Origin of the sequence: Vibrio sp. S234-5 (assembly GCF_000960595.1) — a bacterium.
In the GTDB taxonomy this organism is placed as follows: Bacteria; Pseudomonadota; Gammaproteobacteria; order Enterobacterales; family Vibrionaceae; genus Vibrio.
Genome location: NZ_JZAM01000362.1, coordinates 230,687 through 275,747, shown reverse-complemented (window position 1 = coordinate 275,747; position 45,061 = coordinate 230,687). Strand labels below are relative to the sequence as shown.

Here is a 45,061-nt window from a genome sequence, read left to right as displayed (position 1 = left end):
CGTGGTATAAGCTTTGATGGTATTAATATTCATGGTCGCTCCCCAAAAGAAGAGCATAAGATCACAGACCGTGCTTCAGGTCAAATTTAACCTTGCGTTGTACAAGAAATGTTCATGATCTTGCCCTGCTTTCGTCAGCGATATAGCAACCCATAAACTGATTAACGTGTCCGGGGTAATAGTCCAACCAGCCAATAAACTGAAATCCATCATTTCCCCCTACGGCTTGAGTAGTATTCGAGCAAGTAGCGAAGCATCGAGCGCATGCCAAGCGTATCGATCACTATGGCCCCGATTACCCACCAATACGGCTGCGGTATCTCTTCGAGGCTAGCAAAGCCTTGGTGGACATACTGCGCGTATCCAGGAATGAAACACATCACAATCGGAATGAAGAAGATGAAAAGAAACTCATCTTTCCAGCCTCGGGTTTTGATGCTGAGTTCATCTAGGCTAGTCGCTTGTGTGTCGCCAGCTTGTAGCCTTTCCAAGTTCTTATGGTGTATTTGCTGCTCAAACTCATCTTTTCGTTTGAGCTCGTTTGCCTTGTTTTGTTTGTGCTGGCGGTAGGCTTCGATTCCCCCCGTTAGCAATGTAAAGATACTTGTTATCATAAGATCGCCTCTGTGATGGGTTCGCCGATTAGGTGCCTGTATCGCGTTTTCATCGGTCGGCCAACTCCGCCGAACAGCTTGTAAAGTAGTGGCTGATAACCGCCGATTTTCCAATACACCGTTTCAGCCTCCGGGGTGAGCGTGTAATCTGCGGTGATATGGTGCTCTTGAATAATCAACGGTTGCAGCTCTACGGGCACATGGCCATTCAGCGCGGCGGTGATGTCACTCAGTAATTCGCCCGTAGGTTCGGTAACGACATCGAGCGCACTATCTACGCTTTGCGATAGACGGCCACGGAACCAGCGCCACATGAGATAAAGCAGCACCAGCAAGAACGCCGTTAGAGCCAGTTGTTGATTAAACCGCTGCAATACCATCGCGAATTACCCTGTCACTATATGGCTGCACCCCATTTTCATGCTTGATGATCACCTTAATCAGCGGCGCTAGATGCTGCTGGCCGATTGCGTCATGACGCGAAATATTGAGTGCCTTTTCTGCATGGCGAATATAGGCATCTGTATTGTTTTCATGAGGCGGTGCCCAACGGTTGATAATACCTTCGAGGGTATTGAGGCCGTGTTTGGTGCGGTAGGTCTGAATGATCCGAGCAATAGCACGGATACCATTTTCAGGCGTATCGAAGATAATAAAACGGCCATCATTACCCATGCGGCCACGCCAAGCGGTGCCGTTGTCCTCGATGTTGCCCGGATTGCGATTTCTGATACCTCTCGGCATGTTAGAATCTCCTTTGATGAATAGAAGGAGTAGGGTTGCTACTCCTATGATTACAAAGCGGAAAGCCATTTTAATACCTAAAAAACATGTCGCTTACACCACTTCAAGCGGTGTTACGTAAGAAAAATAGTTAATCTTTAAGTTAGGCACATTAAAGCCACAAACTATTGAATCCGTTGGACAATTTGCAGGTACATTTAAAACTTGTATTTTCCCATCGGGCGATAGTGAAAAATCAGTTTGTGTTGCTTGTATCGTATACTTCATGGCATCAGGTTTATAAACGGCAAAACAAAGGTGTTTTTCTGGCTTGTAAGTTCCCATTGGTAACGGACAATTAAATGATTTTGATTCAGCAAGCGAATTAGGAATAGAAAACTCTTCGCCTCGGCTTTCTCTCGAAACACTCGGGATTTGATTTGAATTTCCCACATAAAACCCAGCTGAAATAAGTGCTAGAACCGAGTTTTGAGGGATTTCAACGAAGAACGCCAATCTAATAAGCTCCTCTGTTGGTGATGTCTTCCACCAACGCTCAGGCAGCTCAAGCCATTCTTCACGAACTTGATAGTTAAAACTTCTTGCTGTTACCTTTGACGCAATAATTTCCGCAACATTACCGAACTTATCTAGTCTCGCTATCCCAAACCTCGCATGAGATAACCCAGCGGTCTGACAGTATCTTATATAGCACTGGTATCTTTCCAAATTTTCCACTTCATTTGCAAGAATAAGCTCTTGCATTTCAATCTCTTGAAAAATGACCGAGTTACCATAAAACGCACCAAATAGCACATGGGATGCTCCTGCATTCGGATAGTCTTTGTATGGTGCAAAACTACCAAAATCAGCATTACATAGTCTTACTTGTGCTTTATCTTGAACTTCAACAACCCAGCTTGGCGCAATTGGAACCGAACACCCCGCAATGAAATTCATTTTTTTCAGCTCACTTCGTTTTAAACCTGAAGGGTCGTACATTTTTGATATTCTGTATCTTTCGCTAAAAATTGAATTTTTAAGTAAGTTAGTTGGTCGCTCTGAACTGCTCATTTCTGCAATTTGCTGTTCGATAAAGTCAGCAAGAAATTCAATTTTGTTTCGTGGGCTACCGTTTGGTAGCAGTGCTTTCAATGACATGGGTTATATCTCCAAAATGGACACGCCGTCGGTTTCTAAGCCTGTAAACTCAACGGCGGCACGTGTCGCCAGCTCGATTTTCTCGCCGGGGGTAAGGGGATAAACCCCATTAATCAAAACATCTTGTGCGTTGGTTGCTTTGGCCTTGATATACAAGCGTTTTCGCTCACTATTCGCGGCTACGCTAAACGGTAGAAGCGAATCAAATACGCCAAGTTGATCGCTTTCTGTCACCTTCATAGCTTGATTGGCCGCAATGCGCACCACGGGCAAGGAGGTCACTTTGACGCTTTGCTCTGGTGCGAGTTCGACCGCCGGAATTTGTGACACTGCAACGCTTTGGTTAGCGGCAATCTCTACCGCTGGCAATTGATTCACTGTCACGCTTTGGTTTGCTGCAATCTCTACCGCTGGCAGTTGAGATACTTCAACAGGCGGTAAGCTCTCAACCGCGATCGATTGACCGGGCGCGACCTGAATCGCTGGCAGCTCAGAGACTAAAACCGTTTGGCCTTGGATATTTTGCGGCGGGGTATAATCGCCATAACCAAATTCGAGGGTGATTTCTTGGTCAATCGTAGAATGGATAAGCACACGACCAATCATGCTTTGAGATTTCACCACCGCATTTTTACGCAGCGTGACGCGGTCACCGTTTTCACTCTCTAAAGTGATTGGCTGCTCTGCTGCTTCAAGGTGCAGCCATTGACCCGAGATCAAAACGGGTAGAGGCTGATAGGCTTTAACACTGACAATCATCGTTTTTTCACCGCCATCATTGTGATTAGACCAAGCACAATCACGATCACCACCAACAGAAGTAGTTGCTGTTGTCGGTTATTACTTGCGCCGCCGTCTTGTTTAAACTTCGCTAAGTCCATAATCGCGTTCAGGTTGTCAGTGTTCTGTTTTGACTGACTGCCTGATAATCCCGCCAGCATTTGCAGATTTTCGCTGTTACTCGATGCGATGTTGTCGAGCGCTTTCCCCGCAAACTGCATCGAGTCTTTGTTTACTTGGCCTGCAAAGCCGATAGCGCTATCAAAGATTTCCCCGGTCTGATTAATCAACTCACCGCCAAGAGCAAACGCTTTGTCTATTGCGCCGTGGTCGGTAGCGGTGACATTGATTGTTGAGTTATTCACGCCACTAATTGCAGTGCCGAGGTTATCGCCGCTTATTGCGTTTTGGCCGCTGACGTTGGTTGTGGTTGTGGCGTTACTGGATTTCGATTTACCACCCATAATCACACTCTCATTTTCATTAAAGTTATTTCACCGTCTTGTTGCTCTTGGGTATTCAATCGCCGAACCAAACGAGCTAAGGCGGGGAAATAAGTCACCGCGCTGACACTGGATAAACCGGAGCGTCTGACAACCTGAGAAAGTTCTTTGATAGCGGGGATGACGCCGAACCCGGCGACACCCCAGAGAAAATAACTCTCTCCAACCACTTCACCCGCCACGGTGATGTCGTAGCCATCCCCCTGAATCTGGTACAAACTGACGCTGCCAGCTTGCACACTTCGTTTCAGGTCAGCGAAATCGTCAGGACAGGCACGAAACGCCGTTTCTAACCGTATTAATGCCTCGGATTGGTTCGCCAAACGGATCATTTCTTTCTCAACATCAAAAAGGCGAGAACGATAACTACACCACCAATCAACCAAGGATTTACCCCGCTAGGGCTTCCCATACTGATGGCGCCCACGCTCTGGCCGCTATTGTTGGTACTGGTCGCAGTGGAAGGCCCGGCGCTACCGCCAGTAAAACCACCGCCACCCGTTAAGCTTGTTAAATTGCCAAGCATGCTATTACTTTCCTTTTGTCAGCAGGTAAAACACGGCGGCGACAATCAGCAATGTGATCAGCTTGTCCGAACCTCCGGACAGCTTAAACCCGACATACCCGCCGCCAAGAAACGCCGCTACCAGTAAGTAGGGCATCAGCGTTTACCTTGCACAATGAGAAACACAACCAACATGAACGCGATGAATAGCGCCCCGAATACCTTAATGTTGTCCATAGAGGGCTGAATTAAAGCATTGGGCGTTTGCAAGGGCTGGCCGTCGGCGGTTTGCCCTTGCACTTCTGTTTTTCGCGCTTCATCCGGGTTGCTTTGCGGTTTCTTATCAAGCGACTGTTCAACCGCACCGTTGAGCCAATTCCCGCTGGCGTCTGTCACCGCGTTTAGCAGTTCGCCGCCAGCATCAGAGAGTTTGTCTAACCAGCTCATACAACCCCCTTACTTGGTGGTTTGTGGGATTGCGACTTGCTCGATGGCTTCAACAATCACCGGCACACTACCCGGCGCGGTTTTCTCCACTTCAAACTGAAGGGAACGCGTTGCAAAGGTGCTGAGTTTTCCTTCCGCACCAAACCCGGTACGCACGAAATCAAGCGAGAACCAGCCCACGTTTTGCTCAAGCTCGGCATCAGCCAAATCAAAGGCGTTATCGACCTTGTTCACGTTCATTTCTTCACGGTCATCACGCAGCACACGAATGCGAGTGATCGAGTCGTCTTTGAAGTGAATGCGCTTGAGGTGCAGGTAAGGGGAACGCTCCGCCCAATCAAACGGGGTGCGACCTTCGGCACTGGCAAACCACGTCAGCGAATAGATACGCGGCATAAAGACGCGCTGTGATTGCGCCTCGGTGATGTGAGCACGAGCGCGAATACTTGGCGCAGCGACGCCCGATTTTGCTTTGAGCTGGATGTAAACAAACCAGATCTCACCCGGTAGCGTCACCAGCTCACCTTGGCGAACGCCCATTTTGGTACGCATCAGCAGATCACAGAACGCAATCATGTAGCGTCCCGGTTCAACGTACTTCTTACGGTGTTCGCGCAAATCAATGATGTCTTGACCAGAGAGAGACACGATCTCTTTGCCGTTGTGAGTGATGCGTACACGTTCAATATCTGCCGGGTCGGTAATGTTCGTCACCAACTCAACATTTTGATAAGTCGGGCCGGAGACAAGGCGCAATGTCGCCTGATTTCCCCATGCAACACCTTCAACCGGATCCAATTCTTTTGGACGAGGGTTAAACAAGGTTTCTAGTAATTCCATGTATCCCCCTTAGAACCAGCCTGAATTGCCGTTAAGCTGCTTTTTCAGCGGCTCAAGCGGTGCGACGTTGTTGATAATGGCGATAATCACCAACGCAACAACCACCGTAAACAGCATGGTTTTGTGTTCTTTCTTCATAGTTAGCCTTTCAATGTGTGGAACAAATAATCAAATTGCCCGGTTATCAAAAGCCAAAAAAAGCGGGGAGGGAATGGGATAAAACCTATAGGTTAAGCGCGTAACCTATAGGTTGAATTGTGAACAAAATCACAGTTAATTAGCGGTAGGAAAGCGCGACTTTCTGGCCGTTCGCACAGTTAAACGCTTGCTTGGAGACATTGCCGATACCATCTTTCACCAGTAGATATTCGGCAATCGGTTTATTGATACGCTCTTTGTTCACTTTGGCCGAAATCAGCGACTCTATCTCTCTGACGTTCAAGCCTTTTTTATCAGCGAGGTATCGAGCATCGGCGACCGAGTTCACCGCGCCAATCCACCATGTAGACGATTGATCAGTGACGGTTTTCGGCACCTCTTGGCCTTTTTGAAACACGCTATGACAAACAAGCCCAAACTGACGGCCACCGCGCCACAGTTCGCCCGCTTTGCCGAGTAATTTACCGGAGCTTTCGACACAGCTTGCGAGTTCTTCAATGACCACATGCAACTTAGGCGCATGGCCGTTACCCATCGACCAAACGACCGAGGAAAAAAACTCTAACTCATCGGCACACGCACCAAACTCAGGCACATAAGCAAGTTTGAACGATTGGCCGCGCTTACGAGCCATCAAAAGCGACTTGAGAAACGCCAGCCGTGAGCTTGTACCGTGGCACTGTTGCCCCTGAAACTTTTGCCCGGCGTAATTACGGTAGGGGTCAAAGAACACCGCTTGCGAGGCTTTCGGGACAAAACTCAAATGTTTAACGGCGGAGGTTTTCCCTCCGCCAGTACCCGCCACGTAAATAATATGCTCCGCATCGAGCGACGGATTCGAGTTAACCGGATTAGGCAGCTTTAGCGGCGGCTTGGTCTTTTTCACCATTGACGGCCTCCTGTTGTGCTCTTAACAGTTTCAGTTGTGCCACGTGCCGCTTTGAGGTGTAGATAAGCGCGAGAACGGCAAGGAGTAGCGTTGCTTCCTCGATGTAGTTACCAAACATCCCTAATATCGAGCTACCGTGTTTGTTGATCACCGGAATTGCCGCCTTAATCACTTCCGATTTGCCTTTTTCATCAAAGGCGAAATCAATCCCGGAAATGATCGAGGTTGCTTGTTCGGTAACGGTAAACACCACACTAAGCAGCCCCTCAAACGCCTCCGGGCTCACGCTTTCGGTTGCTTCAACGGTTGCCGAGGCTATCGCGTCGGCTTCGCTTTTCTCATGGCTCTCTAACTGAGAAATAACCGAGCTGAAATCGCCCCAATCATCGTTAGCCGCCGCGCCGGGGAAGTTCATCTCTTGTTCGCCTTCAAACATTTGCATTCGGTTGCGCCTCCGGTTGTTTTTTTGGAACGAGTTTCCCGAGCATCCAGACCACGAAAACCAACACACCAAGCACCGTGAGAACACGCTTAACCGTGAACAGTGGCAACGGTTCAACGGGGGCGTTAACCGAGCTTTCAACCGTTGCAATCGCGTTGGAAACCGCATCATTACTGCTGTCGTCACCTTCATCAGCTAACAGCAGTTCAACCGAATCAGCGTTGATTGCCTCCGGTTGAGCGTTGTTTTCTAGCGGTGTAAGGGCGTCGGTTACTTCGGTTGAGACAGCGGTTAAAAGGGCGGTAAGCTGACTTTCATCGCTCACCATGTTTGCAACAATGTAGCTATCAATGGTTTTGCTCATGGCGCTATTGCCACAGTTCGGACAACGATAGTAATGCAAGCCGAGATTGCGCCCGTTCTTTGTCGGTTCACCTTCGGCAATCAGTTTGCCTTCGCCTACACGATGAACGGTTGAAGGGGTAGCGCAAACCGGGCAGCGAACATGGCCTCTAACCGGATTAGGGTGCTTACTCATGCTCACCCCCGTTGACGTCTTGCACTTGGCTCAATTCAGCAAGGTTTGTTTGGATGTGTTCGCGGTATTTGCTTCGCGCTACGTTGTTGAGTTTGGCGAGTTGTTCCAGTTGTACGAAGAAATTCGACGGCAAGCCCAACGCCTCGGGGGAAAGGTTGCCACTGAACAGTGCTTTAGTGGCTTTGGACATCACGTCTTTCATATCCATTGCTTTGAAGCGTTCTATTTCAGCGCTAACGCTGTCTGTGAGTTGATCAGCTGCATCGAGCGCCGCCAATGCGCGCTGACATTCATTGATAGAGAGTTTATTCATGTTTCCTGCCTCCTGCCTCCCGGCGGTAAGGTTATTGAGTAAGTAGCTCGGTATATACGGCATCGTTTGCCGCTTCGAGTTGGGTTAAATGGGTAAGAATGGAGGTATTCAACGCGGTTTGTTCAGCGCATAGCTGACCGCCAATGCGAACAAAGCTGAATATTTCGCTACAGGGTAACAAATTGAAAGGATGGGGCGGAGGCAAAGCCTGACGGTAGAGCGCCAGCTTTGCCATTTGTTGTGAGTAATTTTGTAAAGCCATACTTATTTCCCTAACTGACGTTTAAGAAACAAGCCGTGAAGTGGTTACGAATCCATCAATGTTCTATACTAATCCTTTGATTTCCTGTTATCAAATAAATGTTATTAGTAGAAATGTATCAATTTTTAGGTAAATAATGAAAATACAAGTACCAAATAAAATATATCCCTTGTTTGATAAATTATTTAAAGAGTACCAAAATGAGTATATTCTTTATATTAAAGAACCATTGGAGTATTTGAAAGATTCTATTTTTTTATTAGGTGGTTCAATTGGTTGCTCATCTGAGGAGGAGCATTTAGAGATAGAAAGAAAAATTCAGAATAAGATACCAGTATTTACTCAACTATTTAAAAATGAAAAAACCATATCAACTACTGAAGAAATATCCCAACTGCTAATGAAAAGCAATCAATTATATTGTCTTGAAAGCGAAGTTATTCATGTTGTCGATAGAATTTCATATAAATCTATAAATAAAATAATCTCCACTCAACCTTTTCCTGATGAGGATGAACAAAGAAATATAATAGAAAGCATTACAAAGGAACTTGTTTGCGATTTAAAGAAAAGCTTTAGGAAATATAAGTTTAAATTTCCTATCTATGCATCTGGAATAAAAGAAAGCATGCAGTTATCACCTAGCATAATTTTAATTAAGGAAGATGATTTTAGTCTCAATGATGGGGAGTTAAATAACTATCTACAGACAAGAGCTTTTTCACCGAACTCTTCTGTATATATAGAAACCAATATAAATTCTTCATATGAGTACGCAAAGTGTAAAGCGATACGTTCAAAGGATGCAACCATAAGCATGCTAAGAGCGATGCTTGGTGGTATGTTTGGTTTTACTAATAGCAGATTCTTGATAGATGAATCAGATAAGCAATTGCATTTTATGGGATTTTTTCTTTATGGTGAAAAAGGGGATGAATTAGGAAAGTGCCGAAATTATCAGTATCATTATAATCCTGAAGAGTGTCGTACTTTTTGGGAAGCATTAAATGGCGAAATTAAAGAAAACAAAAAATTAATTGACTTATTGTTTAGCGTACCAGAAAAAATAATTACTAACGTTAATTTTGAGAAATCAGTATGTTCACTAATTGAACGTTCTCTAAGGTGGCTTTCAGATGCAATAAATGAAGATAATTTTGAGTCAAAGATAATGAAGCTTACTATATCAATAGAGTCATTAATTAACTTTCACTCCGATTCAAAAAAAGAAAACTTAGGAGTTGAGAGAATTAAAGATACTTTTGTTAAACGAACGATGTCTATCAATATGAATAATGAAGATATAGAAAATAAAGCAAAGCAGTTATACAAAGCAAGAAGCTCAATTGCTCATGGTAGCCCACTTAAGACTCGATTTAGTTTTGACGTAATCCAGTTCACATGCGAAACAATCCTATTGGCAATACAACTATTTTCATTGTATAAAAAAAATGGTATTGACGAGATCGGTTACGACAGAGGCCTTCCCGAACATATCGACAATTATGGAAGGTATCGAAATAGTACGAATTGAGTCGCAAAGCTAACTTCTAGCACAAGCTTCACCTTAGCATTTTCCGCCATAATATGCGCCGTCTTTCAGACATTACGTAATGAAAACAAAAGGAATTTCCCATGAAAAAAGCGTTATTGGCGTTGGCAACTTCGGCGGCTCTTGTGGGCTGTGGCGGCGGTGGTAGTGGCTCCGGTGCATCGAGCCAAGACACCACCTACAAAAAAGACGGTATCTACGTTAACAACACGGATTTAGTTGTGATGTTGGTTGATAGCGATTTGCCATTAGGTTCGGTGCTCATCGGTGACTATGTTAACAACGAATTCTTAGTGAATGATACGCACAGCATCAGCGGCAACACATTGACCACCAAAGGCTTAAGTTTCGTTTCCCCCGCATTAACCACGTATAGCGAAGATGTTGAAGCCAAGATTACATTTAGTGAGCTGGGCGCAACGGCCAATGGTGTACTCAACGGAACAAACCTGATTTACTCATTTGACCGCGCCCCGGATAGCGTTGCGTTGGCCGATATGCTCGGAACGCACACCAACCCGGTTGACGGCTCAACATGGACGATAGAGCAAGACGGAACCTTTACTATCAACGGCATTTGCACCATTAGCGGCAAACTTACCCGTGTGGATAGCTATTACAGCGCTACCAATGTGAGCGCATCAAACTGTACAGATGCAGGCTTTAACGGTAACGGGTATGGTGCAAGGCTTCTGACTGTTACAAAAGGAGGAACGACCTACATTCTTGGGATAATGGCAAACAATGACCACTTTATCTGGGGAAGCGCGCCACTTTAACCCGTAACAGCCGATTAAGACCACCTTCGGGTGGTTTTTTTTGTGCTACCACAGAAAAACGGCATATGCCGTTTTCAATGACGTTTTCGATGACATTTTTTTAAATGCCGCCAACACGCTCAAAATTGCCCCCTTACCTTGCTAGGCCATCGCGAAGCGATATAAACGGCCAATACATCAAAAGCGACCGCTGAAGCCTTTCGACGTCAGTTGCAGTGGTGCAGACCCTAAGTGCGCATGTCGCTTGCGACATAGAAGCACGCTTCATTTATCCCTCTTATCGCCGATTTTGAGGTGATAACTTATTATATTTCTACTTACTATTTCTTAATTGATAAGAAAGGTTATGCGCTATTTTTCCCGTGATATGCGCTAAAACCTCAATCCCTGTATGCACTAAAAAACCAAATATTGGCATTGACACTGCCGCCGCCTAAGCGAATTTTGAATAATGGGAAAGTATCAGTGAGAAAGTAGGCCTTAAACGGCGTAAATCAGCATCAGAAAGGGCTAGAATTTAGGAAAGGGATCGCGTTAGGCTCCGGAATCAACCGGATATCGTTAAGCTGAGAAGCCGCAAGAGCGTAGCCTTGCATTGATTAGGCGGTCTAATTCGAACTCATTAAGTAGGAGATCTTCACCGCGCTTTTTCATACGCTCGAAAATGATTTGAACGGCTCTTGAACGGTCGGTTATTTTGGCAATCGTACGCTTGAGACAACCCGTTGTAATATTCTTGGTGCGGCGCTCGATTGTCCCTTCCCACAGCGTATTTCTCACCGTGAGCAATCGTTCGTGAAGCTGCCAGCCCGTTTTGAGGAATGCCTTTTGATCTGCATTTTTGAAGGCCATTTCAAGCTTTAACCCGGCAACAGAGCCAGCTAGATAGCCGAAATCATCAAGAACAACATAAACGTTATTGAATGGTATCCCGTTCTTATCAAAAACAGTTCCGGCGCCTTTTGCGGTTTGGTCATGTTTGCCATGAAAAGCTGGCGCAATGACGCGCATTTTGATCATCAGTTCTAGAAGTCGGGAAACGGTCGATTGATCAACCTCGATTGCCTCTGCAATTTGGCCCTGAGTACCATTGCTTGAGAAAGTTCTGGTTTCCAAGCAAACATTTGCAGCAATCCAGAGACATAGCTTAGTAAAATTGTCGCGACGGTTTTGACGCTTAAATGTGTCAATACCATGTTCTTTTGATACGCGGTTGATAATCGCAGGGTGGGAGAGCGCACCATGTTTCATGAATACGCGGAAAACGTCGGACTTACCTTTGTGTAGATAAACCTGTCTACCTTCGGCCACTGCTTTTGCAGCAGCCTTGTTATACTTGGTAACCAGTTCAAGATAAGACGGTTTGGTGAGCATGGTGTATTATGCCGCCTTCAATTCAACTTCGAGTAAATCAAGGGCGATATTTGCATTAAGGATCCATTGTTCTATCTCAGCAACAGAACACCAGCTGTAGCAGTGGATAGCTTCTTCGCAAGCAAAGAAACATTTACCATTGATGATCCAATGGACGGTTAAGGCGATATGTCCGCCTACACAGCCACCTAACTCACAGGAAATGCTAATTTGTTTTTTGATTGCGAGCTCAGAAACACGCATAAGCATTTTTGCGCTGTGAGCTTGAAGGGTAATCAGTTGTTCGGGCGTAGTATGCATGGTTAATGTCCTTGTTTATCTAATCAAAATCCCCGTCCAAATCTGCCGCATCTATCAAGTGTTGGGGTGCCCTTAGTACCGTCAACGTGTTCGACTCACTCAGATAGCTAAGGGCAATTTTGATAGATGTCGGAACCATCACGGCTTGGACAGCTATATTTAATACACGCAAAATGACTACTGACAACTGTTTGGATGTCATGCGAGATGTGCAATATACTCGTTTTCGGAGGTAGAAAAATGATTACAACACTGGATTTACTAAACCGATTACGTGTTGAAAAACAATTGGTTAGCGACAGACAAGTGGCGAAGTTCTTAGATATTAGCCAAGCATCAGTACAAAAGTGGCGCAATGGCGGCACAATGAGTGATGAAATGGCTTGTGAAATCGCTGAAATGCTTGATTTAGATGTAGATTTGGTTTTGTTGGCAATCATCGCTGAACGCTCCAAGAATCAGCGTGCAATTGGCGCATTTGAGAGGCTAACAGAGAACCAAAAAATAGCATGAAATGGCAGGCAAAAAGTAAAGGTAACGTATTGATTTAATTGCATTAGTTGCCTTTCTTTTTTGTCTATCTTGGTGCGTATTATATATGTTATGTTAAATATTAAATCTTCTACGCCTACACTTTTCCCTTATAACGACGATCGCAATTGAACATAACTGATTTACCATAAAATCCATAATATAGAACAAAACAATCTGCGTTTGTTTTGTTCTATATTAAGTTCAAGCGTTTCTGCTAAAGTTCAACGTAGTGGAATGTTTGGATAATATTTTGTTCTGACAAAGAAAAAGGAGCGTTCTGCTCCTTGCGTTTGATTGCTTGTCGAGATAGAAACGTGCTATCCGCCTGCTAGTTTAACTTTCATGCCTTTTTTCTCTAGGTATGCTTTGATTTTCTCTCGAACATCACCCTGCATTTCAATGTTTCCGTCTTTGACTGAGCCGCCACAACCGCAGGTTTTCTTCAACTCTGCAGCAAGTAGCTTAAGAGGCGCATCATCAAGATCGAGTCCTGTAACTACACATACACCTTTGCCTTTCCGGCCTTTGGTTTCACGCTGAATGCGTACAATGCCATCACCTTTGGGGCGTTGTGCTTTAGGCTCATCTTGCTTAATTCGGCCTGTCTCTGTGGAATATACAAGAGTCATAACTATTTCTTCTGTTGCTGTTCTGCTTTCTGTTTTGCAATCAAATAGGCTTCAATGTGGCGTTGAATAGCCGCTTTTGAACCCTTAATGAGTTTACCATTAAAAAAACAATACCAAGCGTTTGGTTCGCCAGTGTCATTTTTAATGGAAAAACCATTAAAATTTTCTGCTTGAGGTGTTCCGGATTCTAGCTTCCTATCTAAAGATGCAAACTCTCGAGGGTCAATGATGGATGCAGTGTCACACCACCAATCAATGCTCTTCTTGACGGCGATCAAGCTCCCCTGAAGAACATGATTCTTTATTCTTACCTGCCAGACACTGGTGTCATTACCAGCAGACTTTAAGTTAAAACCACGGTAATTTGATATAGCCATGTAACTGAATCATCTATTAATTAAGTCTTAGATTAATGATAATTGTAATCAGGCGCTTAGCAAGTATAAAATGCTTATATTAACGTGTTATAGTGCACTAAAATGAAAAAAAACCTTTATGCATATACAGATACCACTGAAGTCAAAGGGCTTATCGAACGATTGAGCCAAAGGCCCGATCTGGAGTTTTTCAAGGAGTTTACCCAATTCAAGTATGCCAAAAATTCGTTACTCGCTATACAAAATGATTGGAGTCGGTACCTAGATTTTTGCAACCAAGCAAAAATAACCATACTACCCTGCTCTATCATTGCCATGCGGCGCTTTATTGAAACACAAGCAAGGGAGAGAAAATATTCATCCATTCGGCGCTCATGTGTTCATATCGGCCTAGTTCACCAATTGCTCTCATTGGCCAACCCAACCTCACATCGCACAATTCAACTATCACTGAATGAATTGCGCTTAGCGAAAGGTTCAAACCCAAGTCAGGCTATTGCGTTTACCAAAGAGCATCTTGCTCAATTGCATTCCACTTTATTGAAAAGCAAGAACAACAAAGACATCCGCGATTGTGCAATCTACTCAATTATGTTTGAGTGCGCAGCAAAACGCTCAGAGTTAAAAGCACTACGCATGGAGTCTGTACGAAAAATTGGCGACACAGCTTCTATTACGATTGGTGATACAGCTTACCAGTTGAGCGAGTTAAGTAGTCTAGCTTGTAAGCGTTGGCTAGAACGCTTACCTGTGGATGCTCATTACCTTTTTGCCGCGATTGACAAACACGGTAACCTGTCATCAAGCCAACTTGATGATTCTTCGATATTTAGAATCATGCAAAATGCAGGGAAACGATTGGGATTGGATAAGACTTTTTCAGGCCAGTCTGCGCGTATTGGTGCGGTAGAGCAACTACGTACTCAAGGAATGAAAATTAGAGAAATACAAGACTTTGGTCGCTGGCTTAGCCCTGCCATGCCTTATCAGTACGCAGGACGTCAAGGCATGGCACAGCAAGAAATGTTGCAGTTTAAAATAATCAGACCGTGGGATTAAGCTGTGATTGAACGCTCAATGCAGTCGGCAAGATAGTCGTGGAATCGATGGCCGTTGTGCTGCAGCATCTTGGGGAACATCGAGATAGGAGTCATACCAGGGAATGTATTCACTTCATTAAGGTAGATCTCTCCCTCTTCTGTTAAAAAGAAGTCAATCCGAGACAGGTGGCGCAGGTTCATTTGTCTAAATACTTTCTCACTGCATTCACGAATGGTATCGAGTTGTTTTTGAGTTAAATTTGTTGCTTCTACTTCGGTCAAAGAATGGCTGCTAGCACTGTATTTCTCATCGTAGCTATAAAATGAACCTGCAGGTGCGATGATTTCACCTGGTTTTGAAATATGCAGTTCACCGTTCATTTCGTAAGCTGCGACCTCAAGCTCACGTGGTTTAACCGCTTTTTCAACGAGAACTTGATGAGAGAAATTAAACGCTTTGTCGATCGCCTCGTCGAGTTCTTCCTGTTTAGTCACGCTGTAACATCCCACAGAAGAGCCCTGTCTCGCCGCTTTAACAAACACCTTTCCCCACTTTGCAAAAGCTTCAGCACTTTTAAAATGGGCAGTCTGATCATTTTTAGTCAAAAAGAGGTACGGAGTATTGGGAATGCCGATGGCATCATACCAAAGCTTTGACGTGATTTTATTAAAGCTATTGCTACTCGCTTCTGGACCACAACCGAAATAAGGAATATTGGCAAGTTCAAACAGAGATTGGATGTCTCCTGTTTCACCAGGATAACCATGGATACAAGGCACGATGAAGTCAATCTTGATGACATCGCTAGCATAGTCACTTTTAATGCTATTGGTGTGGATATCTAGGTAAACAAGATTACCTTGCTGATCAAACCAACCTTCATTTTTAATTTCAACTTTGCAAACGTTCACGCCTTCAATGAGGTTCAATTGCTGCTCAAGAAAGCCGGCTGAAAGCAGCGAAATCTCATGCTCTGATGAGCCTCCGCCACACAGAAGTAGGATGTTTCTCTTCATTTGAATAATCTGATCCGTGATAAAGGACATGCTTACTCAATGATAGCGATATAACGTGAGAGGTACAGTTATTTATCGGCAATAGTTAATGAGACAAGCTTAAGTGCGTATTTGTTAGGCAAAGGAGCCATGTTATGGCTCCTTGAACTCTGACATTAGTTTAATTTATTCAGCGTTGGGTAATCCGAGTTTTTGATCGAGTCGATGCTCTTCACGAAAGGTTTTAGGTCTTTAAACTCTTGAGGAAGATTGGCAATGGCTTTTTTAGCCTCAGTACTGTTGGCGAAATCGCCGTACAAAATAGTAAACCATTTAGTCCCATTGACGACCTTGTAGTTTTCCCAAATCGGTTGTTCATTTTTGGGCAGACGTGAGGCAAAGTAGTCCACCTTCGATTGCGTGCCAACAGCCATCACCTGAATGGTGTAGCCGAAACGTTGTAACTGATCACGCTGTTTTTGGCTCGGCGGAACAATTTTTACCGCTTTGGGGCGTTCGGTTGGCGGGCTGAGTTTGACAACGGCTTTTTCTTCAACCGGAGTTTCAACTTTCACCATTGGCTGCGGCAGATTTGTCTCTTGAACCACATCCTGTTGGGCCATCAAAGGCTCAGGGATGGTATCCATTTTAAACTCTTCACGGTGGCTTTCTGAGGTCACATTGGTGACGTAATCACCGGATGAACAAGCAGAAAGCAACACAGACAAGGTAACGATTGCAACTTTTTTCATGGAATGGCTCAGCTCTATACAAATTTACTGTAAATCATGCCGATAGCGTAGATGAGAATCAAGCGTCTATCTGCATAAACTGGTTGTAACATGTGATTTGCAACACAAAGTGTCTACCGCTTGCCGATTTAGTAAGCATAGTTGTACTTGGGTAAGTTTCACTCAGGTTATTTTTGTTTATCATGCTATTGATCTGGCTTCTTAAGCTTTTTAGGAGAGATGTGGGTGAACAAGCTACAAAAGTTATTTAAACCAACGTCGATTGCAGTTATTGGGGCGTCACAACGTAACTTAAGCGCAGGCAACATCGTCATGAAGAATCTGCTACAAAGTGGCTTCGAAGGTGCAATTATGCCAGTGACGCCCAAATATCGCTCGGTGGCGGGCGTGTTGGCCTACTCTTCAGTGGCTTCGCTGCCATTTGCGGCCGATGTCGCGATTCTCTGTACCCGCTCTGAACGGAACGTGGAAATTTTTAAGCAGTTAGCCGAAGCAGGGACCGAGTTTGTCATTGTCCTCGCTTCAGATACGGATTACCCGCATCATGAAGAGGCATCGGTCGCCGACGCGTGCTTAGCCATCGCCAGAGCACATCAGATGAGAATTCTCGGCCCCAATAGTCTTGGGCTTATCTTACCTTGGCAAAAATTCAACGCGTCTTTTTCTCCATCGACAGCAAAGCCAGGCAAAATTGCCTTTGTTTCTCAATCTGCTGCGGTATGCACGACCGTTCTTGACTGGGCAAATGATAAAGAGATCGGCTTTTCTGCGTTTGTCTCTGTCGGCAATGGATTGGATATCGATTTTGACGAGCTGCTTGATTACTTTAGTACCGACAGTAAAACAGATGCCATTCTGCTCTATTTGGATTCAATCACTGACGCAAGACGCTTTATGTCTGCCGCGCGAGCCGCTTCGCGCAACCGACGCATCCTTGTGCTCAAAGGGGGGCGCTCACCGCATGGCAGACGTGCATTGAATAAACCCAGTGCTGATACGTTAGATATTGTTTACGATTCCGCCATAAGGCGCAGTGGGATGTTGCGCGTACACAATACACATGAACTTTTTGCTGCCGTTGAAACCTTAACGCATTCTGTTCCTTTACGCGGCGAGCGTCTTGCTATCATCACCAACGGCGCTGGTCCTGCTTTGATGGCGGTGGATACGCTGCTTGATCGAGGTGGTCAGTTGGCGACTTTACCTGAAGATATCAATAACTTACTTTCATCCATTCTTCCAACTAGCTGGTCTCATTCCAACCCTATCGATGTGGTGGGCGACGCGGACAAGGTGCGTTATGTCAAAACGATCAATGCCATTTTAGATAGCGACTGCGCTGATGCGCTACTGATCATGCACAGCCCTTCTGCGGTCTCAGATTCCGTCGAGGCAGCCGAAGCGATTATTGCTGCGATCAAAGCACACCCTCGACACAAGCGCTTTAATATTCTAACTAATTGGTCAGGCGAACAGACAGCCAAACCGGCTAGATTACTTTTTACTAAGGCAGGCATCCCAACTTATAGAACGCCAGAAAGTGCCGTGGTCGCATTCATGCACCTCGTCGAATATCGCAGAAACCAGAAGCAACTGATGGAAACGCCTACCACTGCGGAGCCTTTACACATTGCAGACGTAAATACTGCCAAAGAGTGGGTTGAACAACAGCTAAGTGAAAAAACGCAGGTCAGTTTAGACACGCATCAACTCGGAACGCTGCTAAAGCTGTTTAATTTCGACGTACTGCCGACTTGGATTGCAGGAGACACCAGTGAAGCCGTACATATTGCCGAGCAAATTGGTTACCCTGTAGCGGTTAAACTACGCTCTCCTGATATTGCCCATAAATCGGATGTGCAAGGCGTCATGCTCAATCTGCGTAATAGCAAAGAAGTAGCTTCCGCGGCAGACGCCATTTTAGACCGTACCAAGCTCTCCTACCCCGCGGCGAGAATCCACGGTCTGTTGGTGCAAGGCATGGCAAAACTGGCTGGCGGAGAAGAAATTCGCGTCAAAGTGATCACAGATAAAGTCTTTGGCCCGGTTATTTTGCTTGGCCAAGGCGGTTCTGAATGGAGCGAATCGCGTGATGCCTCCGCCGCGCTTCCACCGTTGAACATGAGCTTGGCAAGATACTTGATCGTTCGGGCAATTAAAGAAGGCCATATTCGCTTGCAGAAACTGCCAGAGCCCATGGATGTACTAGGACTGGCGAAATTCTTAGTTAGGATCTCTCAAATGGTGGTTGAACTGCCACAAATAAAAGAGTTGGATATCCATCCCGTTTTGGCAAATGGTGAACACTTTACTATTTTAGACGCCGATTTGACCCTAGAACATCATGCTGGCAATGGGCAGGAACGTCTAGCAATTCGCCCTTTTCCTGCCGAGTTCGTTGAGACGGTGACGCTTAAAGATGGCGAGGTGATTTTACTGCGCCCTATCTTGCCGGAAGATGAACCGCAACATGCGGACTTTATCAGTAAAGTCTCCAAAGAAGACCTTTATAAACGTTTTTTTAGCGATGTCGGAGAGTTCAATCATGAAGCGCTGGCTAACTTAACCCAAATCGACTATGACCGGGAAATGGCCTTTGTCGCTATCTCCTTTAGTGAGGGCGAAGCGAGGATCATTGGCGTATCACGTGCGTTGATCAATCCTGAAAATACCGAAGCGGAATTTGCCATTTTGATCCGCTCGGATCTAAAGGGTAAAGGGCTCGGCAATGTATTGATGACGAAGATCATCGACTATTGCCGTGCGAAAGGCACTCAGCGTATGACAGGCATCACTATGCCAACCAACCGAGGTATGTTGATGCTGGCACAGAAAATGGGCTTTGCGCTTGATGTCCATTTTGAAGATGGCACTGCTGACATGGTGTTGCCACTTAATCCTTAAAAAAACCTTATCACTTAAAGCTTTAGACGGGAGAAAATTTACCTCTCCCGCCTATTTCAACTTCCAGTGCTTTTTCAAATGCTGAATACACCACGACTTAGCTTCCCCCATCTGATTGCGTTTCCAACCTAACACAATATTCATCGTCATTGTTTCACTGCCGGAGATCGCTTTCAGTAAACCTTGTTCAATTAAGGGTATCGCCATGCTGCTGGGTAAAGTTCCAATGCCTAACCCTGCAATCAAGGCATCGATTTTTGCTTGCAGATTGGTTACGGTTAAACGTGGTTGCTTTTGGATCACGTTGACGCTTAGCGCTGGCTGCTCACGGGCCGTATCGGCAATGGCAATGATGCGGTGTTTTTCTCTCACGGTGTCATCAAACTGCCCACTTCGATTGTGAATATAGTGGTTTGCCGCGGCTACCCAAATCATCGACATCTTGCCAATCAATTCGGTTTTTACATCGTGAGGAACCACGTCCAGTGCGGGACAGACTAACAAGTCGGCTCGTCCAGATTGCAAGGCTTCCCAACACCCCGCTAAGATTTCTTCTTGTAACCTGACTCTCGTTTTGCTCACGTTGCCCAACGCTTCGACTAAAGGGAAAAAATGATTTACTGAGATAATGCCATCGTAAGCAATTGTGATGTCCAACTCCCATCCGTTCGCCAATAACGTGGCGTCGTTGACTAACTTTTCAGTCGCACCAAGGATCGTGCGCCCTCTCTCCAAGATCAAACGCCCCGCCTCAGTAAAGTTTGCCTTGTGGCCGGATCGATCAAAGATCATGATGTCCAGCTCTTGCTCTAACTTCTGGATCTGATAGCTGAGCGAGGATGGCGCCCTATCAAGCTCATTGGCCGCGGCGGCAAAACTTCCGCGCCTTTCTATGGCATCAAGGATATGTAGCGCTTCTAATGTTATCGGACTTTGCACAAACACCTCTTTTAAATGTGATCAAAATCAACTTTCTGAGTTTTATAGAATCACACATTAATTCATCTAAAGAACACTCTATTTGTATGATTTAAAACGAATATTTACCATTTCAGTACTCATTGTAGATAAATAGGCGCTACACTTCACTTGTGAGAATGATAGCAATTATCATTAGCATCTAATATTATTGCGCCGTTAAATCGCCTACGATGGATTTTAAGGTAGTAAAATGTATAACAAAACGTTTCTTTCAGCCTCAATACTATTAGCTCTCTCTGCTTCAGTACAAGCAGAAGAATATGGATTATTCGATGAGATTGTTGTTTCTGCTACTAGGACAGAACAAAGTAAACAAGATGTTTCTTCTTCTATAGAAACTGTTTCATCTGACGATATCGATTCTCAATTAGCCAAAAATCTGCATGACGCACTTATTTACACGCCGGGTGTCAATGTAACGACATCAAGTCGATTTGGTATTTCAGGTTTCAACATTCGTGGTATGGAAGGTAGCCGCGTAAAAGTGGTCGTGGATGGTGTATCACAAGTCACTCCTTTCAATCCAGGCGCAAACGTCCAAGCTATTTATCCAAATACTGTTGAACTAGATACGCTCACATCAATTGAAATCAATAAAGGTGCATCTTCTACCCTTTATGGTTCTGATGCACTCGGTGGAACTGTTGTACTTCGTACCAAGCAGCCTGCCGATGTATTAGACGAAGGCGATGACACGTACTTCGGCGTTAAATCCAGCTATTTCTCAGCTGATACACAATTTAAAAACACACTTACGTGGGCAATGAGAAAAGGCATATTCGAAACGATAGTCATTGGTACATACGCAGATGGTAACGAGCAGAAAACGTACTCAGATGATGCGGATATTGATGGTCCAAAGCGTGGGACAGCAAACCCTGCAGATAAAAAGCTATCAAATATTCTCGCGAAAGCGTTTGTTGACATCGGCGATCACAACCGCGTCGGCGTTGTTTATGAACAATATAAACACGAATACAACGAAGATAATCGATACGGCAATTACACGATGAGCTATGGCCCCATGCCCGTTGCTACGTATTCAAATTCACGCAACAATGATGAAGCAACTCGCCGCCGTGTTGGCTTAACACATGATTTTAATGGAAATTCTGTCATTTTTGATTCATCCCATACCGCACTTAACTACCAAGAGAGCGAATCAATTAACGGTAACTTCTCCCACGTAACAGATCTTGCAGGGTATGTAGGTTACAGCGGAAATAGAACACGTGAGCGAGCGGCTAAAGAAGAGACACTGCAGTTGGATACGCAATTTGACAAACTCTTAGTGCTAGATGGTTCGACACATGAAATTACCTACGGTTTGAACTTCCAACACACTGACTTTTCAATAGACAATGTCGATTATTTTCATGACAACAACACATCTAAACCTGCTAAAACGACGGTTCCCAACGCAAAAACGGTAAAAAAAGGAATATTTGTCCAAGACAATGCATTTTTGTTGGACGACTCTCTTGTGGTCAATACCGGTTTACGATACGACTCGTTTGAAACGACACCAGAGTATTCAGAGTCTGCAACGACGAAGCGTGACAAAAACAGCAGTGATGCCTTTACAGGTAAGCTCGGTGCCGTTTATCACTACAACACCAACATCAGCAACTTCGCGCAAATTAGCCAAGGATTCAAAGCTCCAACAGTTGAACAACTCTATTATGAGTACAATACTGGCGCAGATTTTGTGCCTAATCCCGACTTAAAAGCTGAACGTAGTACCTCTTACGAAGCAGGTATAAGATTGAAAGGCCAATGGGTACGTGCAGAGCTGGTCGGATTTGTTAACCAATATAAAGATTTCATTGATACACAAGATCTAGAGAAAATCGATCCAAACAAAGAGCGTTTCACTATTGTGAACCGAGATCGCGTTGAAATTAAAGGTCTGGAGTTCAGTTCTGATATTTTGCTTGATGAAGCCATCGCTGCACCAAAAGGCATGTACAGCAAACTCACCATTTCGTACGCCAAAGGCAAAGATAAAGCGACGGGTAACGCGCTTGATTCCGTTGCACCGCTAACGTCGGTTTTGGGCTTAGGTTATGACAATCACGATCTGAAATTTGGTGGGCTTGCTAACCTTACACTCGTAGATAAGAAAGATGATTGGTTTGACGAAGACACATTCGATAGTGCAGGGTATGGTGTTGTAGATATTTCTGCATATTACAACCCACTGGAAAACCTGACGTTACGAGCAGGAGTTAACAACGTCTTCGACAAAGAATATTGGACATATCAAGATGTTAGAAGCATTACCCCTACAAACAATAAAGACATATTCTCGCAACCTGGACGAAATTGGGCCGTCAGCGTTGAGTACAAGTTCTAACTATCGATAAAACAAAAAGCCAGCAACCGCTGGCTTTTTTACACTCTATTTTTAAAAGAAAGAGAAAAATTTAGGAAAAATGAAGCGTTACTGTTTTGCCATCTCTTTTTTAACCATTACCGCGGATGCAACGATAAAAGCAATGATAAGCGCAAGTTCCATGGAATCCTCAGAGTTGAAATAGTTGAGCAAAAAACAATCCGCCTAAGTCTATCACTCGTCACTCAATAAGCTAGCAATTTGAGCCTCATCTGCGGTTTTTCCGATTGAGATCAAAGTTTATTCCGAAGTCTGAGGAAATATACGTCACTCACTTGCGGCAGCGCCTATCACAATAGCCTGCCCTTTCCCGGCTTTTTTCGCTCGGTACATCGCGGTATCGGCACTTTTCAGAATGGTATCCATGTCTTTCTCATTTGAACCGATCAGCTTCACTCCGATACTACAGCCGACTTGCAGTGTCTGGCCTTTATATTCAATGGGCCGACAGATACTTTGCAACAAACGCTCGGTTAACTGAATAACTGATTGCTGACTGGCAGGTTTGATGAGTAAAACAAACTCATCACCGGACAATCGGGCAACCAGATCGCTACTGCGTACTTCTTGCTGCAAGCGAGTGGAAATAACGCGCAGTACTTCGTCGCCAGCATCATGACCGAAGGTATCATTAACCTGTTTAAAGCCGTCCAAGTCCAGATAAAGTAGCGCTAACTCTTTATTCGAGTAAGCAGACGCGCGAAGTTCCTCTTCCAATATTCGATGTAGTTTAGAACGATTGGCAAGCCCCGTTAGTGCATCGTGATGTGCGAGGTACTCTAAACGCTCCATTTCTTTCGCATCAGAAAGATCTGCTAAGATGATGACCATGTCATACACCTGTTCCTGATCCACTTTTTTAACGATATGACTGACTTTGGCAAACATCGGCACTAAGGTGCCATTAAGGTGTTTCTCCCACACTTCCCCTTGCCATTGTCCGTAATGGGACAACGATTCTTGAATGGTTGGCATCAGCGATTGTAGCTGTTTCCAGTGGAACACTTGCAGAAAAGAGCGGCCAACTAAAGTATCACTACTGTAACCAAGCATCTGCGTGAGCGCTGGGTTACACATAGTAATCACGCCATTGTGATCAAGAACAATCAGGCCATCTTGGCTGTGTTCAAACACCCCAGCGGCAATACGTTGGCGGTTCATCGCCGCCTCTATCTCAGTAACATCTTGAATGGCAAAGAGCGTTGCACCTCGGTTACTTAGAGAACGTGAAGAAATTTGCAGCAGTTGAACACTTTGATCGACTTTTTTACAAGAGAGCAAATAGTCATCCAATACCTGCTTTTGCTCAATGGCCGCGATGAGCACCTCTTTCTCTTCCGTCTGAATCAAGTCGGTTAAAGTGTTGTTTTCCACCGCCGCAAGAGAAATCGGGAAAATCTCTTTACTGGCCGCATTACTGTGCAAAATAACACCATCATGATTCACAACCAGCAACGCATGTTGAACCGTTTCAATCACTTCATTGGCAAAGGCTTTCTCTTTTTCTAAACGATCTAATGTGTAATGGATCTGGCTGTCTCGCTGCGCCAAGCGTTTCACCATGGTATTAAATGCGTCAATGAGTGCGCCAATTTCATCATCCGCTTTGGGTTTGAGGTTGGGCCTTTTAAGGCGGTGTTCCACAAAAGCCTGCATCGAGTCGTGTAAAGAGTAGACCGGCTCCAAAATGAATTTCTGCACGATAAGGTAAAGCAGCGCGCCAGTGGGGAGCAGCATAAAAAAGAACACGATGCTGCTTTCGATCAACTTATTGATGATCTGTTCAAAGGCTTGATTTGACACCGTAATTCTCAGTGAGGCAATTTTGCTTTCATCCATTTCGATCGGCACCAACAGATAGAGGTACTTGCCTGCAACAAGGTGACCTTTCTTCTGCAAAGCGTCTCTTTGCGCTTGATCGGGAATAGGAGCCTCATCAGCTTGCGCTTCATAAATCGAGAACAGTTGCTCATTCAAATCAAATAACTTCACCCGCAAAATAGCCGGATCGACGTTAAATGCTGATAACACTTCGCTGGCTGCCAATGAGTCATCAAATAGCACTGCTGCTTGCAGGTTAAACGCCACCCCTTTTGCCAAAATGGAGACGCGATCGATTAGGTTCTTCTGTTCATTTTGATAATTGACAAAAAAATGAAAACCCTGAGCGAAGATAAAAATAAAGGTGACAAAAATTAAGATAGGCACCAGCAACTTATGACGAATAGAGAGGTTTTTTAGTGAAGGCATAGTGTAGCCTCCTTGACGCTGGCAAGTCGCAGTAGATTTGCCCCTAGGGTGTAACGCTCACTCACCAAATTCTGCGAACAGATCAGCGGTTTTATCCTGCCCTCGTTCTCTTGCAATGCTATGATCCCTCCGTCACGTAGAAAGTGGCTTTGCGAACTAATTGTGACCGCGTAACCACCAACACTACGCACCCGCTCGCTTGTGAGTGGCTTACCATAATAGACAATGTCACACGGTTTATCCGTTGCGTTTACTAAGACAAGGGCCAAGTCGCGGATAGTTTTTCCTTCAATCACTTTTGCTAAGGTTTGTTTTACTTTGTCATCATCTTGTACACAGAAGTAAATGTGCGTTTTACTCGGTTCTTCATTCCAAAAAACGAAATTGCTGATCTGATAGATATACACCGCCACCACTTCATGTGGTTGAAATTTGTTTGCTTGAGCCAAAAACGGGCAAAGCGATGCTATCAACCCGCAAAGCAGGCGGATTTTAAAATTCATAGTTGAGCCTCAAATGTGTGCTTGTTCACATTGAAATCTCGAGACCATCAGTGTTGCCAACGTGACTAACATGTTGTACGACTACCTTTATACAAAGTGCAAACAATCCATTTTTTATCCATGAGGTGATTGAGAACATATGCTCAACCGAGGGCATTGGATGGGGGCGGCATCAGGCAGATTAGATTGATTAGTGTTGCAATATTTTTCATATCAAGCTCGCCTGAACCTATTATTTTTACTACTGATTATTGCCACAAATCCCAAGCTCTACCGCAGCTAGAAAACGTTTAATTGGCAAAGGATGATGTGGATCACTGTCATAACGGATTTTTTAAGACAACTTACACCAATTAACGGCAAGGACGGTTGAAATTATAGTGAATAAGCAAAGAGTTACTCTAAATTGCGACATGGGCGAAAGCTTTGGGATCTGGCCAATGGGTTCTGATGAATTGGTGATGCCGTGGGTTGACATGGCCAATATCGCTTGTGGATTTCATGCCTCAGACCCTCACGTCATGGCTAAAACGGTCGCCTTAGCAAAGCATTATCTCGTCAAAGTCGGCGCACACCCGGGATATCAAGATCTTAGTGGTTTCGGTCGCAGAAGTATACCTCACACCGCCGCGCAAATTACAGAAATCGTCCTTTATCAGGTGGGTGCATTGAAGGCTTTCTGCCAATATCACGATGTGGCGCTCCATTATGTTAAACCACATGGTGCACTCTACAACGACATGATGGCCGATGAAGAGGTGTTTCGCGCCATTGCTGAAGCCGTTTCTGTCTTTGCTCTACCACTGATGATTCTGGCAACCACAGACAATCAGCGCTACCTAGACATTGCGGATGTTTTTGATGTGCCACTGCTGTTTGAAGCCTTTGCTGATCGCAGTTATCAAGAAGACGGTCGACTTACCCCGAGATCACAAGCGAATGCGGTCTACCACAATGCCGATGACATCTATAATCAAGCGATGCAAATCGCCACCTATGGTTGCGTCACTACCGTTTCAGGAACAAGAGTGTCATTGGAAGCCGATACCATCTGTGTGCATGGTGATAATCCTGAGTCTATCGCCTTGGTACAAAGGCTAAGCCAAGCATTGGCCAAATAAGAGGAAGAGATTTGAAGAGCAATTGCTACCGAATTCAACCCGTTTCTGAATGCAGCTTGATGGTGTACTTTAACGAGAGTGTCAATGAGCAACAAGTGGGTGAGTTGGCGAATCTGATTCGACAGACTCTACCCAATGCGCTGATGAACGTGGTTCCTGCCTATCGTTCTATCTTGGTGGAATACTTGCCTTTTCGCTTGAGTGAATCACAGTTGTTGCTTCAGCTTGAGCAACTGTTGCAAAGTAGCCAAGTGACCACATCCATTCAGGCCGGATGCAACCATCGCATTCCCGTTTATTATGCCAAGAAGACCGCGCTGGATCTGGAGACGTTTCTTCATCGTGGCTTGTCACTGGATGACGTTGTCGAGCTACACAGTGAAACGCCCTACACCGTTTCGGCGATTGGTTTCACACCAGGCTTTGCGTTTTTGTCTGATGTTGATGAACGCCTCGCCGTTCCTAGGCTGGCTTCGCCACGTGTTTCCGTCCCGGCAGGCAGTGTCGCGATCGCCGAAAGCAAGACGGCCATTTACCCATCCGCCACGCCAGGCGGATGGAACATCATCGGCCGATGTCCAGTGTCTGTGTATAACCCGAACGAGGTTCCCGTGACCCCATTTACTATTGGTGACACAGTGACTTTTTACCCGATCAGTGAGCAAGAGTATCTCGAATTAGGAGGCGCATTGTGACAACCCACGCGCTAAAAGTCATCAAACCGGGGTCACTCAGCCTGATTCAGGACTTTGGCCGATTCGCCCTTGCCCATCAAGGCATCACGCAAGGCGGACCGGTGGACGACTACGCCTACAGTTGGTCGAACCATTTGCTGGGCAATCCCGTCAATTGCACCTCGTTGGAAATCACCTTAGGTCAAGCGGCAGTCGAAGTGCTCAGTTCGTGTCAACTGGCGATCTGTGGCGGCGATCTCGATGCGCGTCTCAACGGACACCCATTGCACAACTGGAGCGAATTTCGCGCGCACAAAGGTGATATTCTCACTTTTGGCTTAGCAAAAAATGGCCTGCGAGCTTACCTCTCAGTGGTTGGCGGCTTTGACGTAAGTCCGCAGCTTGGCAGCACCAGTACTGTCGTGCGCGATCATCTCGGCGGCCTGAAACAAAACGGCATGCCGCTGATTGCTGAACAATTATTACCTTTTACGCCACACCAACCTAGCTCAAATAAAGCCCGCTCGCTGACGTTCCGTTTCAAGCCTGATTACAACTTGCCGTTAAAATTGCGCGTGATTGAAGGTTGTCAAGCCGCGGATTTTGCTGCCGAGGAAATCGCGCTGTTTTATCAAACGCGATTTACCGTGGATCCCAACTCAAATCGCATGGGATACCGACTGGCCGGAGGGACAATTTCGCCTCCCTATCAGGGGATTTTGTCGGAAGGGATTACCTTGGGCGCCATTCAAGTGCCACCGAATGGTCAGCCAATCATTTTGCTAAATGACAGACAAACAATTGGCGGCTATCCCAAACTAGGCTGTGTTGCCCGTATCGACCTTCCAAGACTGGCACAAGCAAAACCGGGACAGGAGGTCCGTTTTGTTAGAGGCGACCGCGAGGGTTTGCAAGATGTTTGGTGCCAATGGGCACGTTTCTTTGGTTATTGATTGCTTTTGGTTACTGATTTCTTTTACTTACTGATTGCTATAGCTAAGAGCAAGCACACTGCTGTGAGAAGTGACCAAGGCGACGTGGATGTCGCCTTGGTTTTTACGCTTATTGATACACCCCTTCACCCACCACTTGAGCTAACGATACTGGGTAACCGCGCTGTTTGGCTAATGTGGTGGCAACCGATTCGATCTCACTGGCGGCCAGTGAACACGTGACCGGGTGTTCTTGTTCGATGTGGGTGGAGATAGGCTTACCAAACCACTGCAAGGCGATTTTCTGCGCCGCCAACAAAGTCGACGAGCCTTTGACAATTTCGATGCAAGCATAATGGTTAGCAGAAAAGGAGACATCTGCCGCGCGCAGTGTTGCATCACGCCCGGGAATTTGCTGCGCGCCAAACAGCGCTTTGCCCGCTGGATTGGCACTGATAAAGGCCGGCAGTAACTTGGCCGCGTGTTCAATCGCCTTTTGGGTACGCAACTGCAAAACCGATTCATCCCATCCCGAACGGATCTTTTTGACGTATTGCGCTGGCAACTGCGGCTGCGCAGAGCGAGGCGATGCTGCCACCAAACCATCTTCAAATAGCGTGATATCTTCCGTCATACCATGCAGTTGAAAATAACCGTCGGCGTATGGCGTGAGCTGCGCCATACCATCTGGCGTTCCACGTTCGCCATGAAAAATCACTTCTGGCCAAGCCTCATGGCATTCTTGCCACTGAGCGACGTACGCCGCTTTAAACTCGACCATACGTTGCGTGGCCACACCAACCACATCATCTAATTCGCCCGTTTCAAAGCCACAGGCGTTAATCAAATAATCAGCGCAAATAGGTTGAGACAAACCAGCAACATCCAACTGCCATTTGGACCCATCCCACTGCGCGTGTTGCAACTCTCGGTTACACATTACCGTCGAGGCCGGAAAGCGCTCAAGGGCAAGGGTGGCGATGGCAGAAAGACGAAACACACTCCAGCCATATTCGGCCACGATGATCACCGGATATTTAAGCTGCTCGAGATCAGTATTTTTGGCAAATGGAATGCACCACTCGTCAAATGTTTTGGGCTGCTCAGGCTGGGTTAACCTCGCCAAGCGCGCGAGATCAGCTTTGGAATAGAGTTTGAAGTAGTCGTCCGGCTCGCCGAGCACTTGGTTGCGGGCGTCCTCTCGAACTAGGTCTCGATATGCTTCGCGAATGATCGCCAGTCTTGGGAGCAGCTCTTCAGCCTCTCCGGCATCACTGCGCGGTACCGCAATAATGGTGGGGCGAATGTTGATACTGGCCGGAAAGAGTCTGACGCTGTCGATCGATTGTTTCAGCAGGTCAATGCATTGCTGCGTCGAGATCTCACGATAAAGGTTTCCCCCTGCGTGCAGATGACAGATCGGCGGACCATTGACTAAAGAAGGCCCTTTTTCTATCAAGGTTACCGCATAGCCTAATTCTGAAAAATGTATCGCGGCCGTAGCGCCAGCGACACCACCCCCTACAACGGCGATGCGTGTGTTGCCGATGGACGAGTTCAAACCGTTCATTGTTCCACTATGTCTATGAATTCTGGGATTGAATTCTACTCGTGATTGAACGTGAATAAAATCACAAATTCGCTGTGGATTTCTCGGTACAACAGGCGCAAAGCATAAAAATTTTCTACGTAAAGATGGCAATAAAATTATCAAAAAAATACTTGACTGATTTGTCTCGATTTCAGGTTTTAGGCCAAATGTGAATAACCCACTCTGCGCAAGTCCGACACGGCAAAGACTTCGCTCACTTTGCCTTCTTTTTGAGCTTCACTTATCCCAAAAGTTATCCACTGATTTTGTGGATAACTGGGATAAGCCTAGGCGGTGATTAGCCATACGAGTTATTCATAGGTGTCAATAACTGTTTGATTAAACTTGATACAACTAGGAACAATGTCGCCAACGCCAAGGTGGGCAATAGCAGCCACAAATGCGGATGAAGCGTGGCGGATAAGTCAAATCCGAAACGCATCACCGCTGCCACCGTTGCTTCCGCACCGAGAGCAGAAATCGCACTGGCAATCAGCGCCATGATGCCAAATTCCGCCCAAATGGTACGCGTGACCCGTTTTTTCGACGCGCCCAACGTGCGGTACAAGCGGATCTCTTGCTGACGCTGCGCTAAACTCAGGCGCAACAAGGTAAAGATCAACATCACTCCCGCCATCACCCCCATGAGTGCCAAAATCGAAATCGACCACACTATCTGTTCAACCAGATCTTGGATTTTGGTGGCCATGGTGCGAATGTCGAGCACACTGACGGTCGGGTATTGCCGCGACAACTGATTCAGCAAGGATGTTTGGTGCTCTTCAATACGAAAACTGACCAAATAGGATGCAGGAATAGACGCCATAACATCCGGTGTAAAGATGAAATAGAAATTAGGCTTCATATCACGCCACTCGACGTGACGAATGGTGTTCACCGTCGCGTTGAAGGTTTGACTGTTCACCACAAAGGTGAGTGTGTCACCAATCTCGATTCCCATTTCTTCAGCCACTTCAGCTTCAACCGACACGCCTTGCGTTGGCGTCCAACTGCCCGCCGTCACCTGATTATAATCGGGTAAGCTCGCTCCCCATGTGAGGTTTAACTCTCGGCTCACTGCGTCGCTACGCTCTTGGCCATCTGGTTGGTTTTCACTCGCGACATTTTTACCGTTGATGGCAGTAAATCGGCCGCGAATGATCGGATAAGCTGGGGAACGATTCACTTGGTTCTGATCTAAAAACGCCAAATAAGGGTCAAGTTCGAAGTCACTGATATTGAGCGCAAAAACATTGGCGGCATCGGCTGGAAGCGTCCGCTGCCAATCTTTGAGTAGATCGGTGCGCACCAGCCAAATGATCGCCAATAGCATGAGCGACAGCGACAGCGCCCCCAGTTGTAAACCACTACTGAGTGCCGAGCGGTTGATGCGGCTCAGCGCGAGTTTAACGGAGGTAGAAAATGGTAAGCGTGCCAACAGTTTGCTTAGTGCTAAGCCAACAAAGGCAAGCACAATGAATAGCAGCATGATTGCCCCGAGCACAATCCACACCATAACGTTATTGTGGTAAATCGCCAGCATGGGCACTAGTGGCACCCCAATCAGCAACCAGGTTTTCGATGGAATGGTTTTCTGTTGGTTGTCTGTTTGCATCACATTGATCGCTGACGTATGCAACAAAGCCGACAGCGGAATGCCCAAAGCGGGAATCGCAATCAGTAACGCGGTAAACAAAGAGACTAAGTACGGCGTGATGCCATACGAAGGAAGCGGATCCGGCAGCAGATCTTTCAATGGAATGCGCAGCAACTGCTCCAGACCCATGCCAATCAGTACGCCTATCACGGCAGCGCATACAAATAGCAGAGCTAGCTGAATCGCCAACCAACGCGCTATCCACGCTCGGCTTGCACCAATACTTTTTAACATCGCGATGGTTTGCTTTCGCGTGACAACGTAATTTTGGCAAGTCAGCACTAATGTCGTCGCCGCCATAATGATGACAATCGCGACGGTCAGTGACAGATATTGATTGGTGCGCTCAAACACTTCGCTACTGCGACTGGCACTCTCTTGGTCGCGCCAGCGATCACTTGGCGTCAGCTCAACGCTCTCTTTGACCTTCGCAATCACTTGATCACTGCCGACGATAAACAGACGATACTGCACACGGCTACCAACTTGAATCGCGCCAGTACGCGCCACATCCGTGTCGTGAATATACGCCGCTGGCATCTGTTGAAACGGGTTGAAGCTTAATCCGGGTTCGCTCTCAATCACGCCAGAAACAATAAAATCTGCGTCGCCAATCGTGACATTGTCACCTTGCGTAACCTCCAGCCTCTCCATAATCCGGCTATCTAACCACAGTTCCCCCGGGTTCACATGCTGAGCGCGTGTTGTGTCGCTGCGCAGGCTCAGTTCACCAAGCAGCGGATAGCTCGATTGCACCGCTTTGACGGTGACTAACTGCATCCCCTTGTCACTAAAGGCCATGGTGGCAAAACGGGTCATTTTTGAGGTGGTAAGCGCTTCACTCTTGGCCGCATCGAGCAAGGTTTGTGGCAGAGGATTGGCGGAAATAAAGAGCGTATCGGCGGTGAGTGCATCTTTGCCCTGCTTGACGATCACCTGTTCCATACGCGTTGCCAGCGCCGATAGAGCAAACACGGCAGAGATGATCAGCACTAGCGCGACACTGATTGGCCAGAGGTTGCCATGGCGTATCTCTTCCAGACTCCAGGCAGTAAGCCTGCGATTTAATCCATTTGACGCCATACTAACTTGCCTCCGACAATTGACCTGCATCCATGCTAAACACGCGTTGGCAGCGCTGAGCAAGCTTCATATCGTGCGTCACCAGCACTAACGTCGTGCCATGGTGTTGATTGAGTTCAAACAGCAGCTCGATGATTTTTTCTGCCGTGTGTTGATCGAGATTGCCGGTCGGTTCATCGGCAAACAAAATCTTCGGCTGCGTCATAAACGCGCGTGCCAAGGCCACCCGTTGCTGCTCGCCACCCGACAATTGGCTCGGGAGGTGATCCACTCGCGAGGCCAAACCCACCGAGGCAAGCAGCGCTTTACCTCGCTCGTTATCCTCCTCTTCCCCTTTGAGCAGACACGGTAAAGTGACATTTTGCAGTGCGGTCAGGCTTGGAATGAGCAAAAAACTTTGGAAAACAAAGCCAATCGATTCACTGCGTAATGCGGCACGCGCTTCATCGTCCAAACGAGACAAAGGTTGATCGAGCAGATAAACTTCGCCGGATGAGGTGACATCAAGGCCAGCTAAGAGTGTCATCAGGGTTGACTTTCCTGCACCGGAGGTGCCTACAATAGCCACACTTTCTCCCTCTGCGACTTCAAGATTGACATCGCTTAGGATAATTAACTTCTCATTGCTTGTAGACACTTGTTTACTAACGGATTTTGCTTTAATTACTGGAGATTGCATGGTCAGATTGTTTTCCTTAATGCTGATGTTAATCCTGTCAGGGGCGGCAACGGCGGCTGAAAAAATTCTCATACTTGGCGATAGTTTAAGTGCAGGATACAACATGCCAGCGCAGCAGGCATGGCCAAGTTTGTTACCAGACGTACTAAAAACCTACGGGAAAGACGTGCAAGTGATCAACGCCAGTATTTCAGGCGACACCACAGGCAACGGTTTGGCGCGCCTGCCAGACCTGTTAACCACCCACTCCCCCGATTGGGTGTTAATTGAACTGGGTGCCAACGATGGCCTCAGAGGTTTTCCGCCCAAAACCATCGCCGCCAATCTGTCACGGATGATCCAAATGACAAAAGCGTCGGGCGCGAAACCTGCTTTAATGCAAATACGCGTTCCACCTAATTACGGCAAGCGTTACTCGCAAGCGTTTTTCGATCTTTACCCTACTTTGGCGGAGCATCAACAAGTGCCATTGTTGCCGTTCTTCCTTGAGCAGGTGATCACTAAGCCAGAATGGATGATGCAAGATGGCCTGCATCCCACCGCCGACGCGCAACCTTGGATCGCTGAATTTGTTGCCGAAATGTTTAGCAAACATCTCTGATTTTAATGCCCTAGCTCAAATCATTATACGTTTCTTTACGTTAGCCTAAATGCCTCTTTGTCCCCCAATCAGGAAAATGGCATGCGCATAGAACCACAAATTGATGGCGTTGTTGCCCGCTCAGCTCATCCTTATGGCTGTGAAGCTGCAATTAAACAACAAATAGAGTACGTAAAACGTGCGCCCCAGATCACTCAAGGCCCAAAACGGGTGCTGATCCTTGGCGCTTCCTCTGGATTTGGTCTTGCTGCTCGCATCGCACTGACGTTTGGCGGAGCCAAAGCAGACACCATCGGCGTCTCGTTCGAACGTGGTCCAAGCGAAAAAGGCACCGGCAGTGCGGGTTGGTACAACAACATTTTTTTTAAAGCACAGGCTCAAAAAGAAGGCCGTACCGCGATCAACATCGTCGGAGACGCCTTTGCCAAAGAGACGCGCGAGCAAGTGATTGAAGCGATAGAGACCTATTTCGATGGCGAAGTTGACCTAATTATCTATAGCCTGGCGACTGGCATACGGCCCGTTCCGGGCAAACCCGGTGAGTTTTGGCGTAGCGTGATCAAACCCTATGGTCGGCCTGTCACGGGCGCCTCCATCGATTTACAGCATGACCGTTGGATTGAAACCACGCTTGAGCCTGCCAGTGATGAGGAAGCTGAGCACACTATCAAAGTGATGGGCGGTGAAGATTGGCAAAGTTGGGTGGATGCGCTTATCAACACCGAATCCATCGCTGAAGGTTGTAAAACCGTCGCCTTTTCTTACATCGGGCCGGAAGTCACTCACCCGATTTATCTTGACGGCACGCTAGGCCGGGCGAAAATCGATCTGCACCAAACCAGCCATGCGCTCAATTTGGAAATGGCCAATTTCAATGGCAGCGCCTACGCCACCGTCTGTAAAGCCTTGGTGACCAAAGCGAGCGTGTTTATTCCCGCGTTGTCTCCCTATCTGCTTGCCTTGTATAAAGTGATGAAAACCGAGCAATGCCATGAAACCTGCATTGAACAGATGCAACGTTTATTCAGCACTAAACTGTATGGCCAAGCGAAAGTCGACGTTGACGGTGAACGGCTGATCCGGATTGATGAGTTGGAACTGGCTCCGCATATTCAGCAAGAAGTTCAAGACCTTTTGTCTGAGATGAACGGTAATAACTTTAAGCAACTTGGCGATTACGAAGGGTATAAAGACGAATTCTTGAAATTAAACGGCTTTGGTTTTGAGTCAGTTGACTACACTCAAGAGATTGATCTCGCGGCTTTGAAAAAATTGCGCCCCTAAGTCGCCTTAGTGAACGTCTTAAACCTGAGAATCCGCTTTCGACTGATGAAGTCCTGACCACATTTCGGGACTTTTTTTCATCTTGCCCTGCTGAACTCCTATACTTAGACCCAAGCGCCCTCACTTTGCACCAAAGGCGTATCATGTGATCACAGGATGTAATCACAACGAGGATAAGGACTGCCAAGTCATGACGAAATTCAAAACGCTTGATTATCAAATTCCTGAACCAATGCAGCACGGTTGGCAACGGATCGTCAATTTACTTGCCGATATCGTCGGCGTGCCCGCCGCGTTGGTGATGCGTATTCATCCGCAGCACATCGAGGTGTGCCGCACCAGCGAGACACCGTTAAACCCATACAAATTAGGCGATTCGGAAACGTTAGGTCACGGCTTGTATTGCGAAAGTGTCATTAATTCGAATGCAGAGCTGATGATTCCCAACGCCCTGAGCGACCCGCTATGGGACAAAAATCCAGACATAAAATTGGGCATGATCTCCTATTGCGGTCTGCCGCTTCTGTGGCCAAATGGCGAGGCGTTTGGCACCATCTGTCTATTGGACGAAAGAGAAAATCATTTCAGCGACACTTATCGAGAATTACTGCGCTGTTTTCGCAGCTCCATCGAAGCGCAATTAGCGGTTGTCTATCAACACGAAAAACTGCTGAGGCTGAACAAAGAGCTGCAACATCGCGTCGAAAGCCGAACCAGTAACTTGGCTCAGTTGAGCTTTTCACTGAGTCAGGAAAGAGACAAACGTCTTGCTGCCGAGCAAGATGCCGATTATCAGCGACAACATGATCATGGCACTGGCTTTTTGAATCTGAGCGCGCTGGAAAACCAGTTGCAGAGACAGTTAGAACAATCCAATCCCACCAACCTCGCCGTGATCCATATCGGCTTTACCAATGCGCGCACCATTCAAGCCAAGTATGGTTTCGCCCTGTTTGAGGAGCTCTTGGTAGCGTATCGCCACCAAATTAGCATACCAGACGCGATGTTCACGTTAACCGGCCGCCCGGCTTCTCATGATTTGGTCATCGTCATCCAATCAGAGAGAATCGGCCAAATTCTAGAAGCCTTGCTCTATCGGATTGTTGGTGTGGGTCAAAGCACCTTCAACATTGATAACAATGAGGTCCATCTGCACGCGTTTATCGGTGTCGCACTCTCTGATACGCAGACAAACAGCGCTGAAGAACTGCTCAGCCACGCCAATCAAGCCATGGTGGTCAGCAAAGAATCCGGGCAGCGCTACACCTACTTCTCCTCAGCGCACGCCGACGCGTTGTTGTATCACAACCAGATTGAAAGTTATCTATTGCAAGCGGTACGCAATGACGACCTCACGCTCTATTTTCAGCCTAAAGTGTGCCCCAACACCCACAAATGGATTGGTGCTGAAGCGCTGCTGCGCTGGAGCCATCCGGTATTGGGGGATGTATCCAACGAAGCGCTGATCCATATGGCAGAGCAGAATGGGCTGATTTTTGAGGTCGGTGCGTTTGTGCTGCGCGTGGCAATCGAAAAAGCCAAACAGTGGTCCGAAGTGGTTGAAAATTTCCGCGTAGCGGTCAATATCAGTGGTATTCAGTTGAAAAATCCACTGTTTGCGGAACAAGTGCAGGATCTGTTGGAAGCTTACCAACTCCCTTCTCATTATCTAGAACTAGAGGTGACAGAAAGCGGTTTAATCTCCGATGAACTGATGGCAAAAGCGACATTGAGCCGCTTACATGAACTCGGCGTGACATTGTCACTCGATGACTTTGGCACAGGATACTCTTCCTTCAGCTATCTGAAGAAATTCCCGTTTGACGCGATCAAAATCGACAAAAGTTTTGTCCAGCAAATTGAGCACTCAGAGCAAGACGAAGAGATCATTCGCTCTATCATTCATGTGGCAAAAAAACTCGATCTCGAAGTGGTGATGGAAGGTATCGAGACGGATTCGCAAGAAGCGTTTTTGATCCGTGAAGGCTGCGACATCGGCCAGGGCTTCTTATATGGCAAACCGATGCCGAGTAACGAGTTCGAGCAAGGTTTGTTCAACCAGAATTTCCTCGGAACCGCTTCTTTTGCCTACCATACGTCATGATGTCGGGCAAAGACCCGAATTGGCTTTACTCTTCCTCTGGCGATTCCTATAATCGCCGCTTTTGTGTTTCTAAAAGGCTGATTGTTATGGACCTGTTGACTGCAAAACTCAAAAAGCTCGAAAAGCAAAACTATCGTGCTTACCAGCAGATAAAAGGACAATACAACTTTGGCGATTTCGACCTTTACATCGATTATGTTCAGTCGGATCCCTTTGCTTCTGCGTCCCGATTCCGCGCTTTCCGTGCTTGGTCTTTAACTGGCCTTTCTTGGCTGCGTGATGAGTCGCCCGCCTATCAACTCGCTGCGCGTGATTTCATCGCCCGTAGCTTTGCTGAGTTTGCTAAGCAAGAATCCAGCGTTTCTATTGCTCTTCATGGTCAAACCGTCCTTGATAGCACTGCCGTTCTGTTTACAGAAGACGGCATTGAACTGCGCTTTAGAGTCAATCTTCCGGCGGAAGGGCGCGATATTCTGGCGAAGAAGGCGCTGAATATTCTCACCTTCCACCTGCCCAAATTTATCCGCCGCGCGACCATCGAGCGAGAGCTCGACAAACAGGCGCTGATCAAACATTGTCAAACCGTCGAAGACCAAGAGTCGCTGCGCGAACAGTTAGCCAGTCACGGCTTGGTTGCTTTCGTCGCCAATGGAAGCCGTTTGCCACGCGTAGCGGGTAACTGTGATTTGCCAATGAAAGAGGCGGTGGAGTTTCAAGCGCCAGCCTCATTGCAAGTAACACTGCATACGCCGAATCGCGGTTTTGTCAGCGGTTTAGGCATTCCCAAAGGCATTACCTTGATTGTCGGTGGTGGTTTCCATGGAAAGTCGACGCTGCTGAGCGCCATTGAACGCTCCATTTACAACCACATCCCGGGTGATGGTCGTGAGTACAGTGTGACAGACATCAATGCGATGAAGATACGAGCGGAAGATGGTCGCTGCGTGCATCACCTAAATCTGTCGAACTACATCAACCATTTACCAATGGGAAAAGAGACGGCCGATTTTACCACTCAGGATGCCTCTGGCTCGACATCACAAGCGGCTTGGTTACAGGAGTCGGTTGAAAGTGGCGTGAGCACTTTGCTGATTGATGAAGACACCTCAGCCACCAACTTTATGATCCGTGATGAGCGTATGCAGGCATTGGTTGCCAAAGGCGACGAACCTATCACACCATTGGTTGACCGAATTGGCCAATTGCGTGACGAGTTGGACATCTCTACCATTATTGTCATGGGTGGCTCAGGCGATTATCTGGACGTCGCCGATACTGTGATTCAAATGCACGATTACCAAGCGGTTGATGTGACAGAAAAAGCCAAACAAGTGATTGCACTGCACCCGACCCAGCGCCACAACGAATCTGAATCACCTTTGGTCACATTTCCGCCTCGCGCGTTAAACTGTCAGGCGCTGATGAACATTCTCACCGATGGCAAGTTCCGCGTTTCCGCCAAAGGAAAAGAGTCGCTGCGCTTTGGTAAAGAGTTTGCGGATATCTCGGCGTTAGAGCAGTTGGAATCATCTGACGAGGTGAATGCCATTGGTTGGGTTTGGTATCAGTTGGCACAAATGCCCGGTTGGTGTAACAACCCGGCCAAAGCCATTACCGAACTACTGCAAGGCGCATGGTTTGAGAAGATGCCCCAGCAGGGCGACCTCGCCAAGCCTCGCCCACTCGATGTGATGGCCGCGCTTAACCGCATGCGTAAGTCCCAGTTTCGCAATAACAACTAATTTTTCTGCTTGATGAAAAACGCCCTGCACAATGCAGGGCGTTTTTTTACTTGGTAGACTTAATCGATGGTGAACTTCATAGATGGTGAGCTTAGTGACGCAAAACGTTCCATGCTTCGCAAAGAATACGAAAGCGCTCTGCATTGCCATTGTCGCGATCGGGGTGCCAACGTAGTGCTAATCGACGCCAACGTTTGCGAATGTCAGCGGCGCTGGCGTGTTGATCCAGTTCAAAAAGCTGCAACGCCTTATTTCTATCGATATCATCACCTTCGTGGTGCCCCACAAAACGGCGGTAACGGGTCCAGAACTCATTCAGCAGCCGTTTCACTTCCCCTTCATTGGCTTCGTAGTTTTGCCACTGCACATAATACTCACGCAGCGGATCATCAACATCAATGGTATGGCCAGCGCAGGCGTGGCTTGACATCAGCACGATATCCATCGCTTCCACTTGCAACCAATTGTCTGGATAAAGCGTTTCTTGCAACTGATAGAGCGCGTTCATGATGAGAAAGTTGCGTTTGAATAAATCTTTTTCTGGCAGAGGGTCAAGCGCATAAATAAAGCCCTGCTCACCTAAATGAGCGGCTAAAGTATGTACTTTCCATCCACTGGGCTGCTTACGAAGAACCTCCAATATTGGCCACAACAGCGGGTTTTCCATGTACGTCTGAAACGTACTCGCCAGATTGGTCTGCTCCTGCATTGTCTTACGCCTTTAATACTATTTGCTCAGATAAAGTTAAGTATGAACGGTAGGTTTACCTTGTTTCCTTTTTTCATTCAAAGCCAACCCCGTCAATTTGTCGAGCAAGATTTCGTTTTGAATGTCAGTTCGTGAAGCAATGTACAAAAAAAGAGACAGCCGCTTGGCTGTCTCGTTCAGATTTACGCAAAAGATGTGCTTAAATCACACCAAGCTCACGCAGACGCTCCATCAAGTAACTGTGCGCTGTGTAACGCTGTGAAAGCACTACCTCCGGTTTTGGATGAAGGAAAAGCGGCAGGGAAATGCGAGATTGTTCCTGACGCTCACCCGTTGGGTTGATCACGCGGTGGGTGGTGGATGGAAAATAACCGCCGGAAGCTTCCTGCAACATATCACCAATGTTGATGATGAGGTTGCCAAAATCACAAGGCACATCGATCCAAGAGCCATCTTTGGCTTTCACCTGTAAACCCGGCTCGTTTGAGGCAGGTAAAACCGTCAAGAGGTTGATATCTTCGTGGGCCGCGGCGCGAATTGCTCCCGGCTCTTCATCCCCTTTCATTGGTGGGTAATGCAGCACACGCAGCAACGTTTTTTCGCTACCGTTGATCATCTCAGACAGCGCGATTGAGAACTTCTCTTGCACCTCTTTTGGCGCGTGCTCTTCAACCCAGCCCAACAGCTCAGACGCGAACGCATTAGCGCGCTGGTAATAGTCTAGAATCTCTTCTTTCAGCTGAGCAGGAATTTGCCCCCAAGGGTAAACGTGAAAGTACTCTTTAATGTCTTTGACGCTGTGACCTTTAGCCACTTCAGAGACCGATGGGGGAAAGTAACCATCTTGGGTTTCAACGTTAAAGTGGAAATCGTGTTTCTCTTCAGTGCAAAAGAATTCGTACCAATTTTTATAAATCGATTCGACCAACTCTTTCGGGATAGGATGATTTTTTAAAACGCCAAAGCCTGTTTCGCGCAGGGACTTAACAAATTGCTCAGCGGCATCTTCAGCGAGATAATCGACGGTTTCCAGTTTCATGACTTTACTTCTGATTGTTGTTATTCAATTTGAGAGACGGATTTTATCGCTCGAATCAAATGTAAATCAAACTTTAATGAAGTGTTTTAATGCAAACGATCAAATGTTGCACGAGCTACCTCACATTCAACACCTTTTGTAAGCGTCTCTCCAACGACAGAGCAATTGAGCAATGTTCATTATACTGTCATCATTCGCGTGAATATTAACAAGGAACTGCTGGATGAAATTGAACCGCACGCTGCTGCTTTTTGCCATTGCTTACCCGTCCATTTTTCTTTTTTCTGCTATTGCGCCGAGTTCACGCGCGGTTTGGATTGCAGAAATCATTCCCGCAGTGGCGATTTTCACTGCGATCTTGTGGCTTAGTCGTTCATTTCAATTTAGCCAAACGGCCTATCTACTGATGTTTTATTGCAACTCCAGCGTATTGGCCGTAATCCAGCTTAAGTAGGGATTAAAGCCATCTTGGATCTCCAGTTGCACAATTTGCGGCACTTCGTAATTGTGTAACTGGCTGATTTGGTCTTCAACTTGTGGATATAACTCTTTGCGCGTTTTGATCACCAGCAAGGTTTCCACGTCCTGACACACCTCACCCTGCCAAACGTAATGGCTGTTGATCGCCATTTCTTGGATACAGGCCGCCAGTTTTTGCATCAATAATGCTTTGATTATCTGATTTTTGTTGGCTTCGTTATTGGTTGTCGTCAACACGACACAGAAGGCTTGCTTGTTATCGACCATGGCTTTCCCTTAGTAACTGAACGAAATGGTGCGTTTTTTCATCATCCACACCTTTTTTAGTATAGACACCGATATTGCCGCGTTGCTCTTGATTCACCACCAGCGTTTCGATTTGATGCTCAGCCATCCACAGGCACATTTTGTCGGTGTATGGCATCACGGCATCGCTGGCTTTGAGCAGATCAAGGCTGGCCGAGAGCGAGTCCACATCGTAAATCGCCCGTCCTTGAAAACGCTGGTTGGCTAAATCAAACGGTGAGCTCATGTGCTCAGCCAACACCGAGCGATGCCTTGCATGATCAGGCGTAACACGCAGGAGCGCAAAGTCGTTTTGCGCTATCAAACGCTTACTGGTGTCGGTTTTGTATTTCTGCAGCAAACGATGTCCGCGGCGAACAAACAGCGCCTCGTAATCACGAAACAGAGGTATAAAGTTCACTTGGCAGCGTTCATGCAGCCCATGCACTTCATGGCCAATAAAGAGATCAATCTCCCCCTGTACCAAGTGGTGCATCAACGAGAGGTTGTTCCCAAACTCGAGATGCAGTGAGCAATTGGGCACTTGTCGCTGGTATCGGGCGATCGCTTCACGCACAAACAGCTCCCACCACGCCTCTCCTGTCCCCACTTTCAGCTTGCCAGAATGGCGCTGTTGCATGTCCATCATCTGGTGGATTAGCTGAGAGTGTTTTTCTTGCTGCTCTTCGACGTAGTTTCTAAACAGACGACCATATTCGGTCAGCTCCACCCCTTTAGAGCGGCGATGAAACAGCGCGACGCCCATATCGCTTTCGAGTTTTTTAATCGCTGTGGTGAGCGAAGGCTGGCTGATATTGAGCTTTTCAGCGGCTTGTTTGATGTTGGATTCGCGTGCCACCATCAGAAAATATCGATAGGTTCTATTCATAGCATTCAGATAAAAGTCACATTTTCCACGCTGCATTCCTGTTCAATTTCACGCAGCAGGCTGAGTATACGCAATGATATAGCCATTATCTATATCAAGAGGCATGCATTCTATTTTATCTGCCGCCCACTTCTCACTATAGTTAGGCATAAAATGTGAGTTTAGAAGGCAGAACAAATGGAAACAAAATGGTGGCATGACGCGGTGGTTTATCAGATTTACCCGCGCAGTTTTTGTGACTCAAATAACGATGGCATTGGCGATATCAATGGCATCATTAGTAAGCTTGATTATCTCCACCAGCTTGGTGTTAACGTGCTGTGGCTCTCTCCGGTGTATAAGTCACCGATGGACGACAACGGTTACGACATCTCCGATTACCAAGATATCGCGGCTGAATTTGGCACCATGGATGAGATGAAAACGCTGCTGGCCAAAGCCAAACAGCGTGATATCAAGATCGTGATGGATTTGGTGGTTAACCACACTTCCGATGAACATCCTTGGTTTATTGAAGCGAAAAAGTCCAAAGACAATCCCTATCGCGATTACTATATCTGGCGAGATGCCAAACCCGATGGCGGTGCGCCAGATGATCAGGGCTCGATTTTCGGTGGCAGTGCTTGGCAGTGGGATGAAAACACACAGCAGTACTATTTCCACCTCTTTTCCAAACGCCAACCGGATCTGAACTGGGAAAATCCTAAAGTTCAACAAGAAGTACACCAAATGATGAACTGGTGGATTGAGCAAGGTATCGGCGGTTTTCGTTTGGATGTGATCGATTTGATTGGTAAAGAGATCGACAAAGGCATCACGGGTAATGGACCAAGGTTACACCCGCTGCTGCAAGAGATGAATCGTGCCACCTTTGGCGACAAAGATCTGCTCACTGTGGGCGAAACTTGGGGTGCAACACCGGAGATCGCCAAACTCTACAGCGATCCAGAGCGCCACGAGCTTTCTATGGTGTTCCAGTTTGAACACATTGCGCTCACTTGGCAACATGGCGATAAGTGGAACCCGATTCCGTTGGATCTAAAACAGTTCAAACAAGTGCTGACTAAATGGCAAACCGAACTGGCTGATCAGGGCTGGAATTCACTGTTCTGGAACAATCACGATTTACCACGTGTGGTGTCCAAATACGGCAATGATAGAGAATTGCGGGTAGAGTCCGCCAAAATGCTCGCAACGGCGCTCCATTTCCTCAAAGGTACGCCTTACATCTACCAAGGGGAAGAGATTGGGATGACCAATGTCGCCTTTGATTCATTGCAGCAGTACAAAGACATTGAAACGCTCAATTTCTACCAAGTAAAAACGCAGTCTGGCGTCTCACACGAGCATATGATGCAAGCGATCCATGAAAACAGCCGAGACAACGCCCGTACCCCGATGCAGTGGTCAAATGCACCTCATGCTGGTTTTAGCCAAGTGGAACCGTGGATTGAAACCAATCCAAATTATGGGGCGATTAACGTTGAGCAAGCGTTAGCCGACCAGAATTCCATTTTCTATCACTACCAGAAGTTGATTCAGTTGCGTAAAGCTCACCCAGCGATTGTGTATGGTGATTTCACCCCGCTGTTTGAAGACCACGACTGCGTGTTTGCTTACTTGCGCAGACATCAGGATGAAACTTTGCTGGTGATTAACAACTTTAGCGAGACGGCGCTGAGTGTTGATCTGCCCGAAGCATTAAGAAACCAGTCGGTGGAATGTTTGATTTGCAACTATGAAGCGAAGCAGCATCTTGACGTGACATTGTCACTCAAACCATATGAATCTTTAGCGTTTAAACTCAATTAAACCATTCGAATACGCAGAGGCCCGATATTGGGCCTCTTTTCTAACTCGCATATCTTCAATTTTCGTTTTCAAGCTGCAGATCCGGCTTAACCCAGACTTGGCTAAAATCAAACCAGCCTAGCGCATTGCATTTGGCGTTTTGCAGCGCACCACTGTGATCTTTGTTGACGCCGAGCCAGCAGTGGAACATTGGGATCACCTGGAAGCTTTTCACCAACTGCTTACCAATCTCTCTGGCAGGAAAATCGTTTAGCACGCCACTGCGCCAACTCTCCACCAGCGCAAGCCAACGCTGGAAATCGTAGTCTGTGCTCATGGATTCAATATTGCTGTAATCAAGCAGCCACCCTGCCAACGCATCTTCCCGGTTGGTGGCAATGCCCATTGCTTTGAGCCAAATGTCGACCTTTTCAGGTGTTTCTAAAGCGCAATCGTATTTGACAAAATCAACCTCGATTCGATAGCGCTTTAAGATGGTTTTGATGGTTTTGGCTATCACGGGAAACATCGGGTGCTTGGCTTGATAAGCGACCGAAATGCGTTCCAACTCGCCCGGCGGCTGGGCGTTTGGATTGGGATAAAGATCAATCCAACCCGGTTTGATGCCGTACGCTTGCAGCAAGCCAAGCTCAATCACTTTGTCTTGCGGCACATGGTTAAACAGTTGATAACCATTGAGCACTGCAGAGAAAAACTCCGCCCAGCGCGGATCTTTCGCCACACCGCTGCGCTTATTGAGCAGTAAAAAGGTACAACCGGGGTCGAGTTCAACCTCATCAGAGCGCGACGAAGCGTTCATCATCGGTTTACTTAAACTTGGATAGACCATTGAGGAGT

At 46.7% G+C, this 45,061-nt stretch carries 48 protein-coding genes and 1 pseudogene (1 of these 49 only partly in view); 15 read left to right on the top strand and 34 right to left on the bottom strand.

Features of this window, described 5'->3' with window-relative positions; translation table 11 throughout:
* Positions 1-209: 209 nt before the first annotated feature.
* The 17 genes from UF06_RS21555 to UF06_RS21480 form a co-directional block, all read right to left on the bottom strand.
* A complete protein-coding gene (locus tag UF06_RS21555; protein ID WP_045572276.1) occupies positions 210-614 on the bottom strand; it encodes a hypothetical protein in 405 nt (134 codons plus the stop codon).
* Positions 611-994: a hypothetical protein gene (locus UF06_RS21550; RefSeq protein WP_045572275.1), complete on the bottom strand. Its 384-nt coding sequence runs from the start codon at positions 992-994 to the stop codon at positions 611-613. The genes UF06_RS21555 and UF06_RS21550 overlap by 4 nt, the downstream gene beginning before the upstream one ends.
* Positions 975-1,358, bottom strand: a complete 384-nt coding sequence (locus tag UF06_RS21545; protein WP_052702610.1) for a structural protein — start codon at positions 1,356-1,358, stop codon at positions 975-977. Before UF06_RS21545 ends, UF06_RS21550 begins: the two co-directional genes overlap by 20 nt.
* 93 nt (positions 1,359-1,451) lie before the next feature.
* Positions 1,452-2,498, bottom strand: a complete 1,047-nt coding sequence (locus tag UF06_RS21540; protein ID WP_045572273.1) for a hypothetical protein — start codon at positions 2,496-2,498, stop codon at positions 1,452-1,454.
* A 3-nt stretch (positions 2,499-2,501) separates the two neighbouring features.
* Positions 2,502-3,257: a hypothetical protein gene (locus UF06_RS21535; RefSeq protein ID WP_045572272.1), complete on the bottom strand. Its 756-nt coding sequence runs from the start codon at positions 3,255-3,257 to the stop codon at positions 2,502-2,504.
* On the bottom strand, positions 3,254-3,742 hold the full coding sequence (locus UF06_RS21530) for a hypothetical protein (RefSeq protein ID WP_045572271.1): 489 nt from the start codon (positions 3,740-3,742) through the stop codon (positions 3,254-3,256). The genes UF06_RS21535 and UF06_RS21530 overlap by 4 nt, the downstream gene beginning before the upstream one ends.
* Before the next feature lie 2 nt (positions 3,743-3,744).
* The gene (locus UF06_RS21525) at positions 3,745-4,113 is read right to left on the bottom strand and encodes a hypothetical protein (RefSeq protein WP_045572270.1); all 369 of its coding nucleotides are present in this window, start codon (positions 4,111-4,113) and stop codon (positions 3,745-3,747) included.
* A complete protein-coding gene (locus UF06_RS21520) occupies positions 4,110-4,307 on the bottom strand; it encodes a hypothetical protein (protein ID WP_045572269.1) in 198 nt (65 codons plus the stop codon). Before UF06_RS21520 ends, UF06_RS21525 begins: the two co-directional genes overlap by 4 nt.
* A 4-nt stretch (positions 4,308-4,311) precedes the next feature.
* Positions 4,312-4,443, bottom strand: coding sequence for a hypothetical protein (locus UF06_RS28230; RefSeq protein ID WP_264299473.1), 132 nt, complete (start codon positions 4,441-4,443; stop codon positions 4,312-4,314).
* Complete coding sequence (locus UF06_RS21515; protein WP_045572268.1) at positions 4,443-4,733, bottom strand: hypothetical protein; 291 nt, start codon at positions 4,731-4,733, stop codon at positions 4,443-4,445. The genes UF06_RS28230 and UF06_RS21515 overlap by 1 nt, the downstream gene beginning before the upstream one ends.
* A 9-nt stretch (positions 4,734-4,742) precedes the next feature.
* On the bottom strand, positions 4,743-5,573 hold the full coding sequence (locus tag UF06_RS21510; RefSeq protein ID WP_045572267.1) for a major capsid protein P2: 831 nt from the start codon (positions 5,571-5,573) through the stop codon (positions 4,743-4,745).
* 9 nt (positions 5,574-5,582) lie between these two features.
* Positions 5,583-5,711, bottom strand: coding sequence for a hypothetical protein (locus tag UF06_RS28225; RefSeq protein ID WP_045572266.1), 129 nt, complete (start codon positions 5,709-5,711; stop codon positions 5,583-5,585).
* A 139-nt stretch (positions 5,712-5,850) separates the two neighbouring features.
* Entirely contained in the window at positions 5,851-6,621 is a 771-nt protein-coding gene (locus tag UF06_RS21500; protein WP_045572265.1) for a hypothetical protein, read from the bottom strand.
* Complete coding sequence (locus tag UF06_RS21495) at positions 6,584-7,063, bottom strand: hypothetical protein (RefSeq protein WP_045572264.1); 480 nt, start codon at positions 7,061-7,063, stop codon at positions 6,584-6,586. Before UF06_RS21495 ends, UF06_RS21500 begins: the two co-directional genes overlap by 38 nt.
* Positions 7,050-7,601 (bottom strand): hypothetical protein, encoded by a 552-nt coding sequence (locus UF06_RS21490; protein WP_045572263.1) that lies wholly within the window; start codon positions 7,599-7,601, stop codon positions 7,050-7,052. Before UF06_RS21490 ends, UF06_RS21495 begins: the two co-directional genes overlap by 14 nt.
* Positions 7,594-7,914 (bottom strand): hypothetical protein, encoded by a 321-nt coding sequence (locus UF06_RS21485; protein WP_045572262.1) that lies wholly within the window; start codon positions 7,912-7,914, stop codon positions 7,594-7,596. Before UF06_RS21485 ends, UF06_RS21490 begins: the two co-directional genes overlap by 8 nt.
* 31 nt (positions 7,915-7,945) lie before the next feature.
* Positions 7,946-8,176 carry a hypothetical protein gene (locus UF06_RS21480; RefSeq protein ID WP_045572261.1) on the bottom strand — a complete coding sequence of 77 codons (231 nt, stop codon included), beginning with the start codon at positions 8,174-8,176 and terminating at the stop codon, positions 7,946-7,948.
* Between the two features lie 136 nt (positions 8,177-8,312).
* Between UF06_RS21480 and UF06_RS21475 the strand changes: the two genes are divergently transcribed.
* Positions 8,313-9,710, top strand: coding sequence for a HEPN domain-containing protein (locus tag UF06_RS21475; RefSeq protein ID WP_045572260.1), 1,398 nt, complete (start codon positions 8,313-8,315; stop codon positions 9,708-9,710).
* Between the two features lie 101 nt (positions 9,711-9,811).
* Positions 9,812-10,507 carry a hypothetical protein gene (locus UF06_RS21470; RefSeq protein ID WP_045572259.1) on the top strand — a complete coding sequence of 232 codons (696 nt, stop codon included), beginning with the start codon at positions 9,812-9,814 and terminating at the stop codon, positions 10,505-10,507.
* Between the two features lie 561 nt (positions 10,508-11,068).
* Here UF06_RS21470 and UF06_RS21465 read toward each other — a convergent pair.
* On the bottom strand, positions 11,069-11,881 hold the full coding sequence (locus tag UF06_RS21465) for a hypothetical protein (protein WP_045572258.1): 813 nt from the start codon (positions 11,879-11,881) through the stop codon (positions 11,069-11,071).
* Between the two features lie 6 nt (positions 11,882-11,887).
* Positions 11,888-12,181: a hypothetical protein gene (locus tag UF06_RS21460; RefSeq protein ID WP_045572257.1), complete on the bottom strand. Its 294-nt coding sequence runs from the start codon at positions 12,179-12,181 to the stop codon at positions 11,888-11,890.
* Positions 12,182-12,421: 240 nt separating this feature from the next.
* On the opposite strand from UF06_RS21460, the gene UF06_RS21455 reads away from it, so the two are divergent.
* On the top strand, positions 12,422-12,694 hold the full coding sequence (locus tag UF06_RS21455; RefSeq protein ID WP_045572256.1) for a helix-turn-helix domain-containing protein: 273 nt from the start codon (positions 12,422-12,424) through the stop codon (positions 12,692-12,694).
* Positions 12,695-13,032: 338 nt separating this feature from the next.
* On the opposite strand, the gene yciH is transcribed toward UF06_RS21455, so the two are convergent.
* Entirely contained in the window at positions 13,033-13,344 is a 312-nt protein-coding gene (gene yciH, locus UF06_RS21450) for a stress response translation initiation inhibitor YciH (RefSeq protein ID WP_045572255.1), read from the bottom strand.
* Between the two features lie 2 nt (positions 13,345-13,346).
* Entirely contained in the window at positions 13,347-13,721 is a 375-nt protein-coding gene (locus UF06_RS21445) for a DUF3319 domain-containing protein (protein WP_045572254.1), read from the bottom strand.
* Between the two features lie 102 nt (positions 13,722-13,823).
* Between UF06_RS21445 and UF06_RS21440 the strand changes: the two genes are divergently transcribed.
* Positions 13,824-14,780 (top strand): tyrosine-type recombinase/integrase, encoded by a 957-nt coding sequence (locus UF06_RS21440; protein ID WP_045572253.1) that lies wholly within the window; start codon positions 13,824-13,826, stop codon positions 14,778-14,780.
* Here the strand turns inward: UF06_RS21440 and UF06_RS21435 are convergent.
* Both UF06_RS21435 and UF06_RS21430 read right to left on the bottom strand, forming a co-directional pair.
* Positions 14,777-15,778: a D-alanine--D-alanine ligase gene (locus tag UF06_RS21435; protein ID WP_045572304.1), complete on the bottom strand. Its 1,002-nt coding sequence runs from the start codon at positions 15,776-15,778 to the stop codon at positions 14,777-14,779. The genes UF06_RS21440 and UF06_RS21435 overlap by 4 nt on opposite strands.
* Before the next feature lie 155 nt (positions 15,779-15,933).
* A complete protein-coding gene (locus UF06_RS21430) occupies positions 15,934-16,509 on the bottom strand; it encodes an SPOR domain-containing protein (protein ID WP_045572252.1) in 576 nt (191 codons plus the stop codon).
* Between the two features lie 225 nt (positions 16,510-16,734).
* On the opposite strand from UF06_RS21430, the gene UF06_RS21425 reads away from it, so the two are divergent.
* Positions 16,735-19,413: a bifunctional acetate--CoA ligase family protein/GNAT family N-acetyltransferase gene (locus UF06_RS21425; protein WP_045572303.1), complete on the top strand. Its 2,679-nt coding sequence runs from the start codon at positions 16,735-16,737 to the stop codon at positions 19,411-19,413.
* A gap of 51 nt (positions 19,414-19,464) precedes the next feature.
* On the opposite strand, the gene UF06_RS21420 is transcribed toward UF06_RS21425, so the two are convergent.
* Positions 19,465-20,352 carry a LysR family transcriptional regulator gene (locus UF06_RS21420; RefSeq protein ID WP_045572251.1) on the bottom strand — a complete coding sequence of 296 codons (888 nt, stop codon included), beginning with the start codon at positions 20,350-20,352 and terminating at the stop codon, positions 19,465-19,467.
* Between the two features lie 232 nt (positions 20,353-20,584).
* On the opposite strand from UF06_RS21420, the gene UF06_RS21415 reads away from it, so the two are divergent.
* Complete coding sequence (locus UF06_RS21415; RefSeq protein ID WP_045572250.1) at positions 20,585-22,750, top strand: TonB-dependent hemoglobin/transferrin/lactoferrin family receptor; 2,166 nt, start codon at positions 20,585-20,587, stop codon at positions 22,748-22,750.
* A gap of 306 nt (positions 22,751-23,056) precedes the next feature.
* Here the strand turns inward: UF06_RS21415 and UF06_RS21410 are convergent, their stop codons facing one another.
* Positions 23,057-25,039, bottom strand: a complete 1,983-nt coding sequence (locus UF06_RS21410) for a diguanylate cyclase (RefSeq protein WP_045572249.1) — start codon at positions 25,037-25,039, stop codon at positions 23,057-23,059.
* Positions 25,027-25,542, bottom strand: a complete 516-nt coding sequence (locus UF06_RS21405) for a YfiR family protein (protein WP_045572248.1) — start codon at positions 25,540-25,542, stop codon at positions 25,027-25,029. The genes UF06_RS21410 and UF06_RS21405 overlap by 13 nt, the downstream gene beginning before the upstream one ends.
* Positions 25,543-25,922: 380 nt before the next feature.
* On the opposite strand from UF06_RS21405, the gene UF06_RS21400 reads away from it, so the two are divergent.
* Genes UF06_RS21400 through UF06_RS21390 form a run of 3 tightly spaced genes read left to right on the top strand, consistent with a single transcriptional unit; the run spans position 25,923 to position 28,290 of the window.
* Complete coding sequence (locus UF06_RS21400; RefSeq protein WP_082069802.1) at positions 25,923-26,663, top strand: 5-oxoprolinase subunit PxpA; 741 nt, start codon at positions 25,923-25,925, stop codon at positions 26,661-26,663.
* A gap of 11 nt (positions 26,664-26,674) precedes the next feature.
* Positions 26,675-27,358 (top strand): carboxyltransferase domain-containing protein, encoded by a 684-nt coding sequence (locus UF06_RS21395; RefSeq protein WP_045572246.1) that lies wholly within the window; start codon positions 26,675-26,677, stop codon positions 27,356-27,358.
* On the top strand, positions 27,355-28,290 hold the full coding sequence (locus UF06_RS21390) for a biotin-dependent carboxyltransferase family protein (RefSeq protein WP_045572245.1): 936 nt from the start codon (positions 27,355-27,357) through the stop codon (positions 28,288-28,290). The genes UF06_RS21395 and UF06_RS21390 overlap by 4 nt, the downstream gene beginning before the upstream one ends.
* 109 nt (positions 28,291-28,399) lie before the next feature.
* Here the strand turns inward: UF06_RS21390 and UF06_RS21385 are convergent, their stop codons facing one another.
* The 3 genes from UF06_RS21385 to UF06_RS21375 all read right to left on the bottom strand — a co-directional run bounded on the left by UF06_RS21385 (position 28,400) and on the right by UF06_RS21375 (position 33,279).
* Positions 28,400-29,839 carry an FAD-dependent oxidoreductase gene (locus tag UF06_RS21385; RefSeq protein WP_045572244.1) on the bottom strand — a complete coding sequence of 480 codons (1,440 nt, stop codon included), beginning with the start codon at positions 29,837-29,839 and terminating at the stop codon, positions 28,400-28,402.
* Positions 29,840-30,158: 319 nt separating this feature from the next.
* Positions 30,159-32,600, bottom strand: a complete 2,442-nt coding sequence (locus UF06_RS21380; RefSeq protein ID WP_139046431.1) for an FtsX-like permease family protein — start codon at positions 32,598-32,600, stop codon at positions 30,159-30,161.
* A 1-nt stretch (position 32,601) separates the two neighbouring features.
* Entirely contained in the window at positions 32,602-33,279 is a 678-nt protein-coding gene (locus tag UF06_RS21375) for an ABC transporter ATP-binding protein (RefSeq protein ID WP_045572242.1), read from the bottom strand.
* On the opposite strand from UF06_RS21375, the gene tesA reads away from it, so the two are divergent.
* The 4 genes from tesA (at position 33,278) to UF06_RS21355 (ending at position 39,010) form a co-directional block, all read left to right on the top strand.
* Positions 33,278-33,880, top strand: coding sequence for a multifunctional acyl-CoA thioesterase I/protease I/lysophospholipase L1 (gene tesA / locus UF06_RS21370; RefSeq protein ID WP_045572241.1), 603 nt, complete (start codon positions 33,278-33,280; stop codon positions 33,878-33,880). The genes UF06_RS21375 and tesA overlap by 2 nt on opposite strands.
* An 81-nt stretch (positions 33,881-33,961) precedes the next feature.
* Entirely contained in the window at positions 33,962-35,164 is a 1,203-nt protein-coding gene (gene fabV, locus UF06_RS21365) for an enoyl-ACP reductase FabV (protein WP_045572240.1), read from the top strand.
* Between the two features lie 190 nt (positions 35,165-35,354).
* On the top strand, positions 35,355-37,268 hold the full coding sequence (locus UF06_RS21360) for an EAL domain-containing protein (RefSeq protein WP_045572239.1): 1,914 nt from the start codon (positions 35,355-35,357) through the stop codon (positions 37,266-37,268).
* A gap of 86 nt (positions 37,269-37,354) precedes the next feature.
* Entirely contained in the window at positions 37,355-39,010 is a 1,656-nt protein-coding gene (locus tag UF06_RS21355; protein WP_045572302.1) for an ABC-ATPase domain-containing protein, read from the top strand.
* Positions 39,011-39,101: 91 nt separating this feature from the next.
* Here the strand turns inward: UF06_RS21355 and UF06_RS21350 are convergent, their stop codons facing one another.
* Together UF06_RS21350 and UF06_RS21345 are read right to left on the bottom strand one after the other, a co-directional pair.
* Positions 39,102-39,719, bottom strand: a complete 618-nt coding sequence (locus UF06_RS21350; RefSeq protein WP_045572238.1) for a DNA-J related domain-containing protein — start codon at positions 39,717-39,719, stop codon at positions 39,102-39,104.
* Between the two features lie 199 nt (positions 39,720-39,918).
* Positions 39,919-40,758, bottom strand: a complete 840-nt coding sequence (locus UF06_RS21345; RefSeq protein ID WP_045572237.1) for a 2OG-Fe(II) oxygenase family protein — start codon at positions 40,756-40,758, stop codon at positions 39,919-39,921.
* 223 nt (positions 40,759-40,981) lie between these two features.
* Between UF06_RS21345 and UF06_RS21340 the strand changes: the two are divergent.
* Positions 40,982-41,170: pseudogene (locus UF06_RS21340) on the top strand (DUF2238 domain-containing protein); the annotation flags it as partial.
* Here UF06_RS21340 and cutA read toward each other — a convergent pair.
* Together cutA and UF06_RS21330 are read right to left on the bottom strand one after the other, a co-directional pair.
* A complete protein-coding gene (cutA, locus tag UF06_RS21335; RefSeq protein ID WP_045572236.1) occupies positions 41,170-41,505 on the bottom strand; it encodes a divalent-cation tolerance protein CutA in 336 nt (111 codons plus the stop codon). The pseudogene UF06_RS21340 and the gene cutA overlap by 1 nt on opposite strands.
* On the bottom strand, positions 41,495-42,412 hold the full coding sequence (locus UF06_RS21330; RefSeq protein WP_045572300.1) for a LysR family transcriptional regulator: 918 nt from the start codon (positions 42,410-42,412) through the stop codon (positions 41,495-41,497). The genes cutA and UF06_RS21330 overlap by 11 nt, the downstream gene beginning before the upstream one ends.
* A gap of 177 nt (positions 42,413-42,589) precedes the next feature.
* Here UF06_RS21330 and UF06_RS21325 point away from each other — a divergent pair, with 177 nt between their 5' ends.
* Complete coding sequence (locus UF06_RS21325) at positions 42,590-44,224, top strand: alpha-glucosidase (protein ID WP_045572235.1); 1,635 nt, start codon at positions 42,590-42,592, stop codon at positions 44,222-44,224.
* 55 nt (positions 44,225-44,279) lie between these two features.
* Here UF06_RS21325 and UF06_RS21320 read toward each other — a convergent pair whose 3' ends face one another.
* Positions 44,280-45,061, bottom strand: partial view of an SgrR family transcriptional regulator gene (locus UF06_RS21320; RefSeq protein ID WP_045572234.1) — the 3' portion only. The gene runs 922 nt beyond the window's last position; 782 of the gene's 1,704 nt are visible here — the last part of the coding sequence; its start codon lies off the right edge, out of view — the gene reads right to left on this strand; it ends in the stop codon at positions 44,280-44,282.

What these genes read in the sequence shown, in the direction of transcription:
- UF06_RS21550 (WP_045572275.1), bottom strand. Translation starts at nt 994, where the DNA reads ATGGTATTGCAGCGGTTTAATCAACAACTGGCTCTAACGGCGTTCTTG.
- UF06_RS21445 (WP_045572254.1), bottom strand. Translation starts at nt 13,721, where the DNA reads ATGGCTATATCAAATTACCGTGGTTTTAACTTAAAGTCTGCTGGTAAT.
- UF06_RS21525 (WP_045572270.1), bottom strand. Translation starts at nt 4,113, where the DNA reads ATGATCCGTTTGGCGAACCAATCCGAGGCATTAATACGGTTAGAAACG.
- UF06_RS21530 (WP_045572271.1), bottom strand. Translation starts at nt 3,742, where the DNA reads ATGGGTGGTAAATCGAAATCCAGTAACGCCACAACCACAACCAACGTC.
- UF06_RS21460 (WP_045572257.1), bottom strand. Translation starts at nt 12,181, where the DNA reads ATGCATACTACGCCCGAACAACTGATTACCCTTCAAGCTCACAGCGCA.
- UF06_RS21410 (WP_045572249.1), bottom strand. Translation starts at nt 25,039, where the DNA reads ATGCCTTCACTAAAAAACCTCTCTATTCGTCATAAGTTGCTGGTGCCT.
- UF06_RS21435 (WP_045572304.1), bottom strand. Translation starts at nt 15,778, where the DNA reads ATGAAGAGAAACATCCTACTTCTGTGTGGCGGAGGCTCATCAGAGCAT.
- UF06_RS21515 (WP_045572268.1), bottom strand. Translation starts at nt 4,733, where the DNA reads ATGAGCTGGTTAGACAAACTCTCTGATGCTGGCGGCGAACTGCTAAAC.
- tesA (WP_045572241.1), top strand. Translation starts at nt 33,278, where the DNA reads ATGGTCAGATTGTTTTCCTTAATGCTGATGTTAATCCTGTCAGGGGCG.
- UF06_RS21325 (WP_045572235.1), top strand. Translation starts at nt 42,590, where the DNA reads ATGGAAACAAAATGGTGGCATGACGCGGTGGTTTATCAGATTTACCCG.
- UF06_RS28225 (WP_045572266.1), bottom strand. Translation starts at nt 5,711, where the DNA reads ATGAAGAAAGAACACAAAACCATGCTGTTTACGGTGGTTGTTGCGTTG.
- UF06_RS21350 (WP_045572238.1), bottom strand. Translation starts at nt 39,719, where the DNA reads ATGCAGGAGCAGACCAATCTGGCGAGTACGTTTCAGACGTACATGGAA.
- UF06_RS21375 (WP_045572242.1), bottom strand. Translation starts at nt 33,279, where the DNA reads ATGCAATCTCCAGTAATTAAAGCAAAATCCGTTAGTAAACAAGTGTCT.
- UF06_RS21360 (WP_045572239.1), top strand. Translation starts at nt 35,355, where the DNA reads ATGACGAAATTCAAAACGCTTGATTATCAAATTCCTGAACCAATGCAG.
- UF06_RS28230 (WP_264299473.1), bottom strand. Translation starts at nt 4,443, where the DNA reads ATGCCCTACTTACTGGTAGCGGCGTTTCTTGGCGGCGGGTATGTCGGG.
- UF06_RS21475 (WP_045572260.1), top strand. Translation starts at nt 8,313, where the DNA reads ATGAAAATACAAGTACCAAATAAAATATATCCCTTGTTTGATAAATTA.
- UF06_RS21355 (WP_045572302.1), top strand. Translation starts at nt 37,355, where the DNA reads ATGGACCTGTTGACTGCAAAACTCAAAAAGCTCGAAAAGCAAAACTAT.
- UF06_RS21480 (WP_045572261.1), bottom strand. Translation starts at nt 8,176, where the DNA reads ATGGCTTTACAAAATTACTCACAACAAATGGCAAAGCTGGCGCTCTAC.
- UF06_RS21385 (WP_045572244.1), bottom strand. Translation starts at nt 29,839, where the DNA reads ATGAACGGTTTGAACTCGTCCATCGGCAACACACGCATCGCCGTTGTA.
- UF06_RS21495 (WP_045572264.1), bottom strand. Translation starts at nt 7,063, where the DNA reads ATGCAAATGTTTGAAGGCGAACAAGAGATGAACTTCCCCGGCGCGGCG.
- UF06_RS21520 (WP_045572269.1), bottom strand. Translation starts at nt 4,307, where the DNA reads ATGCTTGGCAATTTAACAAGCTTAACGGGTGGCGGTGGTTTTACTGGC.
- UF06_RS21455 (WP_045572256.1), top strand. Translation starts at nt 12,422, where the DNA reads ATGATTACAACACTGGATTTACTAAACCGATTACGTGTTGAAAAACAA.
- UF06_RS21415 (WP_045572250.1), top strand. Translation starts at nt 20,585, where the DNA reads ATGTATAACAAAACGTTTCTTTCAGCCTCAATACTATTAGCTCTCTCT.
- cutA (WP_045572236.1), bottom strand. Translation starts at nt 41,505, where the DNA reads ATGGTCGATAACAAGCAAGCCTTCTGTGTCGTGTTGACGACAACCAAT.
- UF06_RS21545 (WP_052702610.1), bottom strand. Translation starts at nt 1,358, where the DNA reads ATGCCGAGAGGTATCAGAAATCGCAATCCGGGCAACATCGAGGACAAC.
- UF06_RS21440 (WP_045572253.1), top strand. Translation starts at nt 13,824, where the DNA reads ATGAAAAAAAACCTTTATGCATATACAGATACCACTGAAGTCAAAGGG.
- UF06_RS21430 (WP_045572252.1), bottom strand. Translation starts at nt 16,509, where the DNA reads ATGAAAAAAGTTGCAATCGTTACCTTGTCTGTGTTGCTTTCTGCTTGT.
- UF06_RS21470 (WP_045572259.1), top strand. Translation starts at nt 9,812, where the DNA reads ATGAAAAAAGCGTTATTGGCGTTGGCAACTTCGGCGGCTCTTGTGGGC.
- fabV (WP_045572240.1), top strand. Translation starts at nt 33,962, where the DNA reads ATGCGCATAGAACCACAAATTGATGGCGTTGTTGCCCGCTCAGCTCAT.
- UF06_RS21465 (WP_045572258.1), bottom strand. Translation starts at nt 11,881, where the DNA reads ATGCTCACCAAACCGTCTTATCTTGAACTGGTTACCAAGTATAACAAG.
- UF06_RS21490 (WP_045572263.1), bottom strand. Translation starts at nt 7,601, where the DNA reads ATGAGTAAGCACCCTAATCCGGTTAGAGGCCATGTTCGCTGCCCGGTT.
- UF06_RS21540 (WP_045572273.1), bottom strand. Translation starts at nt 2,498, where the DNA reads ATGTCATTGAAAGCACTGCTACCAAACGGTAGCCCACGAAACAAAATT.
- UF06_RS21535 (WP_045572272.1), bottom strand. Translation starts at nt 3,257, where the DNA reads ATGATTGTCAGTGTTAAAGCCTATCAGCCTCTACCCGTTTTGATCTCG.
- UF06_RS21345 (WP_045572237.1), bottom strand. Translation starts at nt 40,758, where the DNA reads ATGAAACTGGAAACCGTCGATTATCTCGCTGAAGATGCCGCTGAGCAA.
- UF06_RS21405 (WP_045572248.1), bottom strand. Translation starts at nt 25,542, where the DNA reads ATGAATTTTAAAATCCGCCTGCTTTGCGGGTTGATAGCATCGCTTTGC.
- UF06_RS21500 (WP_045572265.1), bottom strand. Translation starts at nt 6,621, where the DNA reads ATGGTGAAAAAGACCAAGCCGCCGCTAAAGCTGCCTAATCCGGTTAAC.
- UF06_RS21330 (WP_045572300.1), bottom strand. Translation starts at nt 42,412, where the DNA reads ATGAATAGAACCTATCGATATTTTCTGATGGTGGCACGCGAATCCAAC.
- UF06_RS21555 (WP_045572276.1), bottom strand. Translation starts at nt 614, where the DNA reads ATGATAACAAGTATCTTTACATTGCTAACGGGGGGAATCGAAGCCTAC.
- UF06_RS21485 (WP_045572262.1), bottom strand. Translation starts at nt 7,914, where the DNA reads ATGAATAAACTCTCTATCAATGAATGTCAGCGCGCATTGGCGGCGCTC.
- yciH (WP_045572255.1), bottom strand. Translation starts at nt 13,344, where the DNA reads ATGACTCTTGTATATTCCACAGAGACAGGCCGAATTAAGCAAGATGAG.
- UF06_RS21380 (WP_139046431.1), bottom strand. Translation starts at nt 32,600, where the DNA reads ATGGCGTCAAATGGATTAAATCGCAGGCTTACTGCCTGGAGTCTGGAA.
- UF06_RS21510 (WP_045572267.1), bottom strand. Translation starts at nt 5,573, where the DNA reads ATGGAATTACTAGAAACCTTGTTTAACCCTCGTCCAAAAGAATTGGAT.